This is a genomic window from Streptomyces sp. HmicA12, from assembly GCF_000373565.1.
Classification (GTDB): domain Bacteria; phylum Actinomycetota; class Actinomycetes; order Streptomycetales; family Streptomycetaceae; genus Streptomyces.
Map to the genome: position 1 here is coordinate 82,506 of NZ_KB891802.1, position 57,671 is coordinate 140,176.

Here is a 57,671-nt window from a genome sequence, read left to right on the forward strand (position 1 = left end):
CGGCTGGTCGCCGACCGCGGGGAACGGGAACACCTTCGCGTCCGTCCCGACCTTCGCCGTCTTCGGCACGTTGACCTGCACGAAGTCGCCCTCGTAGACCATCGCGCCCTTGGGCGGGTCGGTGAAGACCTGCTCGACGGACTTGGTGAACTCCAGCTGCACGGCCGCCTTGTTGCCGCCCGCGACGAAGTCGCTCTTGCCCCACAGCTGGGCGAGCGTGGTCAGGGCCTTCGTGACCGACGGGTCCGTCCACTTGATCTCGTGCTTGGCCAGCTGGTCGTACTTCTCCGGACCCGCCTGCGAGAGGTAGATGTTCTCGAACCAGTCGGTGAGCGGCCAGCCGTCGGCCCCGCCGATCGACATCGGCGTGACCCCGGAGTCGGAGAGCGCCTGTGACGTCGCCAGGAACTCCTTCCAGGTCTTCGGCACCTTCGCGGCCGCGTCCTCGAAGGACTGGGCGTTGTACCAGATCAGCGACTTGTTGGCCGCCTTGTAGTACGAGCCGTAGCTCTTCCCGTCGACCTTGCCCAGGTCCTGCCAGCCCTGGCTGTAGTTCTTGGCCAGCTCGTCCTGGACGCTCTGGTCCAGCGGCTTGGCCCACTTCTTGTCGACGGCCTGCTTGATGGCACCGGGCTGCGGCAGCATCGCCACGTCCGGCGGGGCACCGCCCGCCACCTTCGACCCGATGAAGTTGATGATCGGGTCCTGCGCCGGTACGAACGTGACCTTCGCGCCCGTCCGCTTCTCGAACTCCGCGAGCACCTGCTTGAAGTTCTTCTGTTCGTCACCGCTCCACACGGCGGCTATCTGCAGCGACTTCCCGTCCAGTTTGGGGAGTTGGAGGTCGGAGCCGGAGGATTTCGAGGTGGTGTTCCCGCTCGGCTTCCCGCTGTCGTCGTCGCCACCGCAGGAGGTGAGCGCGAGAGTCAGCGAGCCGATGGCCACGGCCACGGCGGCTCGGCGAAACGTGGGTGTCCGAAAAGTGCTGCGCATCATTGCCCCGTTCTGGTCCTGAAGGCTGAACGTACGTACTGAGCGCTTTCCTGCTGTCCAATGCGCTCTGGTCTACGCCCGACCAGCCAGAACCGGCAAGGGTGCGCGGGCCGTTGGGCCGGTGATCGTGACGGGGTCGTGATACCGCGCGGGTTCCTCCGGGGGTGCCGGGGGGTGCGGGGGGTGGCGGGTGCGGTTGCGTTGCCGGGTGCGCGTGGGTGGTGGCTGGTCGCGCAGTTCCCCGCGCCCCTGAAGCATGCGCTGCGCGCAGCTTCCCCTGAAGGCTGCAGGCCTTTCAGGGGCGCGGGGAACTGCGCGACCAGCCACGACGAAAGCCGCACCCGGCACTCACAGGAGCGACGGCACCTCCTGCGCCGAGACAGAGCGAGCGGCCCGCTCCAGCGCGCTGGCCAGCAACGCCAAGTCCGTGGGCCCGTTCCCCAGTTCACGTACGGGCCGCCGGTCCGGCGGGTCCCCCATCCGGGCCCAGTCGAGCAGAACCACGGTGGGCCGCAGCGTCGCCGTCCGCGGAATCCGCCCGGTCACCCGCCCCGCCTGAACCTCCACGTCCCGCCCGTCGGCCCCGAGCAACCGCCCGCGCCCCGGCGCCGGATCCTCGGGCCCGCCACCGCGTACGGCGTCGAGCACCACCCGCGGCCGGGCGCTCCATCCCGGCGCCCCGCCGGAGGCGAACGCCGCGACGAGATGCACCCCGAGCCGCTCCCCGTCCCGCGCCACGGCCTCCAGGGAGCGCACCACGGACCCCGCGGCGGGCCGCCCCGGCGAGCCGAGCGGCGGAGAGAGCAGCGCGTCCAGATCGTCCACGACCACCACGAGCCGCGGCAGCGGCGGCGCCGTCTCCGTCTTCTCCCGGGCCGCGCCGGGCCGCAGCCGCATCGTGGAACTCGGCGGCGCCTCCAGGTCCCCGGCGCCGGAGCCGGGCGCGCTGCGCTGGGCCACGAGCCGCCCGGCGACGGTGCGCTGGGTGTGCCACTCCGTGAAGTGCGTACGCCCTATCAACTCGGCCCGCCGCTTCAGCTCGGTGCTCAGCGACTGGGCGAACTCCCGCATCCGCACCGGGTCGTTGGCCGCGAGGTGCGTCGTGACGTGCGGCAGATCGGTGCACACGCGCAGCCCATCGGCGCGGTCGCCGCTCGTGCCGCCCTGCCCGTCGATGAGGACGAGGCTGAGCCGGTCGGGCCGCTCGGCGGCGGCGAGGGACGCGGCGACCGAGCGCAGCAGCTCCGTACGCCCGCTGCCCGAGGGCCCCTCGACCAGCAGATGCGGCCCGTCCGCGGCCAGGTCGACGCCGACCGGACCGCGCGGCCCGGCCCCGAGCACCGCCCACACCCGGCCGCCCAGCGATTCGGGATCGTCCGAGGCGGCGGCCCAACGCGCCATGAGGGAAGCCGGGGTGGCCCTGGCGAGCCCCAACTCGTCGAGCAGGCGGGCGGCTTGGGGCAGCGGAGCGGACACCCGCGCGGGCCCGCCGTCGCCCCCCGCCGCGTCCGTGCGCAGCGGGGCCAGCGCCCGCGCGAACCGCTCGGCCCAGGCGAGCGACACCGCGTCCACCGTGGCCACGGTGCCGTGCCCGACGGGCTGCCCCTGCGCGGCCCGGTGCAGCCGCAGTGACGTCGCCACGTCCCCGCTGAGCAGGGCCACGGCACCGCACGCGCGGAACGCCGGGTTCTGCGCGCAGGCCGCCTCGTAAGTCCGGTCGACGGGGGACGCCGGGGTGGTGGACGGCGTCTCGGCCAGGCACACCACGTGGACCCCGGCCGCGGCCCCCTCGGCGGTCAGCCGCACGGTGGCCTCCCGCAGCGTCGCGGAGCCCGGATCACCGTCGATGACGACGACGGTGGCGACGCCGTGCTCGGGGCGCAGGCCCGACACCTGGTCGTCGAGGCGGCGCAGCAGCTCACCGGTGCGGGCGGCGGCCTGCTCACGGTCGTACGCGAGCAGCAGCCGGCAGTCCTGTCCGTGGGCCGGGCGCACATGGGGCAGCCAGCCGAGCCAGGACCACTCGGCGACCCGCTGCGGCTCGGGCCGCGAACGGTCCGTGCTGATCAGCACGATCTCCAGGCCGTCCGGCGCGTGCAGCGCCGCGAGCTGGGCCACGACCGACCGGGCGAGCCCCGCGAGCCGGGCCCGGGGTCCCGCGAGCCCCAGCGCCCCGGCCTCGGTGAGTCCCACGGTCACCGGGACCGCGGGCAGCAGACCGGCCCCGCCGGGGCCCGTCCGGTCGACGGTGCCGAGGCGGACGGCCAGCGACTCGGGGTGCCCGGGGCCCCGCTCCCACAGCCGCGGGCCGGGGCCGAGCGCGGTCAGCAGCAGCGTCGCGGCGTCGGGCCAGGTCTCGGCGGTGCCGTGCGGCGCCGGGGCGGGCGCGGGGGTGCCGGTGTCGCCGGGGGCGTCGGCCTGCTGCGGTGCGCGCAGCACGTACGGCTCGTGGAGCGCGTGCTCGGTGTCGTCGCCGTACTCCCCGTACGGGTCGTCGCGCTCGTCGCGTCCCGGGCCGCGCCGCAGCAGCCGCCCCAGACCGCCGCGCCTGCGCGGGGCGCGGGGCAGCTCGGTGCCGCGCGGTGGGGTGCCGACCCGCGTCCGCTCCACGTCGGGCGCCCCGCCCTGCTCCGGTACGACGGGCTGCGCGCCCCCGGGCGCGCTGTCACCGGCGGCGCCCCAGGACGCGTCCCCGTAGGCGTGCCGGGTCTCGTCGGAGTGGGCCGAGGGGCCGGTGTCCGCCATTTTCGGCGCGTCCGCGGCCTCGAGCGCCACCCGCACCTGCCCCTCGCCGTCGGGCGCCGTCGCCAGCGGTGCGGTGCGGGCCGTGTCGCCCGCCGCGACGACCCGCAGCGCCGATTCGCCGAGGCGCAGCAGGGCGCCGGGGGCCAGGCGGACGGGTCGCTCGCCGAGCGGGCGGCCCTCCGCCGACGTCCCGTTCGTGGAGCCCAGGTCCGCGACCGTGACCTGGCCGTCGGGGGCGAGCGTCACCGCGCAGTGCAGCCGTGACACGTCCGGGTCGTCCAGGGGCACGTCCGCGTCGGCGGAGCGCCCGATGCGGACCTGCCCGCCGTGCAGCAGGTGGACGCCGCCGGCGTCGGGGCCCGCCACCACGTGCAGCTGCGCCGCCGCCGAGTCGGGGTCGGGGCCCGGGTCCGAGGGCCCGCCGAGGGAGAGCACCGCTCCGTCCGTCAGCGGGGGCTCGCCCAGCAGGCAGCGCTGTGCGTCGAGCCGCTCGTGGCCCGCGTACAGGACGGACGACGGGGCGTCGCCGCCCGCGACGGCCGCGGCCAGACCGGAGGCGACCGCGGCGAGCGCGGTGCCCGTGGGCGCGGTGACCAGGAGGTCGCAGACAGGGGAGGTCGCAGCCTCAACGGGGGCTACGACGGTAAGCCGGATCTGCATCGCCGTCAGCGGTCCCTTCCGCGCGGGCGCCCGGGTCAGGGCCGCCCACGGTCCGCCACCGCAGATTCCCCCACCGCCACGGGCACGTCAGCCAGTGCTGAGAGGCATCCTGTCACCTGCCACTGACAACACGCCCGCCCCCCACCCGTAAGTGATCTTGATTGGTCGGCTCTGCCCGTAAAAGTGCCTGCTGATTGCCAGGTTGAGATCGGTCACGTCCTCGACCGGCAACCAAGGGGCCCCGGTGCTGCGTCTTTCCGTCGAACACGGGTATGGCCGGTCACAGAAGATCGACAGCCGGTACCTCGTACGGCGCCACTACAGTGGGTCGGAACACTCAGTACGGGACAGCAAGCCCAGCAAGCCAGGGAGCGCATGACGTGCGGCCGGTAGGCAGCAAGTACTTGCTCGAGGAACCGCTCGGACGCGGCGCCACGGGCACCGTCTGGCGGGCCCGCCAGCGCGAGACCGCGGGCGCAGAGGCGGCCGTCGCCGGGCAGCCCGGCGAGACCGTCGCCATCAAGGTCCTCAAGGAGGAGCTCGCCAACGACGCGGACGTGGTGATGCGCTTCCTCAGGGAGCGCTCCGTCCTGCTCAGGCTCACGCACCCGAACATCGTGCGCACCCGCGACCTGGTCGTCGAGGGCGAGCTGCTCGCCCTCGTCATGGACCTGATCGACGGCCCGGACCTGCACCGCTACCTGCGCGAGAACGGCCCGTTCTCGCCGGTCGCCGCCTCGCTGCTGACCGCGCAGATCGCCGACGCGCTGGCCGCGAGCCACGCCGACGGCGTCGTGCACCGGGACCTGAAGCCGGCGAACGTGCTGCTCAAGCAGGACGCCAACGGCATGCACCCGATGCTCACCGACTTCGGCATCGCGCGCCTCGCCGACTCCCCGGGCCTGACCCGCACCCACGAGTTCGTGGGCACGCCGGCCTATGTGGCGCCCGAGTCCGCCGAGGGTCGCCCGCAGACCAGCGCCGTCGACATCTACGGCGCGGGCATCCTGCTGTACGAGCTGGTCACGGGGCGCCCGCCGTTCTCCGGCGGCTCCGCGCTCGAGGTCCTGCACCAGCACCTGAGCGCCGAGCCGCGCCGTCCCTCCACGGTCCCCGACCCGCTGTGGACGATCATCGAGCGCTGCCTGCGCAAGAACCCGGACGAGCGGCCGAGCGCGGAGAACCTCGCGCGCGGGCTGCGCACCGTCGCCGAGGGCATCGGCGTGCACGCCAACAGCGCGCAGATCGCCGCCGCCGACGGCGTGGGCGCGCTGCTGATGCCGGACCCGGACCCGGCGCAGGTCCCGGGCGTGCCCGGCGCCGCCGACCCGACGCAGGTGCTGCCGAACAACGCCGGCTCCTACGGCCAGGTCGATCCCAACGCGGCGACCAGCGTCATGCAGCAGCAGTCCGGCAACCAGTACTCGGACGCGGACCCCACCTCGGTCCTGCCGCACCGCGGCGCCGCCGACCCGACCGCCGTCATGCCGCCGGTCCCGCCGCACCAGCCGGGCCAGAACCCGCAGGGCCCGGGCGACCCGGACGACCCGCACCCCTGGCAGAACCAGCTGCGCGCGGCCCGCGACCGCAACGAGCAGACGCAGGTCCAGTACCTCGACCCGAACGAGGACCCGCTGCGCCGCCGCCCGCAGCGCCAGGTCCAGCAGCCGCAGCAGCAGCCGCGCCAGCAGAACTACGCGCCCCGGCAGCAGCGCCAGGCGCCGCGCTCGACCCCGCAGCCGCAGCAGCCCCAGCAGCAGCCGCAGCAGTACGCGCCGCCGCAGCCGCCGCCCCAGCAGTCGCGGCCGCCGCGCGAGCCGCGTCAGCGCAGCGCCAACCCGATGAAGATCCCCGGTCTCGGCTGCCTCAAGGGCTGCCTGTTCATGATCGTGATCCTCTTCGTGGTGAGCTGGCTGGTCTGGGAGTTCACCCCGCTCCAGGACTGGATCGGTACCGGCAAGGGGTACTGGGACCAGCTCTCCACCTGGTTCGACGACGTCACCGGCTGGATCGGCGATCTGGGGAGCAAAACCGGCAACTGAACTGCGATGTTGGAGATTTGTCGACATCCGACGGGTGATTTCCCCCGCTGATGCGTTGGTTGGCGTCCGAGCCGCGTAGCTTGGGCGCCAACACGCGTCTGTAGGAGCAGCCTTGGCACGGAAGATCGGCAGCCGGTACACCGCACACCAGATCCTGGGTCGCGGCAGTGCGGGCACCGTTTGGCTGGGCGAGGGACCCGACGGTCCCGTCGCCATCAAACTGCTGCGCGAGGACCTCGCCTCCGACCAGGAGCTGGTCGGCCGCTTCGTCCAGGAGCGCACCGCCCTGCTGAGTCTCGACCACGCGCGCGTGGTCGGCGTCCACGACCTGGTGGTCGACGGGAACGACCTCGCACTGGTCATGGACCTGATCCGCGGCACGGATCTGCGCACCCGCCTGGAGCGCGAGCGGCGGATGGCCCCCGAGGCCGCCGTCGCCATCGCCGCGGACGTCGCCGACGCCCTGTCCGCCGCGCACGCCGCGGGCATCGTGCACCGCGACGTGAAGCCCGAGAACATCCTCCTGGACATGCAGGGCCCGCTCGGCCCCGGCGGCTCCCACCCGGCGCTGCTCACCGACTTCGGCATCGCGAAGCTGATCGACACCCCGCGCCGCACCAAGGCGACGAAGATCATCGGTACCCCCGACTACCTCGCCCCCGAGATCGTCGAGGGCCTCCCGCCCCGGGCCGCGGTCGACATCTACGCCCTCGCCACGGTCCTCTACGAGCTCCTGGCGGGCTTCACCCCCTTCGGCGGCGGCCACCCCGGGGCGATCCTGCGCCGCCACGTCACGGAGTCGGTCGTGCCGCTCCCCGGCATCCCCGACGAGCTGTGGCAGCTGCTCATCCAGTGCCTCGCCAAGGCCCCGGCCTCCCGGCTGCGCGCCTCGGAGATGGCGGCCCGGCTGCGCGAACTGCAGCCCCTCCTCGCGGGCATGGCCCCGCTGGACGTGGACGAGCCCGAGGCCGACGAACCGCCCGCCGACGAGCCAGAGACCCCCGAGGCCAAGCCCCAGGACGAGGACCGGCCGCGGCGCGGCGCCGTGCCCCTCGTCCCCGGCACCGCCTCGGCCGACTCCAACCGCGACACCCATACGTCGATGAGGGTCCCCGCGCCCGACGAACTGGCGGGCGGCGCCCGCGGCACCGCCCGCGCGCCCCGCGCCTCGGGCGCCCCCCGCCCCGGCTCGGCCCGCAACCGCCACTCGGCCCGCCGCCGCCGGATCACGCTCGGTGTGGCCGGGGTCGTCCTCGTGGCGGCGATCGGGGGCGGGGTCTGGGCGGTGTCCTCGGGAGGGGACCAGGGGCCGACCCCGGACGGCAACAACTCGGCACCTGCGGCGCCGTAGGCCACGTCTTCGTCCGCGGGTGCGTCGTGGCTGGTCGCGCCCCGCGGCGGAGCCGCTGATCGGCACAGCCCCGCGCCCCTGGAGGTGCGCACTTCGTGCGCTACCTCCATCGATGAAGGCAAGCGGCGAAGCCGCAAGCCTTCAGGGGCGCGGGGAACTGCGCGACCAGCCCCCACCGGCCCGCAGACGAACACATGCCCCCCTACCGGCACCCGGCGGAGACCACTTGCACCAGCCGTTAGGCTGGAGGGCGTGGCAGTCGTCGATGTTTCCGAAGAGCTGAAGTCCCTCTCCTCGACCATGGAGTCGATCGAGGCCGTCCTGGACCTCGACAAGCTGAGGGCAGATATCGCCGTGCTCGAGGAGCAGGCGGCCGCGCCGTCCCTCTGGGACGACCCCGATGCGGCACAGAAGATCACCAGCAAGCTGAGCCACCTCCAGGCGGAGGTGCGCAAGGCCGAGGCGCTGCGCGGCCGCATCGACGATCTCTCCGTGCTCTTCGAGATGGCCGAGGAGGAGGACGACCCGGACACCCGCGCCGAGGCCGAGTCCGAGCTGACCTCGGTCAAGAAGGCGCTGGACGAGATGGAGGTCCGTACGCTCCTGTCCGGCGAGTACGACTCCCGCGAGGCCCTGGTCAACATCCGCGCGGAGGCCGGCGGCGTCGACGCCGCGGACTTCGCTGAGCAGCTGCAGCGCATGTACCTGCGCTGGGCGGAGCGCCACGGCTACAAGACGGAGATCTACGAGACCTCGTACGCGGAAGAGGCCGGCATCAAGTCGACCACCTTCGCCGTGCAGGTCCCGTACGCGTACGGGACCCTCTCCGTCGAGCAGGGCACGCACCGCCTGGTGCGCATCTCCCCGTTCGACAACCAGGGCCGCCGTCAGACGTCCTTCGCGGGCGTCGAGGTGCTCCCGGTCGTCGAGCAGACCGACCACGTCGAGATCGACGAGTCGGACCTGCGCATCGACGTGTACCGCTCCTCGGGCCCCGGCGGCCAGGGCGTGAACACGACGGACTCCGCGGTCCGCCTCACCCACCTCCCCACCGGCATCGTGGTCTCCTGCCAGAACGAGCGCTCGCAGATCCAGAACAAGGCCACGGCGATGAACGTGCTGCAGGCCAAGCTCCTGGAGCGCCAGCGCCAGGAGGAGCGGGCCAAGATGGACGCCCTCAAGGACGGCGGCAGCTCCTGGGGCAACCAGATGCGTTCGTACGTCCTGCACCCGTACCAGATGGTCAAGGACCTCCGTACGGAGTTCGAGGTCGGCAACCCGCAGTCGGTGCTCGACGGCGAGATCGACGGTTTCCTGGAGGCCGGCATCCGCTGGCGCAAGCAGCAGGAGAAGTAGCCCGCGATTTATCGACAAGGCAACTGCCGCTCGCTGAGCGGCAGTTGCCTTGTTTTTTTCGGCACGGATTCCATCTGTGAAGGTCTATGGGCCTTTTACGTCACAGTCACATGTCCGTACGCCGGTCAAATCACCCTGTACCGGATGATCGGGCCCGCAACGACCTTGACGCTGATCTGAAAACTGGGAAGGCTGGCGCGCGGCATGCGTATCAGTGGGACGCGTGTGAACGGGGGATGAGTCGAACGAGACTCCTGCTGCCCCGATTGAACGCGGTCCCTGGCGCTGCTCCATTGACGATTGGCTACTGGGGGTAGCAGACAGATGACCAAGAAGACGCGAATCCGTGTCGCGCGGATAGCTGCCGGTGCGGTGATCGCCGCCGGTGCGTCGCTGACCGCCGCGGGCGCCGCTTCGGCCGCACCCGGCGAGGACGGCTGTGGCCCGCTCGGCCTGATTTGCATCGGCGATGGCGACGGTGGCGACACGGGTGGCGACACCGGTGGCGACACGGGCGGCGACACCGGTGGCGACACGGGCGGTGACACCGGTGGCGACGTCGCCGGGCAGGCCGGTGGCCTGATCAGCGGTGGCACCACGACCGGTGGCGACGACTCGACCGGTGGCACCACCGGTGGCGACGACTCCACGGGTGGCACCACCGGTGGCGACGACTCCACGGGCGGCACGACCACCGGCGGTGACGACTCGACCGGTGGCACCACCACCGGCGGTGACGACTCCACGGGCGGCAACGGCAACTCGGGCGGCAACGGAAACTCCGGTGGTAACGGAAACTCCGGCGGTAACTCGGGTGGCAACGGCGGGGGCAACTCCGGCGGTTCCTCCGACGGCGGTTCGTCCTCCACGGGCGGTTCCTCCACCGGTGGCGACAACACCAACCCCGACGGCAACAACAACCCCGTCGAGCAGGGCCAGGGCAAGGACAGCCTGCAGGACACCGGCTCCGAGCCGGCCCAGCAGACCGGTACGGGTTCGGACAAGGCCGGCGAGCTCGCCGAGACCGGTTCGTCCGGCACCACGTTCCTGCTGATCGGCGCCGCGACCATGATCGCGGGCGGTGTGGGCTTCCGCCTGCTGCCGCGCCTCGCGGCCGGCCGTGGCACCACTGCCGCGTGACGTGACCCGGGTCTGACCCGGAACGCGTGAGCACACGGAAAGGGCCCGGAGCCGATATCGGCTCCGGGCCCTTTCGCAGCTGTATGCGGGTGGCGGCTACGGAATCAAGCGGTCTGGTGCGCGAGCAGCGCCACGGTCGCCACGAGCACGACCACGAGCGCGATCAACGCCATCGGATTGAGCCCGGCCAGCGGATTCTGCTGCTGGAGCCGCTCGCGGTTCGCCCGGCACACCGGGCAGCGGCCCTCGCTCACGGGCGCCGCGCAGTTCGCACACACCAACCTGTCATAGGTCATGTGCTTCTCCTCCTCCCGCGCGGCGGAGCCGGCCGACGCCACCGAGTACCCACTGGTTCTCTCCGCTCAACGCTCCGGGAAACGCAACCGTTCCCCCCTCCACTGTGCCAGCTTCCCGGAATTTCGGCGCGCTTCACCGGCAGGACCGTCTCTGACCTGGTACGGGGCGGACAAAACCGGCGCGACTGCGATCCCCGCACCGGGACAAAACGCTCAACAGGGGACGGCGCCTGATATCCGCGAGCCGGTTCGCGTATGGTCACGCTCACCGAGGGGGTGTCTCGGAAGCCCCGCACCCCCGCCCCGACGCCCCCGACGCTCCGAGGCGCACCCGTGATCCGATTCGACAACGTCTCCAAGGTCTACCCCAAGCAGACCCGACCCGCTCTCCGGGATGTCTCCCTTGAGGTGGAGCGCGGCGAGTTCGTCTTCCTGGTCGGCTCGTCCGGCTCCGGCAAGTCGACGTTCCTGCGGCTCATCCTGCGTGAGGAGCGGTGCAGCCACGGCCAGGTGCACGTGCTGGGCAAGGACCTGGGCCGCGTCTCCAACTGGAAGGTCCCGCAGATCCGCCGCCAGCTCGGCACGGTCTTCCAGGACTTCCGGCTGCTGCCCAACAAGACGGTCGGCGAGAACGTGGCCTTCGCGCAGGAGGTCATCGGCAAGTCCCGCGGTGAGATCCGCAAGTCCGTGCCCCAGGTGCTCGACCTCGTCGGCCTCGGCGGCAAGGAGGAGCGGATGCCCGGAGAGCTCTCCGGTGGTGAGCAGCAGCGCGTGGCCATCGCCCGCGCCTTCGTGAACCGCCCCAAGCTGCTGATCGCGGACGAGCCGACGGGCAACCTGGACCCGCAGACGTCGGTCGGCATCATGAAGCTGCTCGACCGCATCAACCGCACCGGCACCACCGTGGTGATGGCCACCCACGACCAGAACATCGTGGACCAGATGCGCAAGCGCGTCATCGAGCTGGAGAAGGGCCGTCTCGTGCGTGACCAGGCGCGCGGCGTCTACGGCTACCAGCACTGAGAAGTACCGAGAGAAGCTGCGAAAGGCTCAGTCAGCGTTATGCGTGCCCAATTCGTTCTGTCGGAGATCGGCGTCGGTCTGCGACGCAATCTCACGATGACCTTCGCCGTCATCATCTCGGTGGCCCTCTCGCTCGCCCTGTTCGGCGCCTCGCTGCTCATGAGCGATCAGGTCAACCAGATGAAGGGCTACTGGTACGACAAGGTCAACGTCTCGATCTTCCTGTGCAACAAGGGTGACTCAGAGTCCGACCCGAACTGCGCCAAGGGCCCGGTCACGGCCGAGCAGAAGAAGCAGATCATCGACGACCTCAACAAGATGGACGTCGTCGACAAGGTCGCGTACGAGTCACAGGACCAGGCCTACAAGCACTACAAGGAGCAGTTCGGCGACTCCCCGCTGGCCAGTTCGCTCACCCCGGACCAGCTGCAGGAGTCGTACCGGATCAAGCTCAAGGACCCGGAGAAGTACGAGGTCATCGCGACCGCGTTCAACGGCCGGCCCGGTGTGCAGTCCGTGCAGGACCAGAAGGGCGTGCTCGACAACCTCTTCAAGCTGCTCGGCTATCTGAACGTCGCGGCGGGCGCGGTGATGGCGGTGATGCTCGTCGTGGCGCTGCTGCTGATCGTCAACACCGTGCGTGTCTCCGCGTTCAGCCGCCGCCGCGAGACCGGCATCATGCGGCTCGTCGGCGCCTCCGGCTTCTACATCCAGGCGCCGTTCATCATGGAGGCCGCGGTCGCCGGACTCATCGGCGGCGGCATCGCCTGTCTGTTCCTGGCGGGCGGCCAGTACTTCGTGATCGACAACGGCGTGGCGCTCTCCGACAAGCTCCAGCTCATCAACTTCATCGGCTGGGACGCCGTGTTGACGAAGCTGCCGCTCATCCTCGCCGTGAGTGTCGTGATGCCCGCGCTGGCCGCCTTCGTGGCGTTGCGCAAGTACCTCAAGGTGTGACAAGAGTCCCCCGCCACGCAGGGCGCCGTACGGTTCAACAGGCCGTACGGCGCCCTGCGTTGTCCTAGACTCACCGGCATGTCAGGCCCGGAACTCTTCGGCCGGCCCCGCCGCATCGGCCGCGGGGCGGCGCTGACATTGGTCTTCGCCGGTGTCCTCGCGACCGGCGCCGCGACCGGCGTACTGCCCGGAGAAGTCCGGAAATCCCCGGCGCGGGAGGACAGTTCCGTCACCGCGGGGCACAAGCGGGCATCCGGGACGACGGACGGCAAGGCGCTCGACGACCCCGCGGCGGCCGCCTACGAGGCGATGACCGACGGCAAGTCGCCCGAGGAGTCCGCGCAGGCGGCCGAGGAGGCCGTCAGCCGCAGCGGCGACCGCTGGGGCGCCGTCTACTCGCGGGGCGAGTACCAGGAGTTCGAGCAGGCCCTCGACGGCGAGTACACCGGCGTGGGGCTGTGGGCCCGCCGCACCACCGACGGCCACGTGCAGGTCACCAAGGTGCGCTCCGGCTCGCCCGCCGCGCTCGCCGGCATCCGCGACGGCGACCGCATCGCCGCCGTCGACGGCGAGGCGGTCACCGGCCGCCCCGTCACCGAGGTCCTCACCCGCCTGAGGGGCGAGCGCGCCGGTACGTCCGTCCACGTGGGTCTGCAGCGCGGCACGCGCGCGTGGAGCGAGACCCTGCGCCGGGCCAACCTCCCCACCGACTCCGTCTCCGTCGGCCAGCTCGCCAGCGGGGCGCGGCTCGTCAAGGTCACCGCCTTCACCAAGGGCGCGGGCGACAAGGTGCGCGACGCGGTCCGCGCGGCACCCGAGGGCGCGGGTGTCGTCCTCGATCTGCGCGGCAATTCCGGCGGCCTCATCGACGAGGCGGTCACCGCGGCCTCCGCGTTCCTCGACGGCGGGCTCGTCGCCACGTACGACGTGCGCGGCAGCCAGCGCGCCCTGCACGCGCGGGGCGGCGGCGACACCACCAGACCGTTGGTCGTGCTCGTCGACAGCGGGACGATGAGCGCGGCCGAGCTGCTCACCGGCGCCCTCCAGGACCGCGGCCGCGCGGTCGTCGTGGGCACCAGGACCTTCGGCAAGGGCTCGGTGCAGATGCCGAGCAAGCTGCCCGACGGCTCCGTCGCGGAGCTGACGGTCGGGCACTACCGCACTCCCTCGGGACGCACGGTCGACGGCCGCGGCATCACCCCCGACCTGGAGGCGGACGACGGTGCGCTGCGGCAGGCCGAGACAGTATTGACTGGCCTCGGGACCCCCTCGTAGTGCGAAAATGGCCAGCACTATGGCCAAGTCAATGTACGTACCGAAGGAGTCCCAGCCCAAGCAGGGCAAGGGGAAGGCGTCCGACGCGAAGGACGGCAAGCGCAAGATCGTCGCGCAGAACAAGAAGGCGCGGCACGACTACTCGATCATCGACACCTACGAGGCCGGCATCGTGCTGTCCGGCACCGAGGTCAAGTCGCTGCGGCAGGGACGGACGTCCCTGGCCGACGCCTTCGTCCAGATCGACGGGGGCGAGGCGTGGCTGCACAACGCCCACATCCCCGAGTACAGCCAGGGCACCTGGACCAATCACGCCGTGCGCCGCAAGCGCAAGCTGCTGCTGCACCGCGACGAGATCGACAAGCTGGAGTCGAAGTCCCAGGAGTCGGGTCACACGATCGTGACCCTGGCGATCTACTTCAAGGACGGCCGCGCCAAGGCCGAGATCGCGCTCGCCAAGGGCAAGAAGGAGTACGACAAGCGGCAGACGCTGCGCGAGCAGCAGGACCGGAGGGACTCGGACCGGGCCATCGCGGCGGCGAAGCGGCGCCAGCGGGCGCGCGAGCACTGAGCCCGGCAGGAATACGCTGGCATCGTCGTGCGTTGGTCACGTACGATGGGACTGCTCCTCACGCAGGAGCGCCCGGACCGCAAGGTCCACCTTGAGCTGTATCTAATTGAATAGTGCCAACATGGGGATGATCGGTTTCGACAGCGGATGTCGAAGCAGGTGAAGCGTGTCGAGGAAGCGGCAATGATCTCGTAAACCATATGTCGCAACCAATAATCGCCAATTCCAAGAGCGATTCCCAGTCCTTCGCCCTCGCTGCCTAATAACAGCGACTGAAGGACCCTAAAAGGGTGTCAGCCCGGGAGTGTTCCCGACCCGGTTCCTGGCATAATCTAGGGAACTAAACCATCGAGCCCGGTCACGGGGTTCGATGGGAAATCAAACAGTGACTGGGCCCGTCGGCGACTTGTTCGCGTGATCACCGGGGCCGAGAAAATCGAAGCGAACTGCACACGGAGAAGCCCTGCTGCTGCACCGTTGGACGCGGGTTCGATTCCCGCCATCTCCACTCATCCCATGCGATTCAGGCCCGACTGTGAACACAGTCGGGCCTTTGTCGTTGTGTGAGGCCGTGGGGTCTTGGCTGAGCCCTGTTCCTCGGGAATGCTCCTGTGCCATGAGCAGACCTGACGGACCCGTGAGACGAGATGCAGGCCTCAACTCCCGCAGGAGGGCGCGACGGTGGGCCCTGCCCGCCGTCGTCGCCGTCGCCGCGGCCACCCTGTCCTGGGGCGCGCCCGCCGGAGCCGACTCCAGCACCAGCGGGCTGCCCGAGGCCATCGACACCATCCTCGGCGACCCGCGGATGGAGGGGGGAGCCGCCAGTGTCGTCGTCGCCGACGCGCACACCGGCGAGACGCTGTACCAGCACAACCCGACCGGACGCCTGACGCCCGCCTCCAACACCAAGCTCGCCACCTCGGCCGCGGCCATGGCCCTCCTCGGCCCCGACCACACCTTCACCACCGACGTGCTCGCCACCGGGCGCACCCGCGGCGGGGTCCTCGACGGGGACCTGTATCTGCGCGGGACCGGCGACCCGACGACCCTCGCCGCCGACTACGACAAGCTGGCCGCCGACGTCGCCGCGGCCGGGGTGAAGAAGGTCGACGGGCGGCTCGTCGCCGACGACACCCGGTTCGACCACCAGCGCATCGGTGACACCTGGGGCGGCGACGACGAGTCCTCGTACTACGCCGCCCAGATCTCCGCCCTGACCGTGGCACCGGACACCGACTACGACTCCGGAACCGTGATCGTCGAGGTCGCGCCGGGCGCGAAGGCGGGGGACAAGCCCGTCGTCAGCGTCACGCCGAAGAACAAGTACGTGCACTTCGACGTTCAGGCGAGCACCGTCGCCGCCGGGGGAGACGACACCGTCGCCGTCGAGCGGCAGCACGGCACCAACACCATCACCGTCCGCGGGACCGTGCCGGTGGGCGGGGACACCACCAAGGAGTGGGTCACCGTGTGGGAGCCGACCGGGTACGCGGCGTCCGTCTTCCGCGACGCGCTCGCCGCGCACGGGGTACGGGTGGCCGGCTCCACCCGGCTGGGCCGGGCCACCCCGGCGGGTGCCAAGGCGCTGGCCGCGCACCGGTCGATGGCCCTGAAGGACCTGCTCATCCCCTTCATGAAGCTGTCCAACAACATGCACGCCGAGTCGCTGATCAAGGCCATGGGGTACAAGGCCACCGGAAAGCCCGGGAGTTGGGGCGACGGGACCGCCGCCGTCGCCGGGTACCTGAAGGGCGCCGGGGTCGACGCGACCAAGATCCGGCAGGTCGACGGGTCCGGCCTGTCGCGCAAGGACAACTTCGCCGCACGGCAGCTCGCCGATCTGCTGCTCAAGGTGCGCGGTGAGTCCTGGTACGCCGACTGGTACACGTCCCTTCCGGTGGCGTGCGACCCCGACCGGTTCGTCGGCGGGACGCTGCGCTCCCGGATGTGCGGCACGCCCGCCGCTCTCAACGCCCGCGGAAAGACCGGGTCGTTGACGGGGGCCTCGGCGCTCTCCGGATACGTGAAGGACGCCGACGGACGCGAGCTCGTCTACAGCATCGTCCAGAACAACTACCTGGTCGACTCCGTGAAGCCGCTGGAGGACGCGATCGTCGTGACGCTCGCCAAGTCCACGGCGAAGAAGGCCGAGGCCGCCCTGCCGAAGGCCACCCGCTCCGTGCCCGCCGCCGAGCGCGACGGGGACCTGGAGTGCTCGTGGCGCAAGCCCGCGACGTGCTGATGCCTCAGGACCTGTTGCCCCGTACGTAGCCATGGAGCGACAGGAGCAGTGCCGACGTCGCCGCCACGACCGGCACGGTGTACGCCGCGGTGGGGCCCCAGTGCTCCACCGCGGCGCCTCCGGTGGCCGAGCCGAGGGCGATGCCGCCGAGGATGGCGGTCACCGCGAGCGTCATTCCCTCGTTCAACTGGCCGTCGGGAGTGCGCTGTTGAACCAGCGTCATGCCCGTCACCATGGTCGGCGCCGTCGCCATGCCGGCGATCAGGAGCGCGCCGCCGAGCACGTACAGCGAACCCGTGAGCGCCGCCGCGAGCAGCGGCAGCGTCATCAGCGCGGCCATCGCCGCGACGCACACGGGGTGCCGGCGGGCGGCGGGCCCCGACGGCTTCACCGCCCCGAAGACCAGCCCCGCCGCGCACGACCCGGCCGCCTGCAGCGCCAGCACGCCGCCCGCCCACGCCTTGTGTCCCAGCTCGTCCGCGAAGGCCACCGTGACGACTTCGAGTGAGCCGAAGATCGCGCCCGTCGCGAGGAACGCGGCGAGCAGCGGCGGCATGCCGGCCACGCGCAGCGGCGTACGGGTGGCCGTGGTGCGCGGCCGGGCGGGCGGTTCCGTGGCGCGCTGGGCGGCGAACAGCAGGACGCCCGTCACCATCAGGGCCGTGCCGACGAGCGCGCCCGCCTCCGGGAACAGCGCGCTGCACAGGAACGCGGCCACCACCGGGCCGAGCATGTAGCACAGCTCGTCCGCCGCCTGCTCGAAGGAGTTGGCGGTGTGCAGCGCCTTCGGATCGCCGTCGAGGAGATGGGCCCAGCGGGCCCGTGACATGCCTCCGGTGTTCGGCTGCGCGGCCGTCGGCAGGTACGCCGCGAACAGCACCCAGTCGGGGGCGTCGAGCCGTACACAGGCCAGCAGCGCGAGCGCGCCGGACGCCGAGACCAGGGTCGCGGGCACGGCGACACGGGCCTGTCCGTACCGGTCCACCATCCGGGCCAGCCACGGTCCGAGGAACGCGCTCGCGACCAGGCCCGTCGCGGTGAGGGCGCCGGCGAGCGCGTACGAACCGCGGACGCCGGAGATCAGCATCACCGCGCTGATGCTGAACATCCCCTGCGGGAAGCGCGCGATGAGGTTGCCGAGGGTGAAGGCGCGGGCGCCGGGGATCGCGAAGAGCCGGGTGTAGGACGTGGCAGTGGGCATGCCAAGATCGTCGCCGCGGGTCGCGGGGCGGGTCCAACACCTACTCGGTACCCATTCACGCGCCCGCGTTGTAAATTCCCCCGGTGCCCCCTGTGACCGACCGGTGCCCCCAGTGACCGCCCGGTGTCCCCGGTGAATGTCGAGCCCCGGCTGCTGCGCGCCTTCCTCGCCGTCGCCGACGAGCTCCACTTCACCCGCGCCGCCGCCCGGCTCTACGTCGCGCAGCAGGCGCTCAGCCGCGACATCCGGCGCCTGGAGCGGGAGCTCGGCACCGAGCTGTTCGGGCGGACCACGCGGCAGGTGACGCTCACCGCGGAGGGGGCCCGGCTGCTGCCGTACGCGCGGCGGGCGATCGAGGCGCAGGACGAGCTGCTCGCCGCGTTCGCGCGGCCCGCCGCCGAGGCCCGGCCGCTGCTCGTGGACGTCAACAGCCCCGGACTGGTGACCGAGCAGGTCCTCGCGCGGGCCAGGGAACTCGCCCCGGAGTGCGAGCTGATGGCCCGCTACGAGAGCGGCCTGACCGGGGCCGCCGCCGAACTGCTCGCCGGGCGGCTCGACATGTCCTTCGGCCGGTTCGCCGGACTCGATCCCGCGGTCCGCGAACGCCTGGTCCAGCAGCCCGTGCGCTACGAGCCGATGGCGGTCGTGCTGCCCGAGGACCACCCCCTGGCCGGGCTGGACGCCGTGCCGCTCGACCGGCTCGCGGGGGAGACGGTCTACGCGGGCGCGGGCAATCCCCGTACGCCGGAATGGACCGATCTGGCCCGGCGGTTGTTCGCCGGACGCGGCATCGAGATCGCGCCGCCCGCGCCACTCGCCGTCGGGCGCGAGGAATTCCGGCGGATCATGACCAAGTACCGGAATCCGGTTCTCACCGCGGTGGATTTTCCGGCCATGCCCGGCTCGGTGCTGCGGCCCCTCGTCGACCCGGTGCCGCTGTCTCCGGTGTCCCTTGTGTGGCTGAAGGGACGCAAACATCCGGGAATCCAGGCGGTCCGCGCCGCGGCGAGGGAACTGGCGGAGAGCGGAGGATGGCTCCGGCGGCCCGAGAATGGGTGGATACCGGCCACAGATGCACTCATCATGATGAGTCCCGACTGACACATGGACACGGCAGTCACTGCCGTGCGCTACATTCGTCGAGCGGGCGCAGTGTGGTAATGGGGGCGTTCGGATCGGGTGGGGGCCCGGTTCGGGACGACAAATACCCGACCGTCGCATACGCACCTGTGATCACGAATGAACATGTCCTGGGGGGATGTGCGTACGGTGGAGAACTGGCGAGAAGACGCCCTGCCCGGGCAGACCCATGATCCTCATGAGGTCACCGTTCAACTCGACGGCGCCGGGCGCCTGTTGGGCGAGATGATAGCCGCGGGCAGAATTCCGGCGGATGCGGGATCGCTGCGCGCTCCGGGGGACGACAAGGAAGTCCCCGTCTTCGTCGACGACTCGGGACGGCGCAGCCGTACCTTCCGGCGCGTCGGCGTGGCCCTGGGCCTGGCCTGCGCGGTGTACGCGGTCGTCATCGTGATCACGATGCTCTCCGGGAGTTCGAGCGCGCCGTGGCTGCCCGGACTCTCCGACGGCAAGAAGGCCTCGGACAAGGTCGACACCACTCCGCAGGGGCCCGCCGACTCCGCGTCGCCCACCACGCCGGCCGACCGCGTCGTGCCCGACCCGAGCGGCTCCGGCGCGACGCCCGGCGCCTCCGGCACGCCCGAGGCCGGTGCGTCGCCCTCGCCGGGCGCCGGCACGGACGACAAGAACGAGCCGGGCACCGGAACCACCGGCAAGCCGGGCAAGCCCACCGGCGGCTCGACCACGAAGCCCGCCGACCCCTCGACGCCCGCGGGCGGCGGCGGAAGCGCACCGACGACCGACCCGGCGACGCCGCCCACCGACCCCGAGACACCGGTCGACCCACCCGCGGACCCGCCCGCCGACACCACCACGGGCGGCGGCGGAACGGACACGGTCGCCGACGGCACCTCCGTGGCGCTCCCGGTCGAACTGAGTCCCGAGGGTCCGGTCGGCGAACCGTCCGCGTCGTTCCTCGCGTCCTAGAGACCGTTCCCGTGAGCTCCACGCGACACGGCCACCGCACCGTCCCCGGTCACCCACAGGGCCACGCCCACGGCCGGACCGCCGGCCATGTCCCCGGCCGCGCCCCGGCCCCGTCCGGCCGCGTCCCCGGCCCGTGTTCCCCGGCCGTGTATCCGCCCAAGTGCCCGCATAGCAGCGTTCAGTAGAGATGAGCGATCTGTAGAGATGTCCAACCGCTCCCGTTCCCGGCAGGCCGCCGCCCGTGCCCGAAGGCGCCGGCTCCCGCTGCGCTATCTCCTGCCCTCGCTGCTGCTCGTGGCGATGATCGCGATGCTCATGCTGCGCGGCTACGTGCACAGCGAGATCATGGCCGACCACCGCATCCGGCCCGAGGCCGCCACCGACCAGGTCCCCGAGAAGATCCTCGACGGCGGTCCGGTCATCGACACCCGCGAGGGGCAGGAGTCCAGCCGCTCCATCGACGACCACGAGCTGGTGCTCACCTTCGACGACGGGCCCGACCCGGAGTGGACCCCGAAGGTCCTCGACGTCCTGAAGAAGCACCACGCGCACGCCGTCTTCTTCGTCACCGGCACCATGGCCTCGCGCTACCCCGGCCTCGTGCAGCGCATGGTTGCCGAAGGCCACGAAGTCGGTCTGCACACCTTCAACCACCCGGACCTCTCCTACCAGTCGAAGAAGCGCATCGACTGGGAGCTGTCGCAGAACCAGCTGGCGCTCGAAGGCGCGGCGGGCGTGCGCACCTCCCTGTTCCGGCCGCCGTACTCCTCGTTCGCCGACGCCATGGACGACAAGTCGTGGCCGGTCACCCAGTACATCGGCTCGCGCGGCTACATCACGGTGGTCAACAACACCGACAGCGAGGACTGGAAGCGCCCCGGCGTAGACGAGATCATCCGGCGGGCCACCCCGCACGGCGGCAAGGGCGCCATCGTCCTGATGCACGACTCCGGCGGCAACCGCTCGCAGACCGTCGCAGCGCTCGACCGCTTCCTGCCCGACCTGCAGGGCAAGGGCTACAGGTTCCAGAACCTCACCGAGGCCCTCGACATCCAGAGCGCGCACACGCCCGTCAGCGGCGTGGAGCTGTGGAAGGGCAAGGCGTGGGTCTACGCGGTCCAGGCGTCGGAGAACATCACGGGCGTCCTGGTCGTCGGGCTCGCCGTCATCGGCGTCCTCGTCATGGGCCGCTTCGGCCTGATGCTGATCCTCTCCGCCCTCCACGCGCGCCGCGTGCGCCGCAAGGGCTTCGCGTGGGGTGTCCCGGTCACGGAGCCGGTCTCCGTCCTCGTACCGGCGTACAACGAAGCCAAGTGCATCGAGAACACCGTGCGTTCGCTGATGCTGAGCGAGCACCCCATCGAGGTCGTCGTCATCGACGACGGCTCCTCCGACGGCACCGCCCGGATCGTGGAGAACCTGCGGCTGCCGAACGTGCGCGTGGTGCGCCAGCACAACGCGGGCAAGCCCGCCGCGCTCAACCGGGGCCTCGCCAACGCCCGGTACGACCTGATCGTGATGATGGACGGCGACACCGTCTTCGAACCGGCGACGGTCCGCGAGCTGGTCCAGCCGTTCGGCGACGCGCGCGTGGGCGCCGTCGCGGGCAACGCCAAGGTGGGCAACAGGGATTCGCTGATCGGCGCCTGGCAGCACATCGAGTACGTGATGGGCTTCAACCTGGACCGCCGCATGTACGACATCCTGCGCTGCATGCCGACCATCCCGGGCGCGGTCGGTGCCTTCCGCCGCTCGGCCCTTGAACGCATCGGCGGCATGAGCGACGACACGCTCGCCGAGGACACCGACGTCACCATGGCGCTGCACCGCGACGGCTGGCGCGTCGTCTACGCCGAGAAGGCGCGGGCCTGGACCGAGGCCCCGGAATCCGTCCAGCAGCTGTGGTCGCAGCGCTACCGCTGGTCGTACGGCACCATGCAGGCCATCTGGAAGCACCGCCGCGCCCTGGTCGAGCGCGGCCCCTCCGGCCGCTTCGGGCGCGTCGGACTGCCGCTGGTCTCCCTGTTCATGGTCCTCGCACCGCTCCTCGCACCGCTGATCGACGTCTTCTTCCTGTACGGGGTCGTGTTCGGCCCGACCGAGAAGACGGTGGTCGCCTGGCTCGGCGTGCTCGCGATCCAGGCGGTCTGCGCGGCATACGCCTTCCGGCTCGACAAGGAAAAGATGACGCACCTCATCTCGCTGCCGCTGCAGCAGCTCCTGTACCGGCAGCTGATGTACGTGGTGCTGCTCCAGTCCTGGATCACCGCGCTCACCGGCGGCCGGCTGCGCTGGCAGAAGCTGCGCCGCACGGGGGCGGTCGGTTCCGCGCCGAGCGGCCTGCCGCAGCAGCGCACCACCTCGGTGTCCGGTGGCGACAGGAGGCCGGTGGCATGACGTACCCCAAGGAGCCCTCGGGGCAGGGCGGTTGGCCCGAGGCGGACGGCCAGGGCTGGCCGTCCGCGGCGCCGGGAGCGGCGCAGACCGACGCCTGGCCCACGGCCTCGGTGCCCGCGCGGACGGCCGAGCCGTTCGCCGGTGTGCCCCCGCAGCAGGACGGCACCCGCCCGCGGCCGTGGCCCGAGCCCCGGCCGCTGCCGGAGCCTCAGCGGCTGCCGGAGCCCGCGGTGCGGCCGGAGCCGCCGGTGCAGTCGGAGCCTCCGGCGCAGGCCAGGCCGAAGAAGCCCGGCCGTGACCGGTACCTCGACCTGCTGCGTTCCCTCGCGCTGGTCCGCGTCGTCGTCTACCACCTCTTCGGGTGGGCGTGGCTGACGATCGTGTTCCCGTCCATGGGCGTGATGTTCGCGCTCGCCGGATCACTGATGGCGCGCTCCCTCAAGCGGCCCGCGCTCAGCGTGATCCGCGGCCGCGTCCGCCGACTGCTGCCGCCGCTGTGGGCGTTCAGCGCGGTGGCGCTCGCCCTGCTGTTCGTCGGCGGCTGGAACCCGGGCAGCGACCCCGACACGGGTGGCGGCACCTGGGGCTGGCTCGACCTCGTCGACTACGTGTTCCCGTTCGCCGCGCCGTCCTTCCCGTGGGAGATCGCCAACCCGCCGGGATTCCTGGAGTCCACCTGGGCCGAGCAGGCGATCGGCCCGCTCTGGTACCTGCGGGCCTACCTGTGGTTCGTGTTCGCCTCACCGCTGCTGCTGTGGGCGTTCCGCAAGGTCCCGTGGGCGACGCTGTGCGCGCCGCTGGCCCTGACCGCGGTCGTCGGCACCGGGCTCGTCACCATTCCCGGCCGGACCGGCGAGGCCGTCACCGACTTCGCCGTCTACGGCAGCTGCTGGGTCCTCGGCTTCGCCCACCAGGAGGGGACGCTCGCCAAGGTGCCGCGCTACGCGGCGGTGTCCGGTGCGGCCCTGCTGATGGCCTTCGGCCTGTGGTGGGCGTCGGGGCACCTCACCGAGGAGGGCTGGAACCTCGACGAGATCCCGCTGGCCCAGGCGGCCTGGTCCCTCGGGTTCGTCGCCATCCTGCTCCAGTACGCCCCGTCCTGGCAGCAGTTGCCGGGCCGGCTCGCCCGCTGGGACCGGCTGGTGACGCTCGCCAACAACCGGGCCGTGACGATCTACCTCTGGCACAACATCCTCATCATGGCGACGTTCCCGCTGATCGACCGGCTCTACGAACTCCCTTTCATGGACGACCGGTTGAGCTCCGCGCTGGACTCGACGTACATGCTCTGGTCGCTCGTCCTCGTCTGGCCGCTGATCGCCCTGGCGATCCTGGGCACCGGCTGGATCGAGGACCTGGCGGCCAAGCGTTCGCCGCGGCTGTGGCCGGACGGGGGCGGCAAGGCGTCCGGGTCCAGGTCCGGCGGCACATCCAGGAAGAAGGGCAGGGGCAGGGCCCGCTGAAAGGGCTTGTGTCCGGAGGCTCCCTCCGGGTTCACTGGTCCGCACGGGGGACAGGGGACCAGGGGAACGGGGACGTGCAGCCATGACGCAGCCGCCGCAGGACGGTCAGGGATACGGATACGGCGGACCGCAGCAGCCGCCCCAACAGCCGCAACAGCCCGCGGGCCCGTACGGCGCCCCCGGTCCGTACGGGCCGCCGCCCGCCCAGGCCCCCGGCCCGTACGGCGGCGCCGACAATCCGTACGGCGGTGCGCAGCCCGCGCCCCCGGCACAGCCGCAGCCCTCGTACGGCTACGGCCAGCAGCAGCCGCCCGCCTACGGTCAACAGCCGCCGCAGTACGGCCAGTTCCCGCCCCCGCAACCGCCCGGCCAGCCCGGCGGCGGCCCGGGCGGCGGCAAGAAGAAGGGCGCTCTGATCGCGGCGGCCGTCGTGGTCGTCGCCGCGCTCGCCGGCGGCGGCTTCATGCTGGCCACCAGCGGCGACGACGGCGGCAAGGACAAGCCGGTCGCCAAGGAGAGCAGCGTCGTCGCGACGGGCAGCGTCGGCGGGCCTTCCGACGACCCCGTGGAGTCGGGCACCCCCACGTCCGAGGAATCGTTCAGCGACGAGCCCACCGACGACCCGTTCGCCGACGAGAGCGACGGGCCGGCCGAGCGCCCGGCGGGCTCCACCGGCTACCAGGGCCAGTGGCAGAACGACAAGGCGCAGACCCTCACCGTCGCCACCAAGATCACCTCGGGCAGCGGCAAGGGGAAGTACCGCGTCTCCTACATCGACGCGGGCGGCAAGGGCATCTGCAGCGGCATCGGCCAGCCCATGAGCGGTAACGGCTTCCGGATCGCGGTCTCCTGCGTCGGCAAGGACACCGGCAAGGAGGTCTTCGCGGCGAACCTGACGCAGTCCTCCGATGTCGTCACCCTCAAGTGGGACAAGGGCGGATCGGCCGTGAAGCTTCCGTGGGCGGGCGGCGGGGCCGGCTGAGCCACCCCGCGCGAAGCTCCGCCCCAAGCCTCACCACCGCTCCGCCGGTCGGGTGAGAGCAACGTTCCCCGCCGGTCACTCCACGGCACAGTCCGGAAATTTGGCCTCCCTACCTTCGGTCGCATCAGCAGCGAACCGTGACCTGGAGGCGTGATGGCTGCCCGAAGCCGGAGTTGGATCGAACGGTGGGATCCCGAGGACGAGGCGTTCTGGGAGGAGACGGGCGCCAAGGTCGCCCGGCGCAACCTCGTCTTCTCCATCCTGTCCGAGCACATCGGGTTCTCCATCTGGAGCCTGTGGTCGGTGATGGTCCTGTTCATGGGCCCCGAGTACGGCATCGACCCGGCGGGGAAGTTCTTCCTCGTCTCGATGGCCACCCTCGTCGGGGCCTTCGCCCGCGTGCCCTACACCTTCGCGGTCGCGGTCTTCGGCGGCCGCAACTGGACGGTGGTCTCGGCGAGCATGCTGCTGATCCCGTCGATCGCGGCGTTCGTGGTGATGGAGCCGGGCACCTCGTACAGCACGTTCATGATCTGTGCGGCGCTCACCGGCGTCGGCGGCGGCAACTTCGCCTCCTCCATGACGAACATCAACTCCTTCTACCCGCTGAAGAAGAAGGGCTGGGCGCTCGGCCTGAACGCGGGCGGCGGCAACATCGGCGTCCCCGTCGTCCAGCTCGTCGCGCTCGCCGTCATCGGCGCGAGCGGCGGCCCGCGTGTGCTGCTCGGCATCTACATCCCGCTGATCGTCGTGGCGGCGGTGCTCTCGGCGCTGTTCATGGACAACCTGGCGACGGTCAAGAACGACACCGGCGCCGCGAAGGACGCGGTGCGGGACACCCACACCTGGATCATGTCGTTCCTGTACATCGGCACGTTCGGCTCGTTCATCGGCTACTCGTTCGCCTTCGGTCTCGTGCTCCAGACCCAGTTCGGCCGTACGCCGCTGCAGGCCGCGTCGATCACCTTCATCGGTCCGCTGCTCGGTTCGCTGATCCGGCCCGTCGGCGGCAAGCTCGCCGACCGCTTCGGCGGGGCCCGCATCACGCTGTGGAACTTCGCGGCGATGGCGATCGCGACGGCCGTGGTCACCCTCGCCTCGGTCCAGAAGTCGCTGCCGCTGTTCACCGTCGCGTTCATCCTGGTGTTCGTGCTCAGCGGCCTCGGCAACGGCTCCACGTACAAGATGATCCCGGGCATCTTCCAGGCCAAGGCGGTCGGCATGGGTCTCACGGGGGAGGCGGCGGCCGCGTACGGGCGACGGCTCTCCGGTGCCTCGATGGGACTGATCGGCGCGGTCGGCGCGCTCGGCGGGCTCGGCATCAACCTGGCCTTCCGCCAGTCCTTCCAGACGGCCGGCACCGGCACCGGCGCCTTCGTCACCTTCCTCGTCTTCTACGGGGTGTGCTTCGTGGTGACGTGGTCCGTATACCTTCGCCGTTCGGCCGCGCGCTCGGCCGCCGTCCCGACCGCGGAGACGAAGCCGCAGCTCAGCTACGCCGAGGTGTGAGGGATATCCCCGTAACACGCACGCAATCACGTCGATCCGGGTCTGTCATGGAGCATTGACAGGCTCGGACGACGCCACGCTGTCACCGGGCGTGTACGGGACGACCGTCGAGCGGGACGAGAACCAGCATGTACGACGAACAGCAGGCCGCCGGGGCCGAGCGGCCCCCGGCCCACGGTCCGCTCGCGGGCTTCACCGTCGGGGTGACGGCCGCGCGCCGGGCCGACGAACTGGGCGCGCTGCTCCAGCGGCGCGGCGCCTCGGTGCTGCACGCGCCCGCCCTGCGGATCGTGCCGCTCGCCGACGACAGTGAACTCCTCGCGGCCACCAAGGAGTTGATGGACAACGCGCCGGACGTGGTGGTGGCGACGACCGCGATCGGCTTCCGCGGCTGGGTCGAGGCGGCGGACGGCTGGGGTCTGGGGGACGCCCTGCTCGCCCGCCTCGCCGGTGTCGAACTCCTCGCGCGGGGGCCCAAGGTGAAGGGCGCGATCCGCGCCGCGGGCCTCACCGAGGAGTGGTCGCCGTCCTCGGAGTCGATGGCCGAGGTGCTCGAACGGCTCCTGGCGGAAGGGGTGGAGGGCCGCCGCGTCGCCATCCAGCTGCACGGCGAACCGCTGCCCGGCTTCGTGGAGGCCCTCAGGGAGGCGGGCGCGGAGGTCGTCGGCGTCCCCGTCTACCGTTGGATGCCGCCCGAGGACATAGGGCCGGTGGACCGGCTCCTGGACGCGACCGTGTCCCGCGGCGTGGACGCGCTGACGTTCACCTCGGCCCCGGCGGCGGCCTCGCTGCTGAACCGCGCGGAGGAGCGCGGCCTGCTGCCCGAGCTCCTGTCGGTCCTGCACCACGACGTCGTGCCCGCCTGCGTGGGCCCGGTGACCGCGCTGCCGCTGCAGGCGCGCGGTATCACCACGGTGCAGCCGGAGCGGTTCCGGCTCGGGCCGCTGGTGCAGCTGCTCTGCGTCGAACTGCCCTCCCGCGCCCGTACATTGCCGATAGCGGGCCACCGGATGGAGATCCGCGGGCACGCCGTCCTGGTCGACGGGGCGCTGCGCCCGGTGCCGCCCGCCGGCATGTCCCTGCTGCGGGCGCTCGCGCGGCGGCCCGGCTGGGTGGTGGCCCGCGCGGAGCTGCTGCGCGCGCTGCCCGGCTCCGGCAAGGACGAGCACGCGGTGGAGACGGCGATGGCCCGGCTCAGGTCGGCCCTGGGCGCGCCGAAGCTGATCCAGACCGTGGTGAAGCGGGGCTATCGGCTGGCCCTCGATCCGGCGGCGGACGCGAAGTACTCCGTGGGTTAGGGGGGCCTGGTTCGTCGCGGGCTGACGGCCGGTGGGGCCTCTCGCGCAGTTCCCCGCGCCCCTGGAGCGAGCTTCGCCCGCCCAGGGGAGCCCCCCGACATGAGTCCCCGCCGCCGCCTCGTACCGTACGCACATGCTGATCACACCCGACATCGAACTGCGCCGCGCCGAAGCCGCCGACGCCCAGGCCCTCGTCGACGCGGTGATCCGCAACAAGGACCACATGCGGGCGACCGAGCCCTACCGCGCCCCGGACTACTACACGGCGAAGGCGCAGGAGGAGCGGATCACCTCGGCGAACGGTGTGGTCTGGCTGCTGTTCGAGGGGGAGCGGGTGGTCGGCCGCGTGGAACTCAGCGGCATCGTCCGCGGCCCGCTGTGCGGCGGGAGCGTCGGCTACTGGGTCGACGGCGACTACCGGGGCCGCGGCCTGATCCCCGCCGCCGTCGAGGAGGTCGCCCGCGAGGCCCGCGACGAGCTCGGCCTGCACCGTCTGGAGGCCGGCACCCTCGTCGACAACACGGCGTCCCAGCGGGTGCTCGCCAAGTGCGGTTTCGAGCGGTTCGGGCTGGCGCCGGGGTTCCTCCACATCGACGGCGCGTGGCGCGACCACATCCTCTTCCAGCGGCTCCTGCACGACGATCCGCCCCCGCACATTCCCAAGTAAAGGCGGGGCAGGCACTGTAGAGGACATGGCAGCAGTACCCACAGGGCCCCCCCACCCGTCTCGCCCCCCTCTCTGGGAGCTGCGGTTCGACTCCGGACGCCTCTGCCTGGATCTGGTCGCCACCGCACACCCCGACGAACGCCTCACCTCCCCCGAGCGGCTGCGCGCCTGGCTGACGGGCGCCGGTCTCGTCCCACCGGGCACCGACCTCACCGTGCCGCATTCCTGGCTCGCCGCCTTCCGTGAACTGCGCCTCCACATCGGCCAGTTGGTCGGCGGCGAACTCGCGAACCGCCCCGCGCCCGCGGCCCTGGAACGCGTCAACCTGCTCGCTCGCGCCGCCCCGCCCACCCCCTGCGCGGTCCGCACCGCGGAGGGCACCCTCGTCCGCTCGCTGTACGCCGAGCCCGGCTGCCCGGCGCTGCTCGCGGCCGTCGCCCGCGACGCCGTGGACCTCCTCACGGACCCCGCCGTGCGCGGCGCCCTGCGCCAGTGCGAGGGCGACAACTGCCCCATCGTCTATCTCGACACCTCGCGCGGCCGGCGCCGCCGCTGGTGCTCCAGCGAGGTCTGCGGCAACCGGGAGCGGGTGGCCAGGCACCGGCGGAGGGCGGCACTGGCCCGGGCGTGACCTCGGTCACCTCAACTCCCTTTGAACATCGGCGCGTTCGTCTACGTATCACCGTCGTGAGCCCAGCCAGAGGACATGGCCGAACTGGGGACACCGGAGGTAGGCGTGCGCAAGGATTCCGCCGTGGCCGATGAACGCCCGTCCCGGGCCCGACATCGTGCGCCGCGGCCCCCTGAGCCGGACGAGGAGCTGATGCGCGCGCTCTACGCCGAGCACGCGCGCCCTCTGCTCGCCTATGTGCTCCGACTGGTGGCGGGGGACCGGCAGCGCGCGGAGGACGTCGTGCAGGAGACGCTCATCCGTGCCTGGAAGAACGCCGGTCAGCTCAACCGTGCGACCGGTTCGGTACGCCCCTGGCTGGTGACGGTCGCCCGGCGCATCGTCATCGACGGCCACCGCAGCCGGCAGGCCCGGCCGCAGGAGGTCGATCCGTCGCCGCTGGAGGTCATCCCCGCGGAGGACGAGATCGACAAGGCGCTGTGGCTGATGACGCTGTCCGATGCCCTGGAGGACCTGACCCCGGCCCACCGGGAAGTGCTCGTGGAGACCTACTTCAAAGGGCGTACGGTCAATGAGGCGGCCGAGACGCTCGGCATCCCCAGCGGAACGGTGCGCTCGCGGGTGTTCTACGCCCTGCGTTCCATGAAGCTGGCGCTGGAGGAGCGGGGGGTGACGGCATGACATCGGCGTACGGACCGTACGGACAGGAGCCGACGGGCCCGACGGGCGACGTGCACGAGGCCGTCGGCGCCTACGCGCTCGGCATCCTCGACGACGCCGAAGCCACCACGTTCGAGGCCCACTTGGCGACCTGCGAGCGGTGCGCCCGGCAGCTGGAGGAGTTCGCGGGCATGGAGCCGATGCTCGCCGCCCTCGCCGATCTCCCGCCGGGCCGCGGCACCCCGGCCGTCGGCGCCTCCCTCGCGGCCCGGCCGAGCCCGGATCTCGCCCGGACCCTCGTCGACGAGGTGGCCCGCACCCGCACCCGCAAGCGCCGCCGCGGCCTCTACCTGGTGGCGGCCGCCGCGGCCCTGATCATCGGCGGCCCGCTGACGGTGATGGCCGCGACCGACGACGGCGGCGGCGGAAACGTCGCGGCGCACTCCACCAGCCCCGCCAAGGACGCCTTCGCGCACATCACCGACAAGGTGAAGGCCACCGACGCCACCACGAACGTGAGCGCGACGGTCGGCATGGAGAAGAAGGCGTGGGGCACGCACACGGTCCTGGAGCTGAAGAACGTGAAGGGCCCGCTCAAGTGCTCCCTCGTCGCGGTCGGCAAGAACGGCGAGCGCGAGACGGTCACCACCTGGGCCGTTCCCAAGTGGGGTTACGGCATCGAGAGCAGCACCCACGAGGACGCCAGGTACCCGCTCTACGTGCACGGCGGCGCGGCCTTCACCCGCGACCAGATCGACCACTTCGAGGTCGAGACGCTCGACGGGAAGCGGCTCGTGGAGGTGAACGCGTGAGAAGCCGGGTGACCGGTATGCGCCGCACGTAGCTTCCCCGGGCCCCTTTCGCGTACCTTTGACGGCTGCCCAGCACGTCAGAAGGGGGCCCGGTGGCCGCTCAGGCTCAGCACGATTCAGCGGTGCACGCGGATAACGCGGACGACATGAGTGCGGAATCGATCGACTCGATCCGCGACCGCGAGATCGGCGTCGAACAGAAGCATCTCGACGCCGTGTACCACCGCCTCGAGGAGAAGATCCACGAGGCGGAGTTCCTCATGGACGACGCCGCCAAGCGCGGCCAGGTCGGCACCCCCGGCGCTCTCGCCGAGCGCGACGCCCAGGTCTTCCGGGCGGGCATCCACCTCAACCGTCTCAACAACGAGTTCGAGGACTTCCTCTTCGGCCGCATCGACCTGCTCCTCGGCAAGGACGGCAAGAAGGGCCCGGACGGCGCGTACACGGCGGTCGAGCCCGCCGAGGGCGCCGTCCGCGAGAACAACACGGCGGACATCGCCGAGACCCTGCACATCGGCCGCATCGGTGTCCTGGACGCGGACTACTCGCCGCTCGTCATCGACTGGCGCGCTCCCGCGGCCGCACCTTTCTACCGCTCCACGCCGGTGGACCCGGGCCGCGTCGTGCGCCGCCGCGTCATCCGCTCCAAGGGCCGCAGGGTCCTCGGCGTCGAGGACGACCTGATGCGCCCGGAGCTCACCGCGTACCTGAACGGGGCCGCGCTCCCCGCGGTCGGTGACGGCGCCCTCATGGCCGCCCTCGGTCAGGCCCGCAGCCACTCGATGCGCGACATCGTCGCCTCCATCCAGGCCGAACAGGACCTGGTCATCCGGGCCCCCGCCGCCTCGGTGACGTACGTCGAGGGCGGTCCCGGCACCGGCAAGACGGCGGTCGCCCTGCACCGCGCCGCGTACCTGCTCTACCAGGACCGCCGCCGGTACGCGGGCGGCATCCTGATCGTCTCGCCCACGCCCCTGCTCGTCGCGTACACGGAGGGCGTGCTCCCGTCGCTCGGCGAGGAGGGCCAGGTCGCGATCCGCGCGGTGGGCTCCCTGGTCGACGGCGCGGAGGCCACGGAGTACGACAGCCCGGCCGTCGCCCGCGTCAAGGGCTCCTCGCGCATGCTGAAGGTGCTGCGCAAGGCGGCGCGGGGCGCGCTGGAGTCGGGGCGCCCCGCGCCGGCCGCGCAGGAGCAGCTGGCGTTCGGCGAGGAGGACGAGACCCCCGCGCCCCAGGGCACCCCCACCCGGCTCCGCGTGGTCGCCTTCGGCCGCCGCCTGGAACTGGACGCCGAGCAGCTGAACCGCATCCGCCAGTCGGCGCTCGGCGGTACCGCCCCGGTCAACCACCTGCGCCCCCGCGCCCGCAAGCTCCTCCTGGACGCGCTGTGGTCGCAGTCCGGCTCGGCGGGCCGGCACACGGACCCCGAGCTCGCCGCCGAGCTGCGCTCCTCCTTCGACGAGGACATCACGAGCGAGGACGACTTCATCGCCTTCCTCGACGCGTGGTGGCCGGAACTGACGCCCCGCGCGGTCCTCACGGCCATGGCCGACGAGAGACGCCTGGGCCGCTGGGCCCGCCGCATCCTGAACCCGGGAGAGGTCCGCAAGCTGGCCCGCTCCCTGAAGCGCGAGGCGTACTCCGTCCACGACGTGGCGCTCCTCGACGAACTGAACTCCGTCCTCGGCGCCCCGGCCCGCCCCCGGCGCAAGCGCGAGTACGACCCGCTCGACCAGCTCACCGGTCTGGAGGAGCTGATGCCCGTACGGGAGGAGACCCAGTACGAGCGTGCCGAGCGCCTCGCGCAGGAGCGGACCGAGTACGCGCACGTCATCGTCGACGAGGCGCAGGACCTCACCCCCATGCAGTGGCGGATGGTCGGCCGCCGCGGGCGGCACGCGACGTGGACGATCGTCGGTGACCCGGCCCAGTCGTCGTGGTCGACCCCGGACGAGGCTGCCGAGGCCCGCGACGAGGCCCTCGGCTCCCGGCCCCGGCGCCGCTTCGAGCTGACCGTGAACTACCGCAACCCGTCGGAGATCGCGGAGCTGGCCGCGAAGGTGCTGGCGCTCGCGATGCCCGGCTCCACGTCCCCGTCGGCGGTCCGCTCCACGGGCGTGGAGCCCCGCTTCACGGTCGTGCGGGACAGGCTCGGCGACACGGTCCGCGAGGAGGCCGCGCGCCTCCTGGACCGGGTCGACGGCACCGTCGGCGTGGTCGTGGCGATGAACCGCCGCAGGGAGGCGGCCCGTTGGCTCGCCGAGCTCGGCGACCGCGTCGTCGCCCTCGGCTCGCTGGAGGCCAAGGGCCTGGAGTACGACGCCACGATCGTGGTCTCCCCGGCCGAGATCGCCGACGAGTCCCCGGCGGGTCTGCGGGTCCTGTACGTGGCCCTGACCCGGGCGACCCAGCAGCTCACGGTGGTCTCCGCGGAACGTGACGCACCGGACGCGGACGGGGTCCCGGACCTGCTGCGTGACTGACCCTTGTCTCCGTAGTTCTCGGTGTTACCGTTGATGACGGCACCGGCTCGATCCAAGCCCCCGGGCCCAACCTTCGTCCCTCAGAGGGACCACTTGCCGCGAGGCGAGCATGGCGGGTCGGTGTCGTAGACGTCAGAGAGAGGCCCACGTCACAGAAGTGACGTGGGCCTCTTTCTGTTCTCCCGAACTTCTCGTATGGTGGAAACCAGTTTCCAAAAGCGGGATGAACGTAAGGTTCAAAATCCGATGCGACTACCACGTACTCGGCGGTAGGTGCGACCATCGGACAGCAATAGCTACACGGTGAAAGCAGAGGAAGTCGGCCATGGCAACGGCGCCCAGCGTCTCCTACTCGAACACGGTCCGGTTGGAGGTGCCCGCGAGCGGCACCGCGGTCTCCCAGATCACCACGGCCGTCGAGTCCCGCGGAGGCTCGGTGACCGGCCTCGACGTCACGGCGTCCGGCCACGAGAAGCTGCGGATCGACGTCACGATCGCGGCGACCTCCACGACGCACGCCGACGAGATCGTCGAGCAGCTGCGCGGCATCGAGGGTGTGACGCTCGGCAAGGTCTCCGACCGTACGTTCCTCATGCACCTCGGCGGCAAGATCGAGATGCAGTCCAAGCACCCCATCCGCAACCGTGACGACCTCTCCATGGTCTACACGCCGGGTGTGGCGCGCGTCTGCATGGCGATCGCGGAGAACCCCGAGGACGCCCGCCGTCTGACGATCAAGCGCAACACGGTTGCGGTCGTGACGGACGGTTCCGCGGTCCTCGGCCTCGGCAACATCGGCCCGATGGCCGCCATGCCGGTCATGGAGGGCAAGGCGGCCCTCTTCAAGCGCTTCGCCGACATCGATGCCTGGCCGATCTGCCTGGACACCCAGGACACCGACGCCATCGTCGAGATCGTCAAGGCGATCGCCCCGGGCTTCGCGGGCATCAACCTGGAGGACATCTCCGCGCCCCGCTGCTTCGAGATCGAGGCCCGCCTGCGCGAGGCCCTCGACATCCCCGTCTTCCACGACGACCAGCACGGCACCGCGATCGTCGTCCTCGCCGCGCTCACGAACGCACTTCGCGTCGCGGGCAAGGCAATTGGGGACATTCGAGTCGTCATGTCGGGCGCCGGCGCGGCCGGTACCGCCATCCTCAAGCTGCTCCTCGCGGCGGGCGTCAAGAACGCGGTCGTGGCCGACATCCACGGCGTCGTGCACGCCGACCGCGAGGACCTGAAGGACGCCGACAAGGACTCGCCGCTGCGCTGGATCGCGGACAACACCAACCCCGAGGGCCTCACCGGCACGCTCAAGGAAGCGGTCGTCGGTGCGGACGTCTTCATCGGCGTCTCGGCGCCGAACGTGCTGAACGGCGACGACGTCGCGGCCATGGCCGAGGGAGCCATCGTGTTCGCGCTCGCGAACCCGGACCCCGAGGTCGACCCCGCGATCGCCCGTGAGACGGCGGCCGTCGTGGCCACGGGCCGCTCCGACTTCCCGAACCAGATCAACAACGTCCTGGTCTTCCCCGGCGTCTTCCGCGGCCTGCTCGACGCCCAGTCGCGCACGGTCAACACGGACATGATGCTGGCCGCCGCGACGGCCCTCGCGGACGTCGTCGGCGAGGACGAGCTCAACCCGAACTACATCATCCCGAGCGTCTTCAACGACAAGGTCGCGGGTGCTGTGGCGGGGGCCGTGCGCGACGCCGCGAAGCGTGCCGGTGCGGCTGTGACGGGCGCCACGAGCGCCTGAGGCCCGGCGCGTCGCGGAATGCGGCGCCCTGGCGGGCCCTCTAGGGTGGCCGGGAAGCAGGCCCCCGGCCCGCCCGGTCCCAGGGCGGTGGCGCTGTCCGTGTGACCCCCACGGGTGCCGGATTGGCTTTACCGCCGCTGGTGGGGGCAGGATGCGTCTTCGGGCGCGAGGGTTCGGACGACGGACCCGGGTCCTGGGCCTGACCGAGACCCTGGCAGCATCGGCTTCGCTGTTGCCCAACATGCGGCCTTGAGCCGCATGGCACGCCTCAACGGCAAGAAGAACACGGGAGTACAAACATGAACCGCAGTGAGCTGGTGGCCGCGCTGGCCGACCGCGCCGAGGTGACCCGCAAGGACGCCGACGCCGTGCTGGCCGCGTTCGCCGAGACCGTCGGCGAGATCGTTGCCAAGGGCGACGAGAAGGTCACCATCCCCGGCTTCCTGACCTTCGAGCGCACGCACCGTGCCGCTCGCACCGCTCGTAACCCGCAGACCGGCGAGCCGATCAACATCCCGGCCGGTTACAGCGTGAAGGTCTCCGCGGGCTCGAAGCTCNCGGAGTCGTTGATCCCGATCACCGGACAGCCGGTCTTCAGCGCGAAGTCCATCACCTTCATGATCTTCTGCCCGAACACCTCGCCCAGCGCCCCGCCGAAGACCGTGAAGTCCTGCGAGAACACCGCCACCGGCCGGCCGTCGACCGTGCCGTAACCGGTCACCACACCATCGCCGTACGGCTTGTTGGCCTCCAGCCCGAAATCCGTCGAGCGGTGCCGCGCGAACTCGTCCAGCTCCACGAACGAGTCCTCGTCCATCAGCAGATCGATCCGCTCACGCGCCGTCAACTTGCCCTTCGCATGCTGCTTCTCGACCGCACGCGCCGAACCCGCATGCGTCGCCTCACCGATCCTGCGCCGCAGATCCTCGATCTTCCCAGCGGTCGTGTGAATGTCGGGCTTCGCCGTCTGTGCGGCCTCTTCCAACTCGGACATCGGGATGCGGCTCCCTGCCTGAACGTTTCGTGGGGTGGGGGACGGTGCGGTGGGGCTACTGACTCGTAGCGTAGTGGCGCGAATACGGCTCGGCAGTGCGGCGTTTGCCACACCTACTCTGGGTTGCATGACGCCGCGAGATGGTTCAGACGTGCACGACAACCGCTGGTCGGACTTGGATCGGCCGCCGCTGGCGCAGGCCGGCCTGCGCCGCTCCCTCGTCCGCGGCGACGGCCTGTGGTCGTCCGTGGAGGTGGTTCCCCGTACGGGCTCCACGAACACGGACCTCGTGGCGCGGGCCGCCTCCGGCGCGGCGAAGGAAGGTGCCGTGCTCGTCGCCGAGGAGCAGAGCGCGGCCCGCGGCCGGCTCGACCGGCGGTGGACGGCGCCGCCGCGCTCGGGTCTCTTCTTCTCCGTACTGGTCAAGCCCGGGGAGCACGAGGTGCCGGTCGAGCGGTGGGGCTGGCTGCCGCTGCTCGCCGGGGTCGCGCTCGCCACCGGCCTGTCCGCGTCGGCCGGGGTCGACACCGGGCTGAAGTGGCCCAACGATCTGCTGCTCACGGTGGACGGCGAGGAGCGCAAGGCCGCGGGGATCCTCGCCGAGCGGGCCGGGGCGGACAGCGTCGTGGTCGGGATCGGGCTCAACGTCACGCTGCGCGCGGACGAGCTGCCGGTGCCCACGGCGGGGTCGCTGGCGCTGGCCGGGGCGAAGATGACGGACCGGGAGCCGTTGCTGCGGGCCGTGCTGCGGTCGTTCGAGCGGTGGTACCTGCGGTGGTGTGCGGCGGAGGGTGATCCGGTGCTGTCCGGGCTGCAGGAGACGTACGCGGCGGGGTGCGCGACGCTGGGGCGGTCCGTGCGGGCGATGTTGCCGGGGGACCGGGATCTGGTGGGGGAGGCGGTCGCGGTGGACGGCGACGGGCGGCTGGTGATCGCCGGGGCCGACGGTGGCCGGGAGGCTGTGGGCGCCGGGGACATCGTGCACCTGCGGCCCGCGTAGGGGTTCGCCTTCTCGTCTGCCGGGTGCGGTTGTTTCGCGGGTGCGGCCCGGTGGGGCTTCTCGCGCAGTTCCCCGCGCCCCTGGATGCGAGCTCCGCTCGCCCAGGGGAAGCTGCGCGAAGCGCATGCTTTCAGGGGCGCGGGGAACCGCGCGACCGGCCGCACCCCACCCGGGCTCGCCGGCGGCAGCCCACCCGCACCCCCATTAGGCGGAACCCCGTTCCGAACGGAGTGACCTGGGGCACAAGGGCTGCCGTAGAGTTGAGGCCGGTCGATACCTGACCGCGGCAGATCGGAAGGGCAGCAGGCGTGACCGTCGACGACTCGGGCTCCGGCACGGGTGGCCAAGGCGACCCCGGGAAGTCGGAAGGGGCGGGAGAAGAGGCAGAGGATCCTCTCGCTCTGCGGCTCGAAGGGCTCATCCTGGGCGCCGAGCGCCGCTACACCCCGTTCCAGGCGGCCCGCAGCGCGGGCGTCTCCATGGAGCTGGCCTCCCGCTTCTGGCGGGCCATGGGCTTCGCCGACATCGGGCAGGCCAAGGCGCTGACCGAGGCGGACGTGCTGGCGCTGCGCCGGCTCGCCGGTCTCGTGGAGGCCGGGCTGCTCAGCGAGGCCATGGCGGTGCAGGTGGCCCGGTCGACCGGGCAGACCACCGCCCGGCTCGCCGAGTGGCAGATCGATTCGTTCCTGGAGGGGCTGACCGAGCCCCCGGAACCCGGGATGACCCGCACCGAGGTCACGTACCCGCTGATGGAGCTGCTCCTGCCCGAGCTGGAGGAGTTCCTCGTCTACGTGTGGCGGCGGCAGCTGGCCGCCGCGACCGGCCGGGTCGTCCAGGCCGGGGACGACGAGGAGATGGTGGACCGGCGGCTCGCCGTCGGCTTCGCCGACCTGGTCGGGTTCACGCGCCTGACGCGCCGGATGGAGGAGGAGGAGCTCGGCGAGCTCGTCGAGGCCTTCGAGACCACTGCCGCCGACCTGGTCGCCGCGAACGGCGGGCGGCTCATCAAGACGCTCGGCGACGAAGTGCTCTTCGCCGCCGACGACGCGGGCGTCGCCGGTGAGATCGCGCTGCGGCTCATCGAGACCATGAGCAACGACGAGACCATGCCCGAGCTGCGCGTCGGGATGGCCTTCGGGACCGTGACGACCCGGATGGGCGACGTCTTCGGCACCACCGTGAACCTCGCCAGCCGGCTGACGTCGATAGCGCCCAAGGACAACGTGCTCGTCGACGGCGCCTTCGCCGCCGAAGTGATCCGGACCGGGGACGCGCCGACGTCGGAGGCCGAGGCCGCCGTCGAGGCGCAGAAGGCCGAGGCCGAGGGCGTCGAGCCGCCCTCGTACCGGTTCGCGCTGCAGCCCATGTGGCAGCGCCCCGTGCGCGGTCTGGGTGTCGTGGAGCCCTGGACGCTGACCCGGCGCAGCTGACACCCTCCGGTTAACGTCAGTTAACCGGAGGTGCGGGTCGGTCATGGGTGATGAGCAGCGGCGGTTCGGGGAGTTCGTCGGCGTACGGCGGCACGGTGACGAGACGGTCGGCACGGTCGCCGAGCTGGTGCTCGACCGGCCGAAGGCGATGAACGCCGTGTCCAGCGACATGGCCAGGTCCATCGGCGCGGCGTGCGAGGCGCTGGCCGGCGACCGGGACGTGCGGGTCGTCGTCGTCACGTCCAGCAACGAGCGGGCCTTCTGCGTCGGCGCCGACCTGAAGGAGCGCAACTCCTTCTCCGACGCCGAGCTGGTGCGCCAGCGGCCCGTGGCGCGGGCCGCCTACACCGGCGTACTGGATCTGCCGATGCCGACGATCGCCGCCGTGCACGGATTCGCGCTCGGCGGCGGGTTCGAGCTGGCCCTCGCGTGCGACCTGATCGTGGCCGACGAGACGGCCGTGGTCGGGCTGCCCGAGGTGTCGGTCGGCGTCATCCCCGGCGGCGGCGGTACGCAGCTGCTGCCGCGCCGGGTCGGGGCCGCGCGGGCCGCCGAGCTGATCTTCTCGGCGCGGCGGGTGGCGGCCGCGGAGGCCGGTGGCATCGGGCTCGTGGACCAGGTGGTGGGCGCCGGGCAGGACCGGGACGAGGCCCTCGCGCTCGCCGCCCGGATCGCCGCCAACTCGCCCGTCGGGCTGCGCGCCGCCAAGCGGGCGCTGCGGCTCGGGCACGGGCTCGACCTGCGGGCAGGACTTGAGGTCGAGGACGCGGCGTGGCGGTCGGTGGCGTTCTCCGGAGACCGGGCCGAGGGGGTGGCCGCCTTCAACGAGAAGCGCGCGCCGCGGTGGCCCGGGGAGTGAGCCGACGCCGGTGCGGGGCACCGGTACGGGCGTACACAATTCACCGTAATGCCGGAAACCTCCCTAGTCTGGAGTAATGGGAGAGGATGTCCGGCTGCGGGCCGTCGTGACGCTCGCGCAGGGCATGGCCGCCGCGCAGTCTCCGCGCGACACCTGGCGGGCGGCCGCGCTCGGGGCCTGCCACGCGCTGTCGGGGAACTTCGCCGCACTGTCCGTGTGGGAGCGCGACCGCGGGAGGCTGCGGGTCCTCGTGAACGTGGGGGAGCGGGCCGCGGGGGAGGAGGAGTTCCCCGAGGACGAGACGTATCCGGTGCACCGCTTCCCGGAGATCACCGAGTTTCTGCACGAGCGGTGGGCGGGCGGCGGCGAGCCGAACGCGTGGGTGGAGACCGCCGCCGGTCCGGTCGAGCGCGCCGGTTACTGCCATCAGCGGGTCGCCGCGCTGCGTCGCCGGGGGCGCGGGTGCTGTGTCGTCGCGCCCGTCGTGCTGCACGGGCGGGCCTGGGGCGAGCTGTACGTGGCGCGGCCGCGCGGGGCGTCCGTGTTCGGGGCCGGGGACGCCGACTTCGCGACCGTGCTGGCCTCGGTCGTCGCGGCCGGCATCGCGCAGACCGAGCGGCTGGAGGAGGCGCGGCGGCTCGCGTTCACGGACGCGCTGACCGGGCTCGCCAACCGGCGGGCCGTCGACATACGGCTCGACGAGGCGGTGGAGCGGCACCGGGCGGACGGCGCCGTCGTCAGTCTCGTGGTCTGCGACCTGAACGGCCTCAAGCGGGTCAACGACACCCTCGGGCACGCGATCGGGGACCGGCTCCTCGAACGGTTCGGGTCCGTCCTCTCGCTGTGCGGGGCCATGCTGCCGGGCGCGCTCGCCGCGCGGCTCGGCGGCGACGAGTTCTGCCTCCTCGCCGTCGGGCCCTCGGCCGACGAGGTGGCCCGGGTGGGCGACGAAGTCTGTTCCCGGGCAGGGGAGTTGGAGCTCGGGGAAGGGGTGGCCGTCGGGATCGCCTCGACCGGCGATCCGATCGGTCCCGTACGCAGCGCGCGCCGCCTCTTCCGGCTCGCGGACGCCGCCCAGTACAAGGCGAAGGCGCTGCGCGCCGCGAAGCCGGTGATCGCCGGGCGGGACGGCGGCCTGGACGACCCGGTGGTCCGGCTCGCCGACGCGCCCCCGCCGGTGAGCGGGGAGGGCGAGCGGCGACGGATCCGCGGGGGCCGGGACCGTTAGCGCGCGACACCGGTTCAGTAAGGGGCTCTCCTTCAACTCGGTCGTGACATCTGGAGATTCACTGCGTACGCTCCTGAATATGGATATGCACACTGTGGTGCTGGGGACGGCCGGGGCCACCGCCGCCGATGTCGTCGCCGTCGCACGCCGTAACGCCCGGATCGAACTCTCCGGGGAAGCGGTCGCCGCGCTCACCGCGGCCCGCGAGATCGTCGACGCGCTCGCCGCGAAGCCGGAGCCCGTCTACGGCGTCTCCACCGGGTTCGGCGCGCTCGCCTCCCGGCACATCAGCACCGAGCTCCGTGCCCAGCTGCAGCGCAACATCGTGCGCTCGCACGCCGCCGGAATGGGCCCGCGCGTGGAGCGCGAGGTCGTGCGCGCGCTGATGTTCCTGCGCCTGAAGACCGTCTGCTCCGGGCACACCGGGGTGCGGCCCGAGGTCGCGCAGACGATGGCGGACGTGCTGAACGCCGGGATCACGCCGGTCGTCCACGAGTACGGCTCCCTGGGCTGCTCCGGCGACCTCGCCCCGCTCAGCCACTGCGCGCTCACGCTCATGGGCGAGGGCGACGCCGAGGGGCCCGACGGGGTCGTGCGGCCCGCCGGTGAGCTGCTCGCCGAGCACGGCATCGCGCCGGTCGAGCTGCGCGAGAAGGAGGGCCTCGCGCTGCTCAACGGCACCGACGGGATGCTCGGCATGCTCGTCATGGCCCTCGACGACCTGGACAACCTGTACAAGGCCGCCGACATCACCGCCGCCCTGTCGCTGGAGGCGCTCCTCGGCACGGACAAGGTGCTCGCGCCCGAGCTGCACGCCATCCGGCCGCACCCGGGGCAGGCGGCCTCCGCCGCCAACATGCTGGCCGTGCTGAAGGGCTCGGAGCTCACGGGGCACCACCAGGACGACGCGCCGCGGGTCCAGGACGCGTACTCCGTGCGGTGTGCCCCGCAGGTGGCGGGGGCCGGGCGGGACACCATGGCGCACGCGCGGCTCGTCGCGGAGCGGGAGCTCGCGGCCGCGGTCGACAACCCCGTGGTGCTGCCCGACGGGCGCGTCGAGTCCAACGGCAACTTCCACGGGGCGCCGGTCGCCTACGTGCTCGACTTCCTGGCCATCGCCGCCGCCGACCTCGGGTCCATCACCGAGCGGCGCACCGACCGGCTGCTCGACAAGAACCGCTCGCACGGGCTGCCGCCGTTCCTCGCGGACGACGCCGGGGTCGACTCGGGGCTCATGATCGCGCAGTACACGCAGGCCGCGCTGGTGAGCGAGATGAAGCGGCTTGCCGTGCCGGCCTCGGCCGATTCGATCCCGTCCTCCGCGATGCAGGAGGACCACGTGTCGATGGGGTGGTCGGCGGCGCGCAAGCTGCGGACCGCTGTCGACAACCTGGCGCGGATCGTGGCCGTGGAGCTGTACGCGGCGACGCGGGGGATCGAGCTGCGGGAGGGCCTGACGGCCGCGCCCGCGTCCCGCGCGGTGATCGCGGCGGTGCGGGGTGCGGGTGTCGAGGGGCCCGGGCCCGACCGGTTCCTGGCGCCCGATCTCGCCGCGGCGGACGCGTTCGTGCGGAGTGGGGCGCTGGTTGCGGCCGTTGAAGGGGTTACCGGGGCGTTGGCCTAGGGAGCCGGCGCCTTCTCGTCTGCCTCGTGCCGATCGTTCGCGGGTGCGGGAGGACTGTGGCTGACCGCGCAGTTCCCCGCGCCCGCGCGGCGGAGCCGCAGATCGATACAGCCCCGCGCCCCCTACGGGGCGCATCTCTCACGGGGCGTTGAAGCTACAAGCCCTCCGAGAAGCGTTGCCTTCGTACCGAGTAGGCGACGAAGCCGACTCCCAGGCCGAGGAAGGCCGAGCCGCCGATCACGTACGGGGTCGTGTCGACCGTTCCCGTGTCGGCCAGGCGGAGTTGACGGTCCGACTGGGCGTCGACCGCGGAGGCGGTCTGCTGCTGGTCGGAGCTCGGTGGATGCTCGGAGGTCGCCGTGGCGCTGGGAACGAACCACAGGGCGCCCAGGAGCGTCCCGGCGGCGGTGGCGGTGAGCAATGATCGACGTGCGGCGGACACGGAAGCGATCCCCCTTGTGGCGCTGGCGAATTGGCCGTGTGCGCAGATCCTAGTGACAGGGGCGGGTCACGGGAAAGTCACGGGGGTCATGGGCCGTACGCTCCGCGTCATGAGCACTGATGAGACGTCACGTTTTGTTCGCCTGAAGGTGGAATTGGTTCTGGAGGTCGCCGACGCGGAGGCGCTCACCGGGGGCGCGCTGCAGCGGATCTCCGAGTCCGCCGCGAACGAGGAGATGCCGGAGCGGGAGCGCGCGCACGCCGAGAGCGCCGTGCAGGAGGACGAGGCGGAGGCCGTCGCCTATCTCGTGGACCCGTTCGACCTGGTCGCAGACGTGCCGGGGGCCGAGCTCGTACAGGCGTCGTGGTCCAGCGAGACGGTCGACTACGACCCCGATTCGCCGGATTGGGACCTCGACGAGGATGATGACGCGGAGGACGACGAAGAAGACGTGTAGCGGACGGTACGACGGGAACCCCGGGCGGCAGTCGGCCACCCGGGGTTTTCGTTGTCCTGGAGGGGAATCACGGGGGTGCCGTTACCACGGGTGCATCGGTGGTCACCGCTTCCGCGGACGTGTTGTCGCCCACATCCGGGGCGATCGGGAACGGGGCGAAGCGGTCACTGCGTTATGTATGGGTAAGGGGAACCGTTGTGTTCCCCGTGATCCTTCGTGATCGGGGTCGGGGAACTCCGGGGAGATCCGGGAAATCGGCGACTATGGAGAAGCGTGTGATGACGGACGGTAAGCGGCGCAAGGGTCTGATGGCCGCGTCCGCCCTGCTCGGCGGTGTACTGGTGCTCACTGCGTGCAGCAGTGGCGACAGCGACGGTGCCACGCCGAGCGGCATCAAGAAGTCGCAGGAGCAGGCCGACGAGGCCGCTGCGAAGAAGACCTCCGAGGCGGACATCAAGATCGCGCCGAAGGACGGCTCCGACAACGCGAGCATCAACAACGCGGCCAAGGTCACCGTGAGCAAGGGCACGCTCACCGACGTCACCATGAAGACGGCCGACGGTACCGCCGTGGCCGGTCAGATATCCGCTGACAAGAAGAGCTGGAAGCCCACCGCCCAGCTGCAGCGCGCGACCACGTACAAGATCGCCGCGGCCGCGAAGGACTCCGACGGCCGCGCCGCGCACGAGAACGCGCAGTTCACGACGGTCTCCCCGGCCAACAGCTTCATCGGCAACTTCACGCCGGAGGACGGCTCCACGGTCGGCGTCGGCATGCCCGTGTCGATCAACTTCGACAAGGCCATCACGAACAAGTCCGATGTGCAGTCCCACATCACCGTGACCTCCAGCAGCGGCCAGGAGGTCGTCGGGCACTGGTTCAACTCGCAGCGCCTGGACTTCCGCCCCGAGGACTACTGGCAGGGCGGCTCCACCGTCACCATGAAGCTGGACCTCGACGGCGTCGAGGGTGCGAACGGCGTGACGGGTGTGCAGCAGAAGACGGTCTCGTTCAAGATCGGGCGCAACCAGGTCTCCACGGTCGACGCCAAGACCAAGACGATGACCGTCACCCGGGACGGCAAGACGATCAAGACGATCCCGATCTCCGCCGGTTCGCCCGAGAACAAGACGTACCAGGGCCAGATGGTGATCTCCGAGAAGTTCAAGGAGACCCGGATGAACGGCGCCTCGGTCGGCTTCACGGACGACGACGGCAAGGGCGAGTACGACATCAAGGACGTGCCGCACGCGATGCGTCTGTCGAACTCCGGCACGTTCATCCACGGCAACTACTGGGGCGCCAAGTCGATCTTCGGCTCCGCGAACACCAGCCACGGCTGTGTCGGTCTGGCCGACGCCAAGGGTGCCAACGACTCCAGCACCCCCGGTGCCTGGTTCTACGACAACTCCATGATCGGCGACGTCGTCGTCGTGAAGAACACCGGCGACAAGACCGTCGCCCCGGACAACGGCCTCAACGGCTGGAACCTGAGCTGGGCCGACTGGAAGGCCGGCTCCGCCTCCTGAGCCACCCGGCTTCCGCCGAACCCCGGTACGCGCCGCGTACCGGGGTTCCGCACATTCACGGGGTTTTTACCCGGCACCTATGAAGACCGCATGCGGCTCACAGCTCAGTGCCAAGCAGCGTCCTTACTGTCCGCTCCATGTTCCTCACCTACCTCAGGCGTGAATTGAGGCGACGCCGGAAGGCCGCCCTCGTCGTCGCCTCCGGGCTCGCGCTCGGCATCGCGCTTGTCATCACGGTCACGTCGGTCTCGGCCGGGATGAAGCAGGCCCAGAGCAAGGTCCTCGCCTCGCTCTACGGGCTCGGCACCGACATGACGGTGACCAAGGCGGCCGCGGCGCCGTCGAAGAACGGCGCAGACCGCCCCGACTTCAAGTTCGACGCCGACGGCGACGACGACAGCAGCAAGACCCAGTCGACCGACCGCGTCATGACGTCCGGCGGCCAGACGCTCAAGTCGTCCCTGGTCGCCGAGGTCGCCGAGCAGAAGGGCGTCGCCTCCGCGACCGGCGCGCTCAGCCTCAACGTCATGAAGGTCTCAGGCCAGTTCAGCCAGGGACAGGCACAGAGCCAGGGGCAGCAGGGCCAGAGCCAGGGCGGCCCCGGCGGCGGCAGCGAGGGCGGCCAGAGCGGTGTGCAGGGCGGCGGCGCGAACTTCGACGTCAACTCGTACTCCGTGTACGGCATCGACGTCGCGCACCAGGGCCTCGGACCGCTCTCCACCATGGAGATCACGAAGGGCCGCACCTTCACAACGGCCGAGACGAACGCCAAGGTGGCCGTCCTCTCGAAGTCGTACGCCAAGGAGAACTCCAAGGCCGTCGGCGACACCCTCACCATCAACAAGCTGAAGTACGAGGTCGTCGGCATCGCGCAGGCGAGCAGCAGCGACTCCACCGGCGACGTCTACCTGCCGCTGAAGCAGGCGCAGACGCTCGCCGACGCCAAGAACAAGGTCTCCACCATCTATGTGAAGGCCGCCGACTCGAAGCGGATCGACACGGTCAAGGCGACGATCAAGAAGAACATCTCGGGGACCACGGTCACCACGTCCTCCGACCTCGCGGACACGGTGTCGGGTTCGCTCTCCACCGCCTCCGACCTCGCCTCCAGCGTGGGCAAGTGGCTGTCCGTCGTGGTGCTCGCCGCGGCCGTCGTCGTCGCCGCGCTGCTCACCTCCTCGGCGGTCTCGCGGCGCGTGCGCGAGTTCGGCACGCTCAAGGCGCTCGGCTGGAAGTCCGGCCGCGTCACCCGGCAGGTCGCCGGTGAGGCGATCGTCAACGGGCTCATCGGCGGTGTCCTCGGCATCGGTATCGGCCTCGCCGCCGCGTACGCCGTCACGGCCTTCAGCCCGACGCTGACCGCATCCCTCGGCTCGACCGGCGGAGGCGGGGGCGCGGGCGGTGGCATGGGCGGTCCCGGCGGCGGCGGCATGGGCGGCGGTCCCGGCGGCGGCTCGTCCACCGCGAGCACCATTGACGTCGCGCTCACCGCGCCGGTCAGCCTCTCCACCATCGCGCTCGCCGCGCTGCTCGCCATCGCGGGCGGGCTGATCGCCGGAGCGTACGGCGGCTGGCGGGCCTCCCGGCTGCGCCCCGCGGACGCGCTGCGCCGCGTCGAATAGCCCAACCGCCCTCCCCATCCCAGGAGTTCACCATGTACGAACTGCGCGGCGTGACCAAGCAGTACCAGCGCGGCAAGGAGACCGTCGACGCCCTGCGCGGCGTCGACCTGACCGTGGAGGACGGCGGCCGGCTCGTCATCCAGGGCCCGACCGGCGGCGGCAAGTCGACCCTGCTCCAGATGCTCGGCGGCCTCGACCGTCCGACGGCCGGCAGCGTCGAGCTCGACGGAGTCGACCTCGCCAAGCTCTCCGAGGCGAAGCTGACGAAGGTGCGCAGCGAGAAGATCGGCATCATCTTCCAGTCCTTCAACCTCATCCCGACCCTCAACGCCCAGGAGAACGTGGAGACCGCGCTGGTCCCGCTCGGCATGAAGGTCGCGGAGCGCAGGGAGCGGGCGGCCGAGGCGCTGAAGTCCGTAGGGCTCGGCGAGCGGCTCGGACACCTGCCGTCCGAGATGTCCGGCGGTCAGCAGCAACGCGTCGCCATCGCCCGCGCGTTGGTGAAGAACCCCCGCGTGCTGCTCGCCGACGAGCCGACCGGCAACCTCGACGAGTCGACGCGCGACGAGATCATGGACGTACTGGAAGGCCTGTGGCGCGAGCACGGTCTGACGTTCATCATGGTCACGCACGACTCGACCCTGGCGAAGGCCGCACCCCGCGTGGCGACGATCCGCAAGGGCCGGATCACGGTCACGGAGAAGGCCGCCGCGGGCCGCTAGACGCGACCGGCGCGGGCCGCCGGACGCGGTCTCATCCGGTTCTCATCCCCACCTCACAGAACCCTTACAGCGCCGCCATACGGTTTCGCCGCAGCGGAAGCCGGAGCGACGACCCTCGCTCCGGCTTCCGCTGATTCCTGTCAGCGCCCCGCGTCGGGGCTGTCATCGGGCGAGGCTTCGATGTTCTTCACCTATCTCAGGCGTGAACTGCGCCGCCGCAGAAAGGCGGCCCTCGTCGTCGCCTCCGGGCTCGCGCTGGGTATCGCGCTCGTCATCGTCGTCAGCTCCGTGTCCTCCGGCATGAACAAGGCGCAGGACAAGGTCCTGCAGTCCCTGTACGGCCTCGGCACCGACATGACCGTCACCAAGGCGGCCGCGGCCCCGACCGGGGACAACGGGCGCCCGAACTTCAAGTTCGGCGCCCGGGACAGCGACGACGGCAAGGAGCAGTCCACCGACCGCGTCATGGTCCAGGGCTTCCAGACGCTCGCCTCCTCCACAGTCACCGAGGTGGCCGGCCAGAAGGGCGTCGCCGACACCGTGGGCGGCCTGAACCTCCAGGTCATGAAGGTCAGCGGGCAGTTCACGCGCGGCCAGTTCAAGCAGGACCAGCAGCAGGGGCAGCAGGGCGGCGGCCCCGGCGGCCAGAACGGCGGCGGTGGCGGCCAGCCGCAGGGCCGCGTCGAGGGCGGCGGCGCCAACTTCGACGTCAACTCCTTCTCGGTGTACGGCACCGACGTCACCAAGCAGAACCTCGGCCCGCTCACCACCTCGAAGATCACCAAGGGCCGTACGTTCACGACGTCCGAGACGAACGCCAAGGTGGCCGTCGCCGACGCCTCGTACGCCAAGGAGAAGAAGCTCGCCGTCGGTGACAACGTCACCATCCACGGCACGAAGTTCAAGGTCATCGGCGTCTCGACGGCCGACAGCGGCGACTCGGCGGCCAACCTCTACATCCCGCTGAAGCAGGCCCAGACCGTCGCCGACATGAAGAACAAGGTGACGACGGTCTACGTCAAGGCGACCGACTCGCAGCAGATCGACTCGGTGAAGTCGACCATCAGCAAGAACATCTCGGGCACGACGGTCACCACCTCCGCCGACCTCGCCAAGACCGTCTCGGGGTCGCTGTCCACCGCCTCCTCGCTCGCCTCGAACGTCGGCAAGTGGCTCTCCATCGCGGTGCTCGTGGCCGCGTTCCTCGTCGCGGGTCTGCTCACCTCGTCGGCGGTCTCGCGCCGGGTCCGCGAGTTCGGCACGCTCAAGGCGCTCGGCTGGAAGTCCGGCCGCGTCACCCGCCAGGTCATCGGCGAGGCCGTCGTCAACGGGCTCATCGGCGGCGTCCTCGGCATCGCGGTCGGCCTGGCCGGCGCGTACGCGGTGACCGCGATCAGCCCGACCCTGTCGGCCTCCCTCGGTGCCACGGGCGGCGGAGGCGGCGGCTTCGGCGGGGGCGGCGGCATGGGCGGTCCCGGTGGCGGCGGCCCCGGCGGCGCCGCCCGGCAGGCCGCGAGCAAGACCCTCGACATCGCGCTGACCGCGCCGGTCTCCGGCACGACCATCGCCCTCGCGGTCGGCCTCGCCGTCGCGGGCGGACTGATCGCCGGAGCGTTCGGCGGCTGGCGGGCCTCGCGACTGCGTCCGGCGGACGCGCTGCGCCGCGTCGAGTAGCACCCCGCGCCCCCTATCTCTCAACCTCCTTACGTAGCACAGGAGTTGCCCCATGTATCAGCTCAGAGGCGTCACCAAGACGTACCGCCGGGCCAAGGACACCGTCGAGGCGCTCGCGGGCGTCGACCTGACCATCGGCGACGGCGACCGGCTCGTCATCCAGGGCCCGACCGGCGGCGGCAAGTCGACCCTGCTGCAGATGCTCGGCGGCCTCGACCGGCCCACGGCCGGCAGCGTCGAGCTCGACGGCACCGATCTCGCGAAGCTGCCCGAGGCCCGGCTCACCAAGGTCCGCGCCGAGTCCATCGGGTTCGTCTTCCAGTCCTTCAACCTCATCCCGACGCTCACCGCCCAGGAGAACGTCGAGACCGCGCTCGTCCCGCTCGGCATCAAGGCGGCCGACCGGCGCGAGCGCGCGGCCGAGGCGCTCAAGTCCGTCGGCCTCGGCGAGCGGCTGGGCCACCTGCCCTCGGAGATGTCCGGCGGTCAGCAGCAGCGCGTCGCCATCGCGCGGGCGCTGGTGAAGAACCCGAAGGTGCTCCTCGCCGACGAGCCCACCGGCAACCTCGACGAGTCCATGCGCGACGAGATCATGGACGTACTGGAAGGCCTGTGGAAGGAGCACGGGCTCACGTTCATCATGGTCACGCACGACTCGGCCATCGCCCGCAAGGCGCCGCGGCTCGTGACGATCCGCAAGGGCCGCATCAAGGTCACGGAGAACGAACAGGCCAAGTAGTCGGGTTGTAGCCACTCCGCGACTTTGCCCGCGCGAGAAGCAACCTTTGAACCCCCTGTGCCCTCTCTAGGCGCAGGGGGTTCAACCATGACCCTCTTTTGGTGAACTACCGTCACCAGGGGGAAAGTTGCACAGACAGGTACATTCCCGTACGCGACGCGCCGCCCTTGTCGCGGGCGCCGCCGCCGTCGCCCTCGTCGCGGGCGCCGCCCTTCCGGCGAACTCCGCTCCCGCGGCCGCGCACAGCGGCGCCGGGCAGCAGGTCAAGGCGATCAAGGCGAGATCGCACGTCACGCTCATCACCGGCGACCGCGTCGCGCTCGACGCGCAGGGCAAGCCGGTCGGGTTCGAGCGGGCGAAGGGCCGTGCCCACATACCCGTACAGACGCGCATAGTGAAGGGGCACACCTACGTGGTGCCCCTCGACGCGCAGCGCATGATCGCCTCCGGAAAGCTCGACCAGCGTCTCTTCGACGTCACCGAGCTGTCCAAGGCGTCGTACAAGAAGGCGCAGAAGAACGGCCTCAAGGTCATCGTCGGCTACTCGGGCGCGGCTGCCGCGGCCAAGGCCGAGGTGCGCGACGCCGGTGACACCACCGTGCGGCGCTCGCTGAAGGCGCTGAACGCGGACGCGGTCCTCACGCCCAAGTCCGACGCGGTCGACCTGTGGAACGCGGTCACCGACCAGGACGGCACCACCGCCTCCGGCGTCAGCCGCATCTGGCTCGACGGCATCCGCCGGGCCAGCCTCGACAAGTCCGTGCCGCAGATCGGCGCCCCCAAGGCGTGGGCCGCCGGGTACGACGGCAAGGGCGTCAAGATCGCCGTCCTGGACACCGGTGTCGACGCGACCCACCCCGATCTGAAGGACCAGGTCGCCGAGTCGAAGAACTTCACCGCCGCGGCCGACGCCACCGACCACTTCGGGCACGGCACGCACGTCGCCTCGATCGCGGCCGGTACGGGCGCGAAGTCGGGCGGCAAGTTCAAGGGCGTCGCCCCGGGCGCGAAGCTGCTCAACGGCAAGGTGCTCGACGACAGCGGGTTCGGCGACGACTCCGGCATCCTCGCGGGCATGGAGTGGGCGGCCGCGCAGGGCGCCGACGTCATCAACCTGAGCCTGGGCGGCTACGACACCCCGGAGATCGACCCGCTGGAGGCCGAGGTCAACAAGCTCTCGGCGGAGAAGGGCGTCCTGTTCGCCATCGCGGCGGGCAACGAGGGCCCGAACTCCATCGGCTCGCCGGGCAGCGCGGACGCCGCCCTCACCGTCGGCGCCGTCGACGACAAGGACCAGCTCGCCGACTTCTCCTCCACCGGGCCGCGCGCGGGCGACGGAGCGATCAAGCCGGACGTGACGGCGCCGGGCGTCGACATCACGGCGGCCGCCGCTCCCGGCAGCGTCATCGAGCAGGAGGTCGGCCAGAACCCGGACGGGTACCTGACCATCTCGGGTACGTCGATGGCGACTCCGCACGTCGCCGGTGCCGCCGCGATCCTCAAGCAGCAGCACCCGGACTGGAAGTACACCGAGCTCAAGGGCGCGCTGGTCGGCTCGACCAAGGGCACCGCCAAGCTGACCCCGTTCCAGCAGGGCAGCGGCCGCATCCAGGTGGACAAGGCGATCACCCAGACCGTGTTCGCCGACCCGGCCTCCGTCAGCTTCGGCGTCGCGCAGTGGCCGCACACCGACGACAAGGCCGTCACCAAGAAGGTCACGTACAAGAACGCCGGCACGAAGGACGTCACCCTGACCCTCGCGGTCCAGGCGACCGGCCCCAAGGGCGCGGCCGCCCCCGCGGGCTTCTTCAAGCTCGGCGCGACCAAGGTCACCGTCCCCGCGGGCGGCACGGCCTCGGTCGACCTGACCGCGAACACGAAGCTCGGCGGCACGGTCGACGGCGACTACTCCGCGTACATCACGGCGACCGGCGACGGCCAGTCCGTGCGGACCGCGGCCGCGGTGCAGCGCGAGGTCGAGTCGTACGACGTGACGCTCAAGCACATCGGGCGGGACGGCAAGGACGCCAAGAACTACGACACGTCCCTGTTCGGCCTGTCGGGGAGCGTCGCCGGCGCGTTCTACGGCGCGTACGACCCGAACTCCGGGACGGTCAAGGTCCGTGTCCCCAAGGGGAGTTACACCCTCACCTCGAACCTGGTGATCGACCCCGAGGACGCCACCAAGGGCATCGACTGGCTGGCCCAGCCGAAGCTGAGCGTCACCAAGAACACGACGGTCACCCTCGACGCGCGGACCGCCAAGCCGGTGGACATCACGGTGCCCGACACGGGCGTCGAGTCGCTGCTCGCCGCCCCGTCCTTCGACGTGTCGACCTCCACCATGGGGGCCGGCTTCGGCTGGCTGCTCGACTCGTACAAGGGCTTCCGCACCGCGGGCCTGGGCGGTGACATCACCGGCGCCGACCTCCAGCAGCAGTGGCAGGCCATCTGGACCAAGGGTACGAACGCCGAGTACAACGTCTTCTCCGGCGGCCCCGTCAAGCGCCTCGCCACCGGCTACACCAAGCACTACAAGGCGAGCGACCTCGCCACGGTGAAGGTGGGCCTCGGCGCCTCCGTGAGCGGCAAGACCGGTTCGGTGAGCGCGCTCGGCATGCTGCCCAGCGGCTCCGGCGGCTGGTCGACGGCGATCGACCAGAAGCTGCCCGGCAGCCGCACCCTGCACCTGTCCACGGGTGACAAGGTGAAGTGGGGCCTGGACTTCTCGCAGAACGGCCCGCCGGACGAGGAGGGCTGGCCGACCTACGAGGCCGGTTACTCGCTGGGCGCGGCCCAGTCGTTCACGGGCGGCAAGACGTACGAGAAGACGTTCAACACCGCGGTCTTCGGGCCCCGGATCGGCGGCTCCTACGGCGTCTTCCGCAAGAGCAACACGATCGCCGGGTACCTGCCGATGTTCGCCGACGGCAAGACCCACGCCGGCTCCTCGGTCTACTCCTCGGTGAAGACGACGCTGTACCGCGGCTCCACCAAGGTCGGCGAGAACGACGACCCGCTGGTCGGCGAGAAGGTCTTCAAGGTGCCGTCCACGGACGCCGCGTACGAGCTGACGACGTCCATCAAGCGCTCGGCCCGGATCGCCACGGCCTCCAGCCGGATCGACGGGACCTGGACGTTCCGCTCCAAGAAGACCTCCACCGAGACGAAGCTGCCGCTCTCCGCGGCGCGCTTCGACGCGGCCGTCGGTCTGGACAGCCGGGTGACGGCCGGCAAGACCCAGTCCGTCCCGGTCACCGTCACCGGCGCGGCGGCGGGCTCCAACCTGAAGTCCCTCGCCGTGTACGTCAGTTACGACGGCGGCGCGAAGTGGACGAAGGTCACCGTCAAGAGCGGCAAGATCAGCGTCAAGAACCCGGCAGCGGGCAAGGGCGTCTCCTTCCGCGCGAAGATCACCGACAAGAAGGGCAACACGTCGACGATCTCGATCTACAACGCGTACTACGGCAAGTGACGTAGAGCGCGTGGTGGTGGCCCGTCCCGGTCCATGGACCGGGACGGGCCACCCGTGTTTGGGTGGCGGTCATGACGACGCAGACGGTCGAGTACATCCGCTACCGCATCCCGGAAGCCCGCTCCGCCGAGTTCCTCGCGGCCTACACGCGCGCGGCCCGCCACCTGGCCGCGTCCCCGCACTGCGTCTCCTACGAACTCGCGCGCTGCGAGGACGACTTCGGGCACTTCATCCTGCGCATCATCTGGACCTCGACCGAGGACCACCTCGAAGGGTTCCGGACGTCGGACCTGTTCCCCGAGTTCCTCGCCGAGATCCGCCCGTACGTGGGCGACATCGACGAGATGCGCCACTACAAGCCCACCTCGGTGCGGGGGAGAGGCTCGGCGGAACCCACGCTCTATGAATGGGCGGGCGGCGCCGAGGCGTTCGCCCGTCTCACGTCCGTCTTCTACGCGCACGTCGTCAAGGACGACCTCCTCGGCCCGCTCTTCGCCGACCTGCCCGCCGAGCACGCCGAACACGTCGCGCTCTGGCTCGGCGAGGTCTTCGGCGGGCCCTCCGCGTACTCCGAACAGCACGGCGGACACAGCCACATGGTCGCCAAGCACATCGGCAAGGGCATCACCGAGGCGCAGCGCCGCCGATGGGTGAACCTCATGCACGACGCGGCCGACGAGGCGGGCCTGCCGACCGATGCGGAGTTCCGCTCCGCGTTCAGCGCGTACGTGGAGTGGGGGACCCGGCTGGCCGTGTACTTCTCGGGGCCGGACGCGGTACGGCCGGCCGAGCAGCCGGTGCCCCTGTGGAACTGGGGTGTTGTGTCGCCGCCCCATTCGAGCCCCTCCGGCGATTGAGGAGCGGGGTCCGGGGCGGAGCCCCGGGTCCGTTGCCGGGTGCGCGTCTCGTCGTGGCTGGTCGCGCAGTTCCCCGCGCCCCTAGCGGGGCGCCTCGCTCCCCGCCTGAATGGCGTCGGCCCCCCAGCTCGCCAGCAGGCGGAGCGCTTCCGCCGAGGCCGAACCCGGCTCCGCGTGGTACACCGAAAGGAACTGCCCGTCGTCGTCCGGCAGGTGCAACGTCTCGTAGGACAGGGTCAGTTCGCCGACCAGCGGATGCCGCATCCGCTTCACGCCGTGGCCCTTCTCCTTCACGTCGTGCGTGGCCCACAGCTTCCTGAACTTCTCGCTCTTGACGGAGAGTTCACCGACCAGCGCCGACAGCTCGGGGTCCTCCGGGTTGCGGCCCGCGTACAGGCGCAGGTAGCTGACCATGTCGGACGCCTTCGACTCCCAGTCGCGGAACAGCTCCCGGTAGTCGGGGTTCAGGAACGTGAGGCGGGCCCAGTTGCGCTCGGCCGGCGGCATCTTGCCCCAGTCGCCGAAGAGGGCCGCCGCCATCCGGTTCCAGGCGAGGATGTGGGAGCGGGCCCCGCCGATGTACGCGGGCACGCCCTCCATGGATTCCAGGAGCTGGCGCAGCGCGGGCCGCACCTGCTGCTGCCGCTTCGGGGCCCGCTGCTTGCGCCGGGTCGGCGTCGGGTGGGCCAGATGGACGAGGTGCGCGTGCTCGGTGTCGCTCAGCTGCAGGGCGCGCGCGATCGCGTCGAGTACCTCCGCCGACACGTTGCGTCCATTGCCCTGCTCCAGGCGTGTGTAGTACGCCACCGAGACCCCGGCCAGCTGGGCCAGCTCCTCGCGCCGCAGCCCGGGCACCCGCCGGTGCCGCCCGGCCGGGGCGAGGCCCACGTCCTGGGGCTGGAGCCGGGCCCGCCGGGTGCGCAGGAACTCGCTGAGCTCGGCCCGGCGGTCCAGGCCGTCCGGGGCCGGCGGGTACGGCTGGTCTTCGTCCATGCTTCCAGTATTCCCGGTCGTACGCCCATGAGCCTGACCCCGCCAGTAGTAGGACCACTGGTCGTACGCAGAGCGGTGACCTGCGCGGATGTCGCACGAGGCGATCGTCTGGGGCAGGGTTGAGGTCATGACCACTGTTGCTGCATACGCCGCGCCCAGCGCCAAGGCTCCGCTGGAGCGCACCACCATCGAGCGCCGTCCGGTCGGCGAGCACGACGTTCTGATCGACATCAAGTTCGCCGGTATCTGCCACTCCGACATCCACCAGGCCCGCGAGGGCTGGGGCGAGGCCATCTTCCCGATGGTCCCGGGCCACGAGATCGCCGGTGTCGTCGAGGCCGTCGGTGCCGGTGTCACCAAGTTCAAGGTCGGCGACCAGGTCGGCGTCGGCTGCATGGTCGACTCCTGCCGCGAGTGCGAGCCCTGCAAGAACGGCCAGGAGCAGCACTGCGTCCGCGGGAACGTCGGCACGTACAACGCCATCGGCAAGGACGGCGAGCCCACCTACGGCGGCTACTCGCAGAAGGTCGTCGTCGACGAGGCCTTCACCGTCGGCATCCCCGAGGGCCTGTCGCTCGACGTGGCCGCGCCGCTGCTCTGCGCCGGCATCACCACGTACTCCCCGCTCAAGCAGTGGGGCGCGGGCCCGGGCAAGAAGGTCGCCGTGGTCGGCCTGGGCGGCCTCGGCCACATGGGCGTCAAGATCGCGCACGCGATGGGCGCCGAGGTGACCGTCCTGTCGCAGTCGCTGCGCAAGAAGGACGACGGCCTGAAGCTGGGCGCCGACCACTACTACGCCACCAGCGACCCGAAGACCTTCGAGGAGCTGGCCGGTACGTTCGACATCATCCTGTCGACCGTGTCCGCGCCGCTGGACTTCGGCGCCTACCTGGGCCTGCTCAAGACGAGCGGTGCCCTGGTGAACGTCGGCGCCCCCGAGGAGCCGATCTCGCTGAACCTGTTCTCGCTGATCGGCGGCAACAAGACCCTCGCGGGCTCCATGATCGGCGGCATCGCCGAGACCCAGGAGATGCTCGACTTCTGCGCCGAGCACGGCCTGGGTGCCGAGATCGAGCTCATCGAGGCGAGCCAGGTCAACGAGGCGTACGAGCGCGTCATCAACTCCGACGTGCGCTACCGCTTCGTGATCGACACGGCGACGATCTGAGTGCCTGAGTCTCCTGCGTCGTAGGTACCTGAATTCCTACCCCGCGGGTAATCGACGCCCTCCCCGGGTTCCGGCACGATCCCCCTATCAGCCGGACCCGAGGGGGGCTCGCTCATGACCGCCTACGTCATAGCCGTACTGCACACGACGCCCACGACGCACCCGGACGTCTTCACGTACATCGAACGCGTCCAGGCCACCTTCACCCCGTACGGGGGCCGCTTCCTGGTCCACGGCACGGAGGGGGAGTGGGTGGAGGGCCCCAGGCTCGGCGGCGTCGTCGTGCTGGAGTTCCCCGACCTGAAGGCGGCCCACACCTGGTACGAGTCGCCCGCCTACCAGGAGATCCTGCCGCTGCGCACCGATCACCTGCCCGGGAGCCTGGTGTTCCTGGAGGGCGCCCCGGACGGGTACGAGGCGGCCCGCACGGCGGCGGCGATGCGTGAGGCGGCGTCCGGGCAGGCGTGAGGCCCGAGCCGTAGGTCGGAGGGCCCAACGCGCGGGCACCGTACGGCGGATGTGGTCCGGCGGCCCTGATCCCTAGCGTGGCCGTACGTCACCGCGACCCGGTCGACGCCACCGATGAGGGAGCCCGCCGTGCCCGTCGAACTCAACCACACCATCGTCGCCGCCCACGACCAGCGGGCGTCCGCCCGCTTCCTCGCCGATCTGCTCGGTCTGCAAGTGGGCCCGCCGGACGGCCCGTTCACTCCGGTCGTGGTGGCGAACGGGGTGACGCTCGACTACTACGAGCGCGCCCTCGACGACTCCGAGCTCGGCCTCGACATCACGCCCCAGCACTACGCGTTCCAGGTCTCGGACGAGGAGTTCGACGCGATCCTCGCCCGCATCCGGGCCGCGGACCTGCCGCACTGGGCGGATCCGCACCACCGGACGCCGGGCGAGATCCGCACCAGGGGCCGCGGCCGCGCCGCCTACTTCGAGGACCCGAACGGGCACAACATGGAGATCCTGACGCCGAGTTGACCCGGTCCCGTGCTACGGGATGCGGCGCGGGCGCACCCCGTCCAGCGTCGGGGTGACCGGCTTCATCAGCCCGTCCGTGCCGAACGCGACCCGGTCGATGGTGGTCTCCCGATGGGTGCCGTCGCCGTCCGGGATCGCGAACCGGTGGTAGGCGATGTACCAGTCGTCGGTGCCGGGCACCTGGAGCATCGAGTTGTGCCCGGTGCCGAGGATGCCCTGCGCCGGGTCCTTCTCCAGGACGACACCGTGGTTCGTGAACGGGCCGTAGGGGGAGTCGGCGGTGGCGTACCCGACGCGGTAGTTCTCGCTGCGGGTGTCGTCGATCGAGTACGTGAGGTGGTAAGTGCCCTTGCGCCGGACGACGAAGAGCCCCTCCCTGAAGTCCGCAAGTCCCTCGATCTCTCGTACCTTTGACGGGTCGTACGACACCATGTCGTCGTTCAGCGGCACCACCCACGCCGAACTGTTGCCCCAGTACAGATACGCCTGCCCGTCCTCGTCGATGAACACGGCCGGGTCGATGGCCTGCCCGGCGCCGTCCGGGTTCGCGGCGATCAGGACCTTGCCGCTGTCGGTGAACGGGCCGACGGGGGAGTGGGAGGTCGCGACCCCGATCTTCGCCTCGGCGCAGTAGTAGAAGAAGTACGTGCCGTCGCGCTCGGCGATGGTCGGCGCCCAGGCGCGCGCGTCCGCCCAGCTCACGTCCTTGCCGAGGTCGAGGATGACACCGCGGTCGGTCCAGTCGACCAGGTTCTTCGACGACCACACGCCGAAGCTGGTCCCGCTCCACCCGTCGAAGCCGTCGGTGGTGCAGTAGAGGTAGTAAGTGCCGCCGAAGGCAACGATGTTGGGGTCCGCGTGATACTTCGGCAGCACGGGCGTACGCATCTCCACGGCCGACACCTTCCACTTCCTCCGCGCGCCCTCGGCCGAGGTCACGGTGTACGTCACGGGGCTGCGCAGGTCCGTCTTCCGCCCGCTCGCCGGGCTGATCCGGGCGCCGGGCGCGAGCGTGAACTCCGGGCGCAGGCGCCGCAGATCGGTGCCGGGCCGCACCGGCAGCACGACGGTCCCGCCGTCACCCGCGCTGTCGATGACCGCCGGCACCTTCAGCTCCGCCAGCTCCACGCCCCGGACACGGGTCGCGTTGGCGGGCAGCGCGGCGATCTCGTCGGCGGACAGGGCGCGGTTGTAGAGGCGGACGTCGCGCAGCCGGCCCTTCAGGGTGTGGTCGGAGGTGTACGGGGATCTGCCCAGGTAGTTGGCGGTGGTGCGGCCGCCGCCGATGTCC

General features: G+C 71.2%; 45 protein-coding genes, 1 other RNA gene and 2 pseudogenes (2 of these 48 cut by a window edge). 40 read left to right on the top strand and 8 right to left on the bottom strand.

What is annotated here, in order from left to right:
- Together B072_RS0111250 and B072_RS0111255 are read right to left on the bottom strand one after the other, a co-directional pair.
- Nucleotides 1-996, bottom strand: the 5' portion of a protein-coding gene (locus tag B072_RS0111250; protein WP_202538765.1) for an ABC transporter substrate-binding protein. 369 nt of this gene lie to the left of the window's left edge; 996 of the gene's 1,365 nt are visible here — the first part of the coding sequence; its start codon is at nt 994-996; the stop codon falls past the left edge of the window.
- Between the two features lie 345 nt (nt 997-1,341).
- Nucleotides 1,342-4,398: an FHA domain-containing protein gene (locus B072_RS0111255; protein WP_018530042.1), complete on the bottom strand. Its 3,057-nt coding sequence runs from the start codon at nt 4,396-4,398 to the stop codon at nt 1,342-1,344.
- A 380-nt stretch (nt 4,399-4,778) separates the two neighbouring features.
- On the opposite strand from B072_RS0111255, the gene B072_RS0111260 reads away from it, so the two are divergent.
- From B072_RS0111260 to B072_RS0111275, 4 genes are all read left to right on the top strand, one after another.
- Nucleotides 4,779-6,440 (top strand): serine/threonine-protein kinase, encoded by a 1,662-nt coding sequence (locus B072_RS0111260; RefSeq protein ID WP_018530043.1) that lies wholly within the window; start codon nt 4,779-4,781, stop codon nt 6,438-6,440.
- Between the two features lie 112 nt (nt 6,441-6,552).
- Nucleotides 6,553-7,791 (top strand): serine/threonine-protein kinase, encoded by a 1,239-nt coding sequence (locus B072_RS0111265; protein WP_018530044.1) that lies wholly within the window; start codon nt 6,553-6,555, stop codon nt 7,789-7,791.
- A 252-nt stretch (nt 7,792-8,043) separates the two neighbouring features.
- Nucleotides 8,044-9,147: a peptide chain release factor 2 gene (gene prfB / locus B072_RS0111270; RefSeq protein ID WP_018530045.1), complete on the top strand. Its 1,104-nt coding sequence runs from the start codon at nt 8,044-8,046 to the stop codon at nt 9,145-9,147.
- Between the two features lie 324 nt (nt 9,148-9,471).
- A complete protein-coding gene (locus B072_RS0111275; protein ID WP_018530046.1) occupies nt 9,472-10,287 on the top strand; it encodes an LPXTG cell wall anchor domain-containing protein in 816 nt (271 codons plus the stop codon).
- Between the two features lie 104 nt (nt 10,288-10,391).
- Here B072_RS0111275 and B072_RS0111280 read toward each other — a convergent pair whose 3' ends face one another.
- Nucleotides 10,392-10,583, bottom strand: coding sequence for a hypothetical protein (locus B072_RS0111280; RefSeq protein WP_026245700.1), 192 nt, complete (start codon nt 10,581-10,583; stop codon nt 10,392-10,394).
- 333 nt (nt 10,584-10,916) lie between these two features.
- On the opposite strand from B072_RS0111280, the gene ftsE reads away from it, so the two are divergent.
- The 6 genes from ftsE to dacB all read left to right on the top strand — a co-directional run bounded on the left by ftsE (nt 10,917) and on the right by dacB (nt 16,651).
- Nucleotides 10,917-11,606, top strand: a complete 690-nt coding sequence (gene ftsE / locus B072_RS0111285) for a cell division ATP-binding protein FtsE (RefSeq protein WP_026245701.1) — start codon at nt 10,917-10,919, stop codon at nt 11,604-11,606.
- 39 nt (nt 11,607-11,645) lie between these two features.
- Entirely contained in the window at nt 11,646-12,563 is a 918-nt protein-coding gene (gene ftsX, locus B072_RS0111290) for a permease-like cell division protein FtsX (RefSeq protein ID WP_018530049.1), read from the top strand.
- Between the two features lie 78 nt (nt 12,564-12,641).
- Nucleotides 12,642-13,838, top strand: a complete 1,197-nt coding sequence (locus tag B072_RS0111295; protein WP_018530050.1) for a S41 family peptidase — start codon at nt 12,642-12,644, stop codon at nt 13,836-13,838.
- Between the two features lie 19 nt (nt 13,839-13,857).
- Nucleotides 13,858-14,409, top strand: a complete 552-nt coding sequence (smpB, locus tag B072_RS0111300) for an SsrA-binding protein SmpB (protein ID WP_043243754.1) — start codon at nt 13,858-13,860, stop codon at nt 14,407-14,409.
- A 123-nt stretch (nt 14,410-14,532) separates the two neighbouring features.
- Nucleotides 14,533-14,920, top strand: a transfer-messenger RNA (tmRNA) gene (gene ssrA / locus B072_RS45960).
- Between the two features lie 105 nt (nt 14,921-15,025).
- Nucleotides 15,026-16,651 (top strand): D-alanyl-D-alanine carboxypeptidase/D-alanyl-D-alanine-endopeptidase, encoded by a 1,626-nt coding sequence (dacB, locus tag B072_RS0111305; RefSeq protein ID WP_051127154.1) that lies wholly within the window; start codon nt 15,026-15,028, stop codon nt 16,649-16,651.
- Between the two features lie 4 nt (nt 16,652-16,655).
- Here the strand turns inward: dacB and B072_RS0111310 are convergent, their stop codons facing one another.
- The gene (locus B072_RS0111310; RefSeq protein ID WP_018530053.1) at nt 16,656-17,852 is read right to left on the bottom strand and encodes an MFS transporter; all 1,197 of its coding nucleotides are present in this window, start codon (nt 17,850-17,852) and stop codon (nt 16,656-16,658) included.
- Nucleotides 17,853-17,975: 123 nt separating this feature from the next.
- Between B072_RS0111310 and B072_RS0111315 the strand changes: the two genes are divergently transcribed.
- From B072_RS0111315 to B072_RS46415, 14 genes and pseudogenes are all read left to right on the top strand, one after another.
- Entirely contained in the window at nt 17,976-18,953 is a 978-nt protein-coding gene (locus B072_RS0111315) for a LysR family transcriptional regulator (protein ID WP_018530054.1), read from the top strand.
- A 168-nt stretch (nt 18,954-19,121) separates the two neighbouring features.
- Nucleotides 19,122-19,919, top strand: coding sequence for a hypothetical protein (locus B072_RS42970; protein WP_158689182.1), 798 nt, complete (start codon nt 19,122-19,124; stop codon nt 19,917-19,919).
- Nucleotides 19,920-20,123: 204 nt separating this feature from the next.
- Nucleotides 20,124-22,316 carry a glycosyltransferase gene (locus tag B072_RS0111325; protein WP_018530056.1) on the top strand — a complete coding sequence of 731 codons (2,193 nt, stop codon included), beginning with the start codon at nt 20,124-20,126 and terminating at the stop codon, nt 22,314-22,316.
- Complete coding sequence (locus tag B072_RS42975; protein WP_018530057.1) at nt 22,313-23,779, top strand: acyltransferase family protein; 1,467 nt, start codon at nt 22,313-22,315, stop codon at nt 23,777-23,779. Before B072_RS0111325 ends, B072_RS42975 begins: the two co-directional genes overlap by 4 nt.
- A gap of 82 nt (nt 23,780-23,861) precedes the next feature.
- Nucleotides 23,862-24,761 carry a hypothetical protein gene (locus B072_RS48655; protein ID WP_018530058.1) on the top strand — a complete coding sequence of 300 codons (900 nt, stop codon included), beginning with the start codon at nt 23,862-23,864 and terminating at the stop codon, nt 24,759-24,761.
- A gap of 153 nt (nt 24,762-24,914) precedes the next feature.
- Nucleotides 24,915-26,270: a nitrate/nitrite transporter gene (locus B072_RS0111340; RefSeq protein ID WP_018530059.1), complete on the top strand. Its 1,356-nt coding sequence runs from the start codon at nt 24,915-24,917 to the stop codon at nt 26,268-26,270.
- Nucleotides 26,271-26,398: 128 nt separating this feature from the next.
- Nucleotides 26,399-27,568: a uroporphyrinogen-III synthase gene (locus B072_RS0111345; RefSeq protein WP_018530060.1), complete on the top strand. Its 1,170-nt coding sequence runs from the start codon at nt 26,399-26,401 to the stop codon at nt 27,566-27,568.
- Between the two features lie 133 nt (nt 27,569-27,701).
- Nucleotides 27,702-28,235, top strand: a complete 534-nt coding sequence (locus tag B072_RS0111350; RefSeq protein WP_018530061.1) for a GNAT family N-acetyltransferase — start codon at nt 27,702-27,704, stop codon at nt 28,233-28,235.
- Between the two features lie 25 nt (nt 28,236-28,260).
- Nucleotides 28,261-28,866, top strand: coding sequence for a CGNR zinc finger domain-containing protein (locus B072_RS0111355; protein ID WP_018530062.1), 606 nt, complete (start codon nt 28,261-28,263; stop codon nt 28,864-28,866).
- 75 nt (nt 28,867-28,941) lie between these two features.
- Nucleotides 28,942-29,547 carry a sigma-70 family RNA polymerase sigma factor gene (locus B072_RS0111360; RefSeq protein WP_078506388.1) on the top strand — a complete coding sequence of 202 codons (606 nt, stop codon included), beginning with the start codon at nt 28,942-28,944 and terminating at the stop codon, nt 29,545-29,547.
- Nucleotides 29,544-30,338 (top strand): anti-sigma factor family protein, encoded by a 795-nt coding sequence (locus B072_RS0111365; RefSeq protein WP_018530064.1) that lies wholly within the window; start codon nt 29,544-29,546, stop codon nt 30,336-30,338. The genes B072_RS0111360 and B072_RS0111365 overlap by 4 nt, the downstream gene beginning before the upstream one ends.
- 92 nt (nt 30,339-30,430) lie before the next feature.
- A complete protein-coding gene (locus B072_RS0111370) occupies nt 30,431-32,821 on the top strand; it encodes a UvrD-helicase domain-containing protein (protein ID WP_026245703.1) in 2,391 nt (796 codons plus the stop codon).
- 325 nt (nt 32,822-33,146) lie between these two features.
- A complete protein-coding gene (locus tag B072_RS0111375; RefSeq protein ID WP_018530066.1) occupies nt 33,147-34,580 on the top strand; it encodes an NAD-dependent malic enzyme in 1,434 nt (477 codons plus the stop codon).
- Nucleotides 34,581-34,879: 299 nt separating this feature from the next.
- Nucleotides 34,880-35,146, top strand: a pseudogene (locus tag B072_RS46415) (HU family DNA-binding protein); the annotation flags it as partial.
- On the opposite strand, the pseudogene B072_RS45495 reads toward B072_RS46415, so the two are convergent.
- A pseudogene (locus tag B072_RS45495) lies at nt 35,140-35,574 on the bottom strand (carboxyl transferase domain-containing protein); the annotation flags it as partial. The pseudogenes B072_RS46415 and B072_RS45495 overlap by 7 nt on opposite strands.
- A 127-nt stretch (nt 35,575-35,701) precedes the next feature.
- On the opposite strand from B072_RS45495, the gene B072_RS0111385 reads away from it, so the two are divergent.
- The 5 genes from B072_RS0111385 (at nt 35,702) to hutH (ending at nt 41,715) form a co-directional block, all read left to right on the top strand.
- Nucleotides 35,702-36,574 carry a biotin--[acetyl-CoA-carboxylase] ligase gene (locus B072_RS0111385; RefSeq protein ID WP_026245704.1) on the top strand — a complete coding sequence of 291 codons (873 nt, stop codon included), beginning with the start codon at nt 35,702-35,704 and terminating at the stop codon, nt 36,572-36,574.
- Nucleotides 36,575-36,882: 308 nt separating this feature from the next.
- The gene (locus B072_RS0111390) at nt 36,883-38,004 is read left to right on the top strand and encodes an adenylate/guanylate cyclase domain-containing protein (protein WP_018530069.1); all 1,122 of its coding nucleotides are present in this window, start codon (nt 36,883-36,885) and stop codon (nt 38,002-38,004) included.
- A gap of 43 nt (nt 38,005-38,047) precedes the next feature.
- Nucleotides 38,048-38,863: an enoyl-CoA hydratase/isomerase family protein gene (locus B072_RS0111395; RefSeq protein ID WP_018530070.1), complete on the top strand. Its 816-nt coding sequence runs from the start codon at nt 38,048-38,050 to the stop codon at nt 38,861-38,863.
- Nucleotides 38,864-38,939: 76 nt separating this feature from the next.
- Nucleotides 38,940-40,091 carry a sensor domain-containing diguanylate cyclase gene (locus tag B072_RS0111400; RefSeq protein ID WP_018530071.1) on the top strand — a complete coding sequence of 384 codons (1,152 nt, stop codon included), beginning with the start codon at nt 38,940-38,942 and terminating at the stop codon, nt 40,089-40,091.
- A gap of 85 nt (nt 40,092-40,176) precedes the next feature.
- Entirely contained in the window at nt 40,177-41,715 is a 1,539-nt protein-coding gene (gene hutH, locus B072_RS0111405) for a histidine ammonia-lyase (protein WP_018530072.1), read from the top strand.
- Nucleotides 41,716-41,869: 154 nt separating this feature from the next.
- Here the strand turns inward: hutH and B072_RS0111410 are convergent, their stop codons facing one another.
- Entirely contained in the window at nt 41,870-42,157 is a 288-nt protein-coding gene (locus tag B072_RS0111410; protein WP_199791030.1) for a hypothetical protein, read from the bottom strand.
- 109 nt (nt 42,158-42,266) lie between these two features.
- Here B072_RS0111410 and B072_RS0111415 point away from each other — a divergent pair, with 109 nt between their 5' ends.
- The 8 genes from B072_RS0111415 to B072_RS0111450 all read left to right on the top strand — a co-directional run bounded on the left by B072_RS0111415 (nt 42,267) and on the right by B072_RS0111450 (nt 53,232).
- A complete protein-coding gene (locus B072_RS0111415) occupies nt 42,267-42,614 on the top strand; it encodes a hypothetical protein (protein WP_026245705.1) in 348 nt (115 codons plus the stop codon).
- A 263-nt stretch (nt 42,615-42,877) separates the two neighbouring features.
- Entirely contained in the window at nt 42,878-44,143 is a 1,266-nt protein-coding gene (locus B072_RS0111420) for a L,D-transpeptidase (protein ID WP_018530075.1), read from the top strand.
- A gap of 137 nt (nt 44,144-44,280) precedes the next feature.
- Nucleotides 44,281-45,765 carry an ABC transporter permease gene (locus tag B072_RS0111425; RefSeq protein WP_018530076.1) on the top strand — a complete coding sequence of 495 codons (1,485 nt, stop codon included), beginning with the start codon at nt 44,281-44,283 and terminating at the stop codon, nt 45,763-45,765.
- A gap of 32 nt (nt 45,766-45,797) precedes the next feature.
- Nucleotides 45,798-46,487, top strand: a complete 690-nt coding sequence (locus tag B072_RS0111430; RefSeq protein ID WP_018530077.1) for an ABC transporter ATP-binding protein — start codon at nt 45,798-45,800, stop codon at nt 46,485-46,487.
- A gap of 180 nt (nt 46,488-46,667) precedes the next feature.
- Nucleotides 46,668-48,161 carry an ABC transporter permease gene (locus B072_RS0111435; protein ID WP_018530078.1) on the top strand — a complete coding sequence of 498 codons (1,494 nt, stop codon included), beginning with the start codon at nt 46,668-46,670 and terminating at the stop codon, nt 48,159-48,161.
- A 52-nt stretch (nt 48,162-48,213) separates the two neighbouring features.
- Complete coding sequence (locus B072_RS0111440; RefSeq protein WP_018530079.1) at nt 48,214-48,900, top strand: ABC transporter ATP-binding protein; 687 nt, start codon at nt 48,214-48,216, stop codon at nt 48,898-48,900.
- 127 nt (nt 48,901-49,027) lie between these two features.
- Nucleotides 49,028-52,375 carry a S8 family peptidase gene (locus B072_RS0111445; RefSeq protein WP_018530080.1) on the top strand — a complete coding sequence of 1,116 codons (3,348 nt, stop codon included), beginning with the start codon at nt 49,028-49,030 and terminating at the stop codon, nt 52,373-52,375.
- 71 nt (nt 52,376-52,446) lie between these two features.
- Entirely contained in the window at nt 52,447-53,232 is a 786-nt protein-coding gene (locus B072_RS0111450; protein ID WP_018530081.1) for a group II truncated hemoglobin, read from the top strand.
- 81 nt (nt 53,233-53,313) lie between these two features.
- Here B072_RS0111450 and B072_RS0111455 read toward each other — a convergent pair whose 3' ends face one another.
- Nucleotides 53,314-54,225: a helix-turn-helix domain-containing protein gene (locus B072_RS0111455; RefSeq protein WP_018530082.1), complete on the bottom strand. Its 912-nt coding sequence runs from the start codon at nt 54,223-54,225 to the stop codon at nt 53,314-53,316.
- 127 nt (nt 54,226-54,352) lie between these two features.
- Here B072_RS0111455 and B072_RS0111460 point away from each other — a divergent pair, with 127 nt between their 5' ends.
- The 3 genes from B072_RS0111460 (at nt 54,353) to B072_RS0111470 (ending at nt 56,380) form a co-directional block, all read left to right on the top strand.
- On the top strand, nt 54,353-55,393 hold the full coding sequence (locus B072_RS0111460; RefSeq protein ID WP_026245706.1) for an NAD(P)-dependent alcohol dehydrogenase: 1,041 nt from the start codon (nt 54,353-54,355) through the stop codon (nt 55,391-55,393).
- Nucleotides 55,394-55,507: 114 nt separating this feature from the next.
- Entirely contained in the window at nt 55,508-55,861 is a 354-nt protein-coding gene (locus B072_RS0111465; RefSeq protein ID WP_018530084.1) for a DUF1330 domain-containing protein, read from the top strand.
- A gap of 129 nt (nt 55,862-55,990) precedes the next feature.
- Entirely contained in the window at nt 55,991-56,380 is a 390-nt protein-coding gene (locus tag B072_RS0111470; RefSeq protein ID WP_018530085.1) for a VOC family protein, read from the top strand.
- A 12-nt stretch (nt 56,381-56,392) separates the two neighbouring features.
- Here the strand turns inward: B072_RS0111470 and B072_RS49765 are convergent, their stop codons facing one another.
- On the bottom strand, nt 56,393-57,671 hold the 3' end of the coding sequence (locus B072_RS49765) for a family 43 glycosylhydrolase (RefSeq protein ID WP_018530086.1). Its footprint extends 1,580 nt past the window's final position; the window shows 1,279 of its 2,859 coding nt (coding positions 1,581-2,859); its start codon lies off the right edge, out of view — the gene reads right to left on this strand; the stop codon is at nt 56,393-56,395.

Coding starts and splice junctions, on each gene's coding strand:
- B072_RS0111255 (WP_018530042.1), bottom strand. CDS start 4,398: ATGCAGATCCGGCTTACCGTCGTAGCCCCCGTTGAGGCTGCGACCTCC.
- B072_RS0111275 (WP_018530046.1), top strand. CDS start 9,472: ATGACCAAGAAGACGCGAATCCGTGTCGCGCGGATAGCTGCCGGTGCG.
- B072_RS0111280 (WP_026245700.1), bottom strand. CDS start 10,583: ATGACCTATGACAGGTTGGTGTGTGCGAACTGCGCGGCGCCCGTGAGC.
- ftsX (WP_018530049.1), top strand. CDS start 11,646: ATGCGTGCCCAATTCGTTCTGTCGGAGATCGGCGTCGGTCTGCGACGC.
- B072_RS0111295 (WP_018530050.1), top strand. CDS start 12,642: ATGTCAGGCCCGGAACTCTTCGGCCGGCCCCGCCGCATCGGCCGCGGG.
- smpB (WP_043243754.1), top strand. CDS start 13,858: ATGGCCAAGTCAATGTACGTACCGAAGGAGTCCCAGCCCAAGCAGGGC.
- dacB (WP_051127154.1), top strand. CDS start 15,026: ATGAGCAGACCTGACGGACCCGTGAGACGAGATGCAGGCCTCAACTCC.
- B072_RS0111310 (WP_018530053.1), bottom strand. CDS start 17,852: ATGCCCACTGCCACGTCCTACACCCGGCTCTTCGCGATCCCCGGCGCC.
- B072_RS0111325 (WP_018530056.1), top strand. CDS start 20,124: ATGTCCAACCGCTCCCGTTCCCGGCAGGCCGCCGCCCGTGCCCGAAGG.
- B072_RS42975 (WP_018530057.1), top strand. CDS start 22,313: ATGACGTACCCCAAGGAGCCCTCGGGGCAGGGCGGTTGGCCCGAGGCG.
- B072_RS48655 (WP_018530058.1), top strand. CDS start 23,862: ATGACGCAGCCGCCGCAGGACGGTCAGGGATACGGATACGGCGGACCG.
- B072_RS0111340 (WP_018530059.1), top strand. CDS start 24,915: ATGGCTGCCCGAAGCCGGAGTTGGATCGAACGGTGGGATCCCGAGGAC.
- B072_RS0111345 (WP_018530060.1), top strand. CDS start 26,399: ATGTACGACGAACAGCAGGCCGCCGGGGCCGAGCGGCCCCCGGCCCAC.
- B072_RS0111350 (WP_018530061.1), top strand. CDS start 27,702: ATGCTGATCACACCCGACATCGAACTGCGCCGCGCCGAAGCCGCCGAC.
- B072_RS0111355 (WP_018530062.1), top strand. CDS start 28,261: ATGGCAGCAGTACCCACAGGGCCCCCCCACCCGTCTCGCCCCCCTCTC.
- B072_RS0111360 (WP_078506388.1), top strand. CDS start 28,942: ATGGCCGAACTGGGGACACCGGAGGTAGGCGTGCGCAAGGATTCCGCC.
- B072_RS0111365 (WP_018530064.1), top strand. CDS start 29,544: ATGACATCGGCGTACGGACCGTACGGACAGGAGCCGACGGGCCCGACG.
- B072_RS0111375 (WP_018530066.1), top strand. CDS start 33,147: ATGGCAACGGCGCCCAGCGTCTCCTACTCGAACACGGTCCGGTTGGAG.
- B072_RS0111385 (WP_026245704.1), top strand. CDS start 35,702: ATGACGCCGCGAGATGGTTCAGACGTGCACGACAACCGCTGGTCGGAC.
- B072_RS0111395 (WP_018530070.1), top strand. CDS start 38,048: ATGGGTGATGAGCAGCGGCGGTTCGGGGAGTTCGTCGGCGTACGGCGG.
- B072_RS0111400 (WP_018530071.1), top strand. CDS start 38,940: ATGGGAGAGGATGTCCGGCTGCGGGCCGTCGTGACGCTCGCGCAGGGC.
- hutH (WP_018530072.1), top strand. CDS start 40,177: ATGCACACTGTGGTGCTGGGGACGGCCGGGGCCACCGCCGCCGATGTC.
- B072_RS0111415 (WP_026245705.1), top strand. CDS start 42,267: ATGAGCACTGATGAGACGTCACGTTTTGTTCGCCTGAAGGTGGAATTG.
- B072_RS0111420 (WP_018530075.1), top strand. CDS start 42,878: ATGGAGAAGCGTGTGATGACGGACGGTAAGCGGCGCAAGGGTCTGATG.
- B072_RS0111425 (WP_018530076.1), top strand. CDS start 44,281: ATGTTCCTCACCTACCTCAGGCGTGAATTGAGGCGACGCCGGAAGGCC.
- B072_RS0111430 (WP_018530077.1), top strand. CDS start 45,798: ATGTACGAACTGCGCGGCGTGACCAAGCAGTACCAGCGCGGCAAGGAG.
- B072_RS0111435 (WP_018530078.1), top strand. CDS start 46,668: ATGTTCTTCACCTATCTCAGGCGTGAACTGCGCCGCCGCAGAAAGGCG.
- B072_RS0111440 (WP_018530079.1), top strand. CDS start 48,214: ATGTATCAGCTCAGAGGCGTCACCAAGACGTACCGCCGGGCCAAGGAC.
- B072_RS0111450 (WP_018530081.1), top strand. CDS start 52,447: ATGACGACGCAGACGGTCGAGTACATCCGCTACCGCATCCCGGAAGCC.
- B072_RS0111455 (WP_018530082.1), bottom strand. CDS start 54,225: ATGGACGAAGACCAGCCGTACCCGCCGGCCCCGGACGGCCTGGACCGC.
- B072_RS0111460 (WP_026245706.1), top strand. CDS start 54,353: ATGACCACTGTTGCTGCATACGCCGCGCCCAGCGCCAAGGCTCCGCTG.
- B072_RS0111465 (WP_018530084.1), top strand. CDS start 55,508: ATGACCGCCTACGTCATAGCCGTACTGCACACGACGCCCACGACGCAC.